Source organism: uncultured Roseobacter sp. (genome assembly GCF_947499265.1).
GTDB lineage: Bacteria > Pseudomonadota > Alphaproteobacteria > Rhodobacterales > Rhodobacteraceae > Roseobacter.
The window spans coordinates 168,404-224,143 of sequence record NZ_CANMNK010000003.1; the positions used below are offsets into that span (position 1 = coordinate 168,404).

The 55,740-nt window shown below is 57.4% G+C and carries 58 protein-coding genes and 2 pseudogenes (2 of these 60 only partly in view); 22 read left to right on the top strand and 38 right to left on the bottom strand.

What is annotated here, in order from left to right; all coding sequences use genetic code 11:
* From Q1A63_RS08955 to dusA, 3 genes are all read right to left on the bottom strand, one after another.
* A protein-coding gene (locus Q1A63_RS08955; RefSeq protein WP_366524306.1) for a hypothetical protein crosses the window boundary here: on the bottom strand, positions 1-89 show its beginning. The gene continues 496 nt to the left of window position 1, outside the view; the window shows 89 of its 585 coding nt (coding positions 1-89); its start codon is at positions 87-89; the stop codon falls past the left edge of the window.
* Positions 90-292: 203 nt separating this feature from the next.
* Positions 293-415 (bottom strand): hypothetical protein, encoded by a 123-nt coding sequence (locus Q1A63_RS08960; RefSeq protein ID WP_299631277.1) that lies wholly within the window; start codon positions 413-415, stop codon positions 293-295.
* Complete coding sequence (gene dusA / locus Q1A63_RS08965) at positions 412-1,422, bottom strand: tRNA dihydrouridine(20/20a) synthase DusA (RefSeq protein WP_298971205.1); 1,011 nt, start codon at positions 1,420-1,422, stop codon at positions 412-414. The genes Q1A63_RS08960 and dusA overlap by 4 nt, the downstream gene beginning before the upstream one ends.
* Positions 1,423-1,629: 207 nt before the next feature.
* On the opposite strand from dusA, the gene Q1A63_RS08970 reads away from it, so the two are divergent.
* Positions 1,630-1,938, top strand: a complete 309-nt coding sequence (locus Q1A63_RS08970; RefSeq protein ID WP_298971203.1) for a hypothetical protein — start codon at positions 1,630-1,632, stop codon at positions 1,936-1,938.
* A gap of 40 nt (positions 1,939-1,978) precedes the next feature.
* Here Q1A63_RS08970 and Q1A63_RS08975 read toward each other — a convergent pair whose 3' ends face one another.
* From Q1A63_RS08975 to Q1A63_RS09025, 11 genes and pseudogenes are all read right to left on the bottom strand, one after another.
* Positions 1,979-5,356, bottom strand: a complete 3,378-nt coding sequence (locus Q1A63_RS08975; protein ID WP_299631280.1) for a non-ribosomal peptide synthetase — start codon at positions 5,354-5,356, stop codon at positions 1,979-1,981.
* The gene (locus tag Q1A63_RS08980) at positions 5,353-5,976 is read right to left on the bottom strand and encodes a GNAT family N-acetyltransferase (protein ID WP_298971200.1); all 624 of its coding nucleotides are present in this window, start codon (positions 5,974-5,976) and stop codon (positions 5,353-5,355) included. Before Q1A63_RS08980 ends, Q1A63_RS08975 begins: the two co-directional genes overlap by 4 nt.
* Positions 5,973-7,532, bottom strand: coding sequence for an FAD-dependent oxidoreductase (locus tag Q1A63_RS08985; RefSeq protein WP_298971199.1), 1,560 nt, complete (start codon positions 7,530-7,532; stop codon positions 5,973-5,975). Before Q1A63_RS08985 ends, Q1A63_RS08980 begins: the two co-directional genes overlap by 4 nt.
* 162 nt (positions 7,533-7,694) lie before the next feature.
* Positions 7,695-8,069, bottom strand: a complete 375-nt coding sequence (locus Q1A63_RS08990; RefSeq protein ID WP_298971196.1) for a hypothetical protein — start codon at positions 8,067-8,069, stop codon at positions 7,695-7,697.
* 24 nt (positions 8,070-8,093) lie between these two features.
* A pseudogene (locus tag Q1A63_RS08995) lies at positions 8,094-8,243 on the bottom strand (IS6 family transposase); the annotation flags it as partial.
* Positions 8,244-8,270: 27 nt separating this feature from the next.
* On the bottom strand, positions 8,271-9,524 hold the full coding sequence (locus Q1A63_RS09000) for an MFS transporter (protein ID WP_366524309.1): 1,254 nt from the start codon (positions 9,522-9,524) through the stop codon (positions 8,271-8,273).
* On the bottom strand, positions 9,518-11,605 hold the full coding sequence (locus Q1A63_RS09005) for a TonB-dependent receptor (protein WP_298971188.1): 2,088 nt from the start codon (positions 11,603-11,605) through the stop codon (positions 9,518-9,520). The genes Q1A63_RS09000 and Q1A63_RS09005 overlap by 7 nt, the downstream gene beginning before the upstream one ends.
* A gap of 85 nt (positions 11,606-11,690) precedes the next feature.
* Complete coding sequence (locus Q1A63_RS09010) at positions 11,691-12,608, bottom strand: AraC family transcriptional regulator (RefSeq protein ID WP_298971187.1); 918 nt, start codon at positions 12,606-12,608, stop codon at positions 11,691-11,693.
* 3 nt (positions 12,609-12,611) lie between these two features.
* Complete coding sequence (locus Q1A63_RS09015) at positions 12,612-13,679, bottom strand: siderophore-interacting protein (RefSeq protein WP_298971185.1); 1,068 nt, start codon at positions 13,677-13,679, stop codon at positions 12,612-12,614.
* Between the two features lie 157 nt (positions 13,680-13,836).
* A complete protein-coding gene (locus Q1A63_RS09020; RefSeq protein WP_298971183.1) occupies positions 13,837-16,092 on the bottom strand; it encodes an MFS transporter in 2,256 nt (751 codons plus the stop codon).
* A 70-nt stretch (positions 16,093-16,162) separates the two neighbouring features.
* A complete protein-coding gene (locus Q1A63_RS09025) occupies positions 16,163-18,262 on the bottom strand; it encodes a TonB-dependent receptor (RefSeq protein ID WP_298971181.1) in 2,100 nt (699 codons plus the stop codon).
* An 88-nt stretch (positions 18,263-18,350) separates the two neighbouring features.
* On the opposite strand from Q1A63_RS09025, the gene Q1A63_RS09030 reads away from it, so the two are divergent.
* Positions 18,351-19,265 carry an AraC family transcriptional regulator gene (locus tag Q1A63_RS09030; protein ID WP_298971179.1) on the top strand — a complete coding sequence of 305 codons (915 nt, stop codon included), beginning with the start codon at positions 18,351-18,353 and terminating at the stop codon, positions 19,263-19,265.
* A 35-nt stretch (positions 19,266-19,300) separates the two neighbouring features.
* On the opposite strand, the gene Q1A63_RS25615 is transcribed toward Q1A63_RS09030, so the two are convergent.
* Positions 19,301-19,606: a DUF2218 domain-containing protein gene (locus Q1A63_RS25615; RefSeq protein WP_366524311.1), complete on the bottom strand. Its 306-nt coding sequence runs from the start codon at positions 19,604-19,606 to the stop codon at positions 19,301-19,303.
* 133 nt (positions 19,607-19,739) lie between these two features.
* On the opposite strand from Q1A63_RS25615, the gene Q1A63_RS09035 reads away from it, so the two are divergent.
* Positions 19,740-20,219: a MarR family winged helix-turn-helix transcriptional regulator gene (locus Q1A63_RS09035; RefSeq protein ID WP_298971177.1), complete on the top strand. Its 480-nt coding sequence runs from the start codon at positions 19,740-19,742 to the stop codon at positions 20,217-20,219.
* Here Q1A63_RS09035 and Q1A63_RS09040 read toward each other — a convergent pair.
* From Q1A63_RS09040 to Q1A63_RS09070, 7 genes are all read right to left on the bottom strand, one after another.
* Positions 20,216-22,075, bottom strand: a complete 1,860-nt coding sequence (locus tag Q1A63_RS09040) for a TonB-dependent receptor (protein ID WP_298971174.1) — start codon at positions 22,073-22,075, stop codon at positions 20,216-20,218. The genes Q1A63_RS09035 and Q1A63_RS09040 overlap by 4 nt on opposite strands.
* A gap of 401 nt (positions 22,076-22,476) precedes the next feature.
* Positions 22,477-23,229, bottom strand: coding sequence for an ATP-binding cassette domain-containing protein (locus Q1A63_RS09045; RefSeq protein WP_298971171.1), 753 nt, complete (start codon positions 23,227-23,229; stop codon positions 22,477-22,479).
* On the bottom strand, positions 23,226-24,164 hold the full coding sequence (locus Q1A63_RS09050; protein ID WP_298971169.1) for an iron chelate uptake ABC transporter family permease subunit: 939 nt from the start codon (positions 24,162-24,164) through the stop codon (positions 23,226-23,228). The genes Q1A63_RS09045 and Q1A63_RS09050 overlap by 4 nt, the downstream gene beginning before the upstream one ends.
* Positions 24,154-25,095, bottom strand: a complete 942-nt coding sequence (locus Q1A63_RS09055; RefSeq protein WP_298971167.1) for an iron chelate uptake ABC transporter family permease subunit — start codon at positions 25,093-25,095, stop codon at positions 24,154-24,156. The genes Q1A63_RS09050 and Q1A63_RS09055 overlap by 11 nt, the downstream gene beginning before the upstream one ends.
* A 6-nt stretch (positions 25,096-25,101) precedes the next feature.
* Positions 25,102-25,998, bottom strand: a complete 897-nt coding sequence (locus Q1A63_RS09060) for a siderophore ABC transporter substrate-binding protein (RefSeq protein WP_298971165.1) — start codon at positions 25,996-25,998, stop codon at positions 25,102-25,104.
* Positions 25,999-26,104: 106 nt separating this feature from the next.
* On the bottom strand, positions 26,105-26,389 hold the full coding sequence (locus tag Q1A63_RS09065) for a DUF2218 domain-containing protein (RefSeq protein WP_298971163.1): 285 nt from the start codon (positions 26,387-26,389) through the stop codon (positions 26,105-26,107).
* A 52-nt stretch (positions 26,390-26,441) separates the two neighbouring features.
* The gene (locus tag Q1A63_RS09070) at positions 26,442-28,529 is read right to left on the bottom strand and encodes a TonB-dependent siderophore receptor (protein ID WP_299631289.1); all 2,088 of its coding nucleotides are present in this window, start codon (positions 28,527-28,529) and stop codon (positions 26,442-26,444) included.
* A gap of 77 nt (positions 28,530-28,606) precedes the next feature.
* Between Q1A63_RS09070 and Q1A63_RS09075 the strand changes: the two genes are divergently transcribed.
* From Q1A63_RS09075 to Q1A63_RS09110, 9 genes are all read left to right on the top strand, one after another.
* Positions 28,607-29,575: an AraC family transcriptional regulator gene (locus Q1A63_RS09075; RefSeq protein WP_298971157.1), complete on the top strand. Its 969-nt coding sequence runs from the start codon at positions 28,607-28,609 to the stop codon at positions 29,573-29,575.
* A gap of 33 nt (positions 29,576-29,608) precedes the next feature.
* Entirely contained in the window at positions 29,609-30,442 is an 834-nt protein-coding gene (locus Q1A63_RS09080) for a GNAT family N-acetyltransferase (protein WP_298971154.1), read from the top strand.
* A 206-nt stretch (positions 30,443-30,648) separates the two neighbouring features.
* A complete protein-coding gene (locus Q1A63_RS09085) occupies positions 30,649-31,581 on the top strand; it encodes a MotA/TolQ/ExbB proton channel family protein (protein ID WP_298971151.1) in 933 nt (310 codons plus the stop codon).
* 2 nt (positions 31,582-31,583) lie between these two features.
* The gene (locus Q1A63_RS09090) at positions 31,584-31,955 is read left to right on the top strand and encodes a biopolymer transporter ExbD (protein ID WP_298971149.1); all 372 of its coding nucleotides are present in this window, start codon (positions 31,584-31,586) and stop codon (positions 31,953-31,955) included.
* 3 nt (positions 31,956-31,958) lie between these two features.
* Positions 31,959-32,339 (top strand): biopolymer transporter ExbD, encoded by a 381-nt coding sequence (locus tag Q1A63_RS09095; RefSeq protein ID WP_298971147.1) that lies wholly within the window; start codon positions 31,959-31,961, stop codon positions 32,337-32,339.
* Positions 32,336-33,220 carry a TonB family protein gene (locus tag Q1A63_RS09100; protein WP_298971145.1) on the top strand — a complete coding sequence of 295 codons (885 nt, stop codon included), beginning with the start codon at positions 32,336-32,338 and terminating at the stop codon, positions 33,218-33,220. The genes Q1A63_RS09095 and Q1A63_RS09100 overlap by 4 nt, the downstream gene beginning before the upstream one ends.
* A gap of 616 nt (positions 33,221-33,836) precedes the next feature.
* The gene (locus Q1A63_RS09105) at positions 33,837-34,037 is read left to right on the top strand and encodes a hypothetical protein (RefSeq protein ID WP_298971141.1); all 201 of its coding nucleotides are present in this window, start codon (positions 33,837-33,839) and stop codon (positions 34,035-34,037) included.
* A 26-nt stretch (positions 34,038-34,063) separates the two neighbouring features.
* Positions 34,064-34,306 carry a TonB-dependent receptor plug domain-containing protein gene (locus Q1A63_RS25620; protein WP_366524328.1) on the top strand — a complete coding sequence of 81 codons (243 nt, stop codon included), beginning with the start codon at positions 34,064-34,066 and terminating at the stop codon, positions 34,304-34,306.
* A 13-nt stretch (positions 34,307-34,319) separates the two neighbouring features.
* Positions 34,320-34,715 (top strand): hypothetical protein, encoded by a 396-nt coding sequence (locus Q1A63_RS09110; RefSeq protein WP_298971139.1) that lies wholly within the window; start codon positions 34,320-34,322, stop codon positions 34,713-34,715.
* Here the strand turns inward: Q1A63_RS09110 and Q1A63_RS09115 are convergent.
* The 5 genes and pseudogenes from Q1A63_RS09115 to Q1A63_RS09130 form a co-directional block, all read right to left on the bottom strand.
* A pseudogene (locus Q1A63_RS09115) lies at positions 34,649-34,876 on the bottom strand (acyl-CoA dehydrogenase family protein); the annotation flags it as partial. The gene Q1A63_RS09110 and the pseudogene Q1A63_RS09115 sit on opposite strands and share 67 nt — an antisense overlap.
* Positions 34,877-35,049: 173 nt before the next feature.
* Entirely contained in the window at positions 35,050-35,286 is a 237-nt protein-coding gene (locus Q1A63_RS25625; protein ID WP_366524313.1) for a helix-turn-helix domain-containing protein, read from the bottom strand.
* Between the two features lie 2 nt (positions 35,287-35,288).
* Positions 35,289-35,879, bottom strand: a complete 591-nt coding sequence (locus Q1A63_RS25630; protein ID WP_366524314.1) for an AraC family transcriptional regulator ligand-binding domain-containing protein — start codon at positions 35,877-35,879, stop codon at positions 35,289-35,291.
* Positions 35,880-36,202: 323 nt separating this feature from the next.
* Positions 36,203-36,838 carry a DUF1826 domain-containing protein gene (locus tag Q1A63_RS09125; protein ID WP_298971136.1) on the bottom strand — a complete coding sequence of 212 codons (636 nt, stop codon included), beginning with the start codon at positions 36,836-36,838 and terminating at the stop codon, positions 36,203-36,205.
* Positions 36,835-38,046, bottom strand: a complete 1,212-nt coding sequence (locus tag Q1A63_RS09130; protein ID WP_298971133.1) for a GTP-binding protein — start codon at positions 38,044-38,046, stop codon at positions 36,835-36,837. The genes Q1A63_RS09125 and Q1A63_RS09130 overlap by 4 nt, the downstream gene beginning before the upstream one ends.
* Before the next feature lie 153 nt (positions 38,047-38,199).
* On the opposite strand from Q1A63_RS09130, the gene Q1A63_RS09135 reads away from it, so the two are divergent.
* Entirely contained in the window at positions 38,200-38,589 is a 390-nt protein-coding gene (locus Q1A63_RS09135; protein ID WP_298971130.1) for an Rrf2 family transcriptional regulator, read from the top strand.
* 141 nt (positions 38,590-38,730) lie between these two features.
* On the opposite strand, the gene Q1A63_RS09140 is transcribed toward Q1A63_RS09135, so the two are convergent.
* Both Q1A63_RS09140 and Q1A63_RS25635 read right to left on the bottom strand, forming a co-directional pair.
* Positions 38,731-39,252 (bottom strand): GNAT family N-acetyltransferase, encoded by a 522-nt coding sequence (locus Q1A63_RS09140; RefSeq protein WP_298971127.1) that lies wholly within the window; start codon positions 39,250-39,252, stop codon positions 38,731-38,733.
* Positions 39,253-39,513: 261 nt separating this feature from the next.
* Positions 39,514-39,789: an AraC family transcriptional regulator gene (locus Q1A63_RS25635; RefSeq protein WP_366524315.1), complete on the bottom strand. Its 276-nt coding sequence runs from the start codon at positions 39,787-39,789 to the stop codon at positions 39,514-39,516.
* Between the two features lie 444 nt (positions 39,790-40,233).
* Between Q1A63_RS25635 and Q1A63_RS09145 the strand changes: the two genes are divergently transcribed.
* Entirely contained in the window at positions 40,234-41,652 is a 1,419-nt protein-coding gene (locus Q1A63_RS09145; protein WP_298971124.1) for a hypothetical protein, read from the top strand.
* Between the two features lie 22 nt (positions 41,653-41,674).
* The gene (locus Q1A63_RS09150; protein ID WP_299631296.1) at positions 41,675-43,417 is read left to right on the top strand and encodes a hypothetical protein; all 1,743 of its coding nucleotides are present in this window, start codon (positions 41,675-41,677) and stop codon (positions 43,415-43,417) included.
* Between the two features lie 495 nt (positions 43,418-43,912).
* Here Q1A63_RS09150 and Q1A63_RS09155 read toward each other — a convergent pair whose 3' ends face one another.
* Positions 43,913-44,377 (bottom strand): hypothetical protein, encoded by a 465-nt coding sequence (locus Q1A63_RS09155; RefSeq protein WP_298971120.1) that lies wholly within the window; start codon positions 44,375-44,377, stop codon positions 43,913-43,915.
* 161 nt (positions 44,378-44,538) lie between these two features.
* Here Q1A63_RS09155 and Q1A63_RS09160 point away from each other — a divergent pair, with 161 nt between their 5' ends.
* Positions 44,539-44,988, top strand: a complete 450-nt coding sequence (locus Q1A63_RS09160; RefSeq protein WP_299631298.1) for a hypothetical protein — start codon at positions 44,539-44,541, stop codon at positions 44,986-44,988.
* A gap of 19 nt (positions 44,989-45,007) precedes the next feature.
* A complete protein-coding gene (locus Q1A63_RS09165) occupies positions 45,008-45,211 on the top strand; it encodes a hypothetical protein (RefSeq protein ID WP_298971115.1) in 204 nt (67 codons plus the stop codon).
* A 439-nt stretch (positions 45,212-45,650) separates the two neighbouring features.
* Here the strand turns inward: Q1A63_RS09165 and Q1A63_RS09170 are convergent, their stop codons facing one another.
* From Q1A63_RS09170 to Q1A63_RS09185, 4 genes are all read right to left on the bottom strand, one after another.
* On the bottom strand, positions 45,651-46,031 hold the full coding sequence (locus tag Q1A63_RS09170; RefSeq protein ID WP_298971113.1) for a GFA family protein: 381 nt from the start codon (positions 46,029-46,031) through the stop codon (positions 45,651-45,653).
* On the bottom strand, positions 46,024-46,593 hold the full coding sequence (locus tag Q1A63_RS09175; RefSeq protein WP_298971110.1) for a DUF2087 domain-containing protein: 570 nt from the start codon (positions 46,591-46,593) through the stop codon (positions 46,024-46,026). The genes Q1A63_RS09170 and Q1A63_RS09175 overlap by 8 nt, the downstream gene beginning before the upstream one ends.
* 456 nt (positions 46,594-47,049) lie before the next feature.
* Entirely contained in the window at positions 47,050-47,178 is a 129-nt protein-coding gene (locus Q1A63_RS09180) for a hypothetical protein (RefSeq protein WP_299631301.1), read from the bottom strand.
* 47 nt (positions 47,179-47,225) lie between these two features.
* Positions 47,226-47,462: a hypothetical protein gene (locus Q1A63_RS09185; protein ID WP_299631303.1), complete on the bottom strand. Its 237-nt coding sequence runs from the start codon at positions 47,460-47,462 to the stop codon at positions 47,226-47,228.
* Between the two features lie 92 nt (positions 47,463-47,554).
* On the opposite strand from Q1A63_RS09185, the gene Q1A63_RS09190 reads away from it, so the two are divergent.
* The 5 genes from Q1A63_RS09190 (at position 47,555) to Q1A63_RS09210 (ending at position 51,204) form a co-directional block, all read left to right on the top strand.
* Positions 47,555-47,887: a metalloregulator ArsR/SmtB family transcription factor gene (locus Q1A63_RS09190; protein WP_298971107.1), complete on the top strand. Its 333-nt coding sequence runs from the start codon at positions 47,555-47,557 to the stop codon at positions 47,885-47,887.
* Entirely contained in the window at positions 47,884-48,354 is a 471-nt protein-coding gene (locus tag Q1A63_RS09195; RefSeq protein ID WP_298971104.1) for an SRPBCC family protein, read from the top strand. The genes Q1A63_RS09190 and Q1A63_RS09195 overlap by 4 nt, the downstream gene beginning before the upstream one ends.
* A gap of 205 nt (positions 48,355-48,559) precedes the next feature.
* The gene (locus Q1A63_RS09200; protein ID WP_298971101.1) at positions 48,560-49,117 is read left to right on the top strand and encodes a TetR/AcrR family transcriptional regulator; all 558 of its coding nucleotides are present in this window, start codon (positions 48,560-48,562) and stop codon (positions 49,115-49,117) included.
* The gene (locus Q1A63_RS09205; protein ID WP_299631306.1) at positions 49,114-49,950 is read left to right on the top strand and encodes a sterol desaturase family protein; all 837 of its coding nucleotides are present in this window, start codon (positions 49,114-49,116) and stop codon (positions 49,948-49,950) included. Before Q1A63_RS09200 ends, Q1A63_RS09205 begins: the two co-directional genes overlap by 4 nt.
* 27 nt (positions 49,951-49,977) lie before the next feature.
* The gene (locus Q1A63_RS09210; protein WP_299631308.1) at positions 49,978-51,204 is read left to right on the top strand and encodes an FAD-dependent oxidoreductase; all 1,227 of its coding nucleotides are present in this window, start codon (positions 49,978-49,980) and stop codon (positions 51,202-51,204) included.
* A gap of 673 nt (positions 51,205-51,877) precedes the next feature.
* Here the strand turns inward: Q1A63_RS09210 and Q1A63_RS09215 are convergent.
* The 4 genes in view from Q1A63_RS09215 to Q1A63_RS09230 are tightly spaced (at most 33 nt apart) and all read right to left on the bottom strand, a layout consistent with a single transcriptional unit that may run on beyond the window.
* On the bottom strand, positions 51,878-53,158 hold the full coding sequence (locus tag Q1A63_RS09215; RefSeq protein WP_298971093.1) for a hypothetical protein: 1,281 nt from the start codon (positions 53,156-53,158) through the stop codon (positions 51,878-51,880).
* 33 nt (positions 53,159-53,191) lie between these two features.
* Positions 53,192-53,995 (bottom strand): hypothetical protein, encoded by an 804-nt coding sequence (locus tag Q1A63_RS09220; RefSeq protein WP_298971091.1) that lies wholly within the window; start codon positions 53,993-53,995, stop codon positions 53,192-53,194.
* A gap of 10 nt (positions 53,996-54,005) precedes the next feature.
* The gene (locus tag Q1A63_RS09225; RefSeq protein WP_298971088.1) at positions 54,006-55,391 is read right to left on the bottom strand and encodes a caspase family protein; all 1,386 of its coding nucleotides are present in this window, start codon (positions 55,389-55,391) and stop codon (positions 54,006-54,008) included.
* 5 nt (positions 55,392-55,396) lie between these two features.
* Positions 55,397-55,740, bottom strand: partial view of a TAXI family TRAP transporter solute-binding subunit gene (locus Q1A63_RS09230; protein ID WP_298971085.1) — the final stretch only. The gene runs 637 nt beyond the window's last position; only the last 344 of its 981 coding nucleotides appear in the window; its start codon lies off the right edge, out of view; it ends in the stop codon at positions 55,397-55,399.

Below are 55,740 nucleotides of genomic sequence, written 5' to 3' on the forward strand. Positions count from 1 at the left end.
GGATAGATGACCGACAATTGTGCCGGGTGCAGGTCGGGCCATCCACCGCAGTGCCGCGTTGCGAAGGCAACCGCCGCGCCGGAAAGCACGGGACCTCCCTCAAGCTGCCCTCTGGCATCATTTGGCAGCGCATCCAGCCCAACGAACCATGTCCCCTCACATTGATGTAAGTGTGCGTTTTCAGGTGCTTGAACGGCGCGTTTCGCGTGATCAAGGGCGTGCGCGGCCCATGCCTCAACGGCGGTTTCAGGGGAAAAAGATGCCCACCCCCTGTCAAAGAAGTCACCCGTCATCACGCTTCTCTCAGGCTCAAATCAGGCAGGTTCATCAATGAATGCTCAAAGCTGTGCCGATCACCCGTCACCACCCCAAGCTCGCAGCCAAGCTCTGCCCTCAGGTCCCAGCGTCTTTTCACCCCGCGTTCCGCAATCCGGAAGACGGTTGGATTTGCGCCAACGCCTGCAGTACAAGATCTGACCCTGCACCCGGCTGATGCGCCCCTTCGGACAAGATACGGCGCCACGCCCGCGCGCCGGGGCGCCCCGTAAAAAGACCCAGCATATGCCGCGTGATCTGCCCCAGCTTCCCGCCCTCCGTCAGATGTGCATCGATATAGGGCAACATCTCGTGCACGGCTTCCTCCGGCTCGACCCGCGTGCCGGTGCCAAAGATCACCGGATCGGCGTCACAGAGAATCGCGGCCGGATCATGGTAGGCCGCGCGACCGATCATCACCCCATCGAGACCCGCATCGAGAAACTCTTGCGCCTGTGCCAGCGAGGTAATGCCGCCATTGATGGAAATCTCAAGGTTGGGAAAGAGCCCCTTCATCCGCATCACCAGATCGTAGTCCAGCGGCGGTATGTCCCGATTTTCCTTCGGGCTCAGACCTTGCAACCAGGCTTTGCGTGCATGGATTGCGACGCGCTCGCACCCTGCCCCGATGATACGTGCAAGAAATTCGGGCAGCACCTCCTCCGGGTCTTGATCATCCACGCCAATACGGCATTTTACGGTCACAGGGACCGATACGGCGGCCTGCATTGCAGAAACACACTCTGCCAAAAGCGCGGGTTGTTCCATCAGCACCGCCCCAAAGCACCCCGACTGAACCCGGTCCGACGGACACCCCACATTGAGATTGATCTCGCAGTATCCCGCGTCTTCCCCAAGCTTTGCCGCCTGCGCCAGTTCGGCGACATCAGAGCCGCCAAGCTGCAATGCCACGGGGTGCTCCTCAGGCGAATACGCGAGCAGATGCAGCGCCTTACCACGCACAAGCGCCGCGGACGTCACCATTTCGGTGTAAAGCAACGTATGCTTACTCAGGCGCCGATGCAGAAATCGGCAGTGCCTGTCGGTCCAATCCATCATCGGCGCAATAGAAAGGCGCGGGGTCTTGGCAGCGGCGGTCAAGAGCATTTTCGATCTCCATAAACTCGTCTGTATTTTGAACGAGCGCGAGTAAACGCTATATGCACATAACATTCTATCCGCCACCCCACGCCGCGCAAAGGCTGTCATATGGTAGCGTTTGAGGCGACTGCAATCATGCCCGTGCCATTTCACCCACCACGTCCCTCGAGCGCCAAATTTGCAACGATAGTCGCTTGTACCAACAGCGGCGTCATGGAACGCGCGCTCGGCTGGAGCCAGTTCATACCTATACGGGTACTAGAGCTCGCCGGCGGTTCAATACCGAGCAACTGGTACGACAAGCTGAAACAGCGCAGGAAGGGCGGGCGGACCTTCTCCAGGTTCTGGCCTGATAGTCAAAAAGAACATCAAAGCTTGGAGACTTGGTGTTTCTTCCGAACCGGCTTTTCGCAATCCGAATACGTCGAGGACTTGCGGACCTTTGCGCGCTTCACCAAAGAGCATCATCTCGTTGATGCATCATCGTGCGAAGATAAGCCACCAGTCCGTCTCTTTAATTAGAGCAACCGCGCCTATCTGCGACTTGAAGGAAACTTGGGGCTTAGGTCGCCGGGCGGCTCACCTCAGCGGTCGACCGGGGTTCTGGCTGCATCTTGCAACGGATCAGCTTCGAACGGTCGAAGCGCAGATTTAGAAACGTCCGATGCACGGGCGCCTCGGGCTCATAGTTCGCGATCAAATCGCATGGTTCGGCGCCGAGGGAGAGATAAGCTTGGAGCAGCGGCGCCTTCACCATGCCATGTTGCAGTCCCTTCAAATAGCGATGCAAAGATCTAGGTGAAATATCGCCCCGATACCCTTCCAGCATCACGGCCGCTCGGATTTCGGATATCTCTGGATGCCTGACGAGATAGTCAACAAACCCGTCCCACAAAAGCGGCAATAAAGGCGCGCCAAGCCAATCCGGATCGGTCTTGAGGTCAGCGACGTAGTAGCATTCGCCATTCGGTTCGTGCGAGGCGAATGTGCCGTTCAGCGTAAGGGCCGCCCAACTGGCTTGGCCTGGCTTCCCTTTCTCCCGTCGAAAACCACTCAGGGAAGCTAGTATTTTCGCTTCCCTGCTGACGATCCACTGACCTTCGGGAAAGATTTCCCACTGTTTTCGTATCTGGGCGGCAGTCAGGTGGAGTTCGTTGGGGGCCAGTCTTTCGAGTCTCAGGAAGGCCGAGACATCCCGTTGGGTCGGATTTCTGACGGTCAGTGCGGCGGAACAGAACTCGCCCAGTTTGCCATCCTTTATCTTCAGTTGATCCATGAAATCGCCGAACACAGGAAACTCATATATCAGGCTGGGGAGAAGTTCGGTCTGCAGGATCTCTTCCACTTCGAGCATCACTTCGAGGGCTGCAAAAGACGCCCCTCCCGAGTGAAAGAAATGCGTGTCGCTTTCTATGCTGTCCAACTCAAGCATTCTCTTCCATACATTGACAATGCGTTGCTCGAGATCAGTTGTCGCGTCGTCCACTGGTACGGACGCGGCAGAGGCTGGAGTCCATGCGGCAAGCTTGGCCCGATCGACTTTCTGCTGCCCACTTCTCGGAAGTGCGGGCAGCCTATTGATGTGACGCGGGATCGCGCTCGCGGGCAGGATCTCTTCGAGATGGGTTCGAACATCGGCCTCCGCGAGGGTCGTGACCACCCAAGCGACAATGATGGGCCCGTAAGGTCGGCCACGGCAGACGACAACCGCCGCCTCCTCTACTGCATCGAGTTGTGAGATCTTGCTTTCAATTTCGCTAAGGTCGACGCGAAATCCAGAAACTTTGACTTGCTGGTCTTTGCGACCGAGGAAAACGATCCGCCCATCACCTCCCAGGCGCCCCAGATCGCCTGTTCTATAAACTCGCCCTAGTTCCGCGTGGTGCACAAACGATTGCGCGGTCAGATCCGGGGCATTCCAATAGCATCGGGCCAAACCCCTCCCGGCGATGACCAGTTCTCCCACCTCCCCCGGCGCGCAGAGCGAGAGGTCCGGTTGAACAATAGACAGCCACTGGCCCCTCATCGATTCTGGCTTGCCATAGGGGATGCTCGATTTCTCGCAATCCTCCGGGCGTATCGGGTGCATGATCGACCAGATCGAAGCCTCGGTCGCCCCGCCCAGCGAGAGGATGTCGAGTTTGGGGCGCAGCCTCCAAGCGGCCAAGGGCAGGTCTACGGGGATCCAATCCCCGCTGAGCAACACCGATCTCAGCGTATCCGGAAGTGGCCTCGATTTCAGCCCCGCCAAAAGCAGTCGGAAAAGGGAGGGAACGGAATTCCAGACAGTAACGCGATGGTCCCGACACTGACGCCACAAGGCATCGGCATAGGGAATTCCGTCCGCTGTGTGCGCAGAATCCAGGAGCACCACGCTCGCACCAGCGGACCAGGCACCAAAAAGGTCATAGACTGAAAGATCGAAGGTCAGGGACGAAACGGCCAGCAGCCGGTCATCCGGTGTCAACGCGATCTTTTCATTGACGTCCCTGATGGTATTGAGGGCCGCATGATGGTCGATGGCGACGCCCTTGGGGCGCCCGCTGGAACCGGATGTGTAGATGACGTAGGCGAGGTGATTTCCCGAGACCTTCGGATCGTGCGCGCGCTCCGCGTTGGGTAAACTATCGAAATCGATAAGCAGGCTTCTCGCCGATGTGTCCAGTTCACGATCCGTGATGACGAGGGAACACCCGGCTTCTCGACAGATTTCATCGAGACGCGCCTTGGGCCAGGCCGGATCAAGCGGCAGGTAAGCGGCACGGGCGAGCAGGATGCCGACCACAGCAACGGCTTGACGCCAGCCGCGCGGCAGGCACACCCCCACAAGCGCCCCGTCGCGAACGTTTTCCGCCGTCAATATCTGCGCCAGGCTGGTGCCGAGTTGCAGAAGATCCCCGTAGCTCAGAACCCGGGAATCGCTGATCACGACCTGCCGGTCCGGCGTGGTTGCCGCATGGCGCAGAAAATCCTCCAGCAGCCAACCCTCATTCTCCGACGGGGCTGGAGCCTCGACCGCCATAGCATTCGGATGCCATCCGCTCTGTCGGGCGCGAGGTCTCAAGCGGGGCAGACGATCTTGCAGATGGTCCCCGCGCGACAATGGAAAGCATCCAAGATACGCCTTGATGGAAGGCTTCGCGCCATACTGGAATTTCAGATGAGTGACGCGAAAGAGCAGGATTTTATCCTCGGCCAGTCTCTGATGTCCATTCCAGGCAAGAAGAGCCTCTCGTTCATCTGCAGAGCAAAGGCCGCGCGCATGAAGCCAGTGCAGGAAGCTTTCCAACCGACCTTGGCCGATGTCGAAATGGCACTCGGCCCCAAGCCGGGGCATCAGTACACTTTGGGCGATGTCGAGATTGAGAAACCGGAGCTGACCCCAACGCGACAGTTGATGCACCTGCGGGTAGGGCGTATCCCGCTCCCAGGGGCAATCTTCATGGCCTAATGCGGTAAACGCCCGCTTCATGTGGGGCAACGCATCGCCGTGGACGCAGATCCGCATGCCGCGCTCGGGACAGGCGATATCGTAGCCGAAATGCTCGATGCTGAGCTCCGCGGGCAGTACGCCCGGGCGCAGCGGCCAGGTCGGCAGTTCGAGCTCCGGCAACGTGCTCTTCAGGAACTGGCGCGCGGAGACGGGCGTCACGCCGTCACTCAGGGCGATGAAATGCCGTGACCGGACCCGTCCGTCTCCGGCTTGGTCGTATTCGTAAGCCTCCGTCTGCACCGAAGCCCTGCGGCTTTCGGGCACCGGCACGGAGAGAGCCAGATCAGCCGCCCCACCGCCCCGGCCAAGGGTGACCTCAAGCCCGAGAACCTCGGCTTTGCTCCAGGCATCGGCCATGACGAGAACTTCGTTGGGGATCTTCCACAAACGCAGAAAATCCTTGGCCTTGTCGGCCAGAAATCTCCCTGAACTACAGTCGCCCGTCACAGGCCGGTTCCCGATCTCTGGATCGGACGCGACAGAACCCAGTGCCGAACGGACGATCCGGGCAGGGTCTCATCGACACTTATCTCGAAGCCGTTGCGCCTTAGCAGCGGCAGAACTCGTTGGGTCTGGGTTTCGACGTAAACGGGCATCGACTGTCTATCAGCTTGCTCCAAGAGCAGTTCCATCATTTTCTGTCCCAAGCCCTGCCCCTGCAACTCGGGCTTCACGCCGATCACGAGCAGATAGAAATGCGCCTCCGGCATCAGGCGGCCATGCAGGTCTGCCAGCCTCCCGTTAAAACGCATGAGCCTGGCGATTTCGTCAGGCCGGAGTTTGAAGGGCGCCTTCCACCAACCGCTTTTGACATACTCCCAATCGGACGGCTCTGCCTGACTGGGAGTCAGATAGACAAAACAGGCTTCACAATCCGGTGTCGTCATCACTTCCGCACGGTGCAAGACGCAACGCAAAAGCCCCCTAGACAAGAACAGGAGCTTCTTGTGCCGGTTTGCCTCCGACCGAAACATCCACTTCGATAATGGATGATCCTGAAAAGTCTCGGCAAGAACTTTGCTGCAAGCCTCGGAGGTTCCTTCTGTAACCCGGACAATTTCCTTCATGGGAAGCTCTCTAAAATCTTGCTGGCGGCGATGATCCCGGAGTTGAACGCGCTGTGTGTTGAGGACGGCGCGAGAAACCCGGGATGGACTTCGAGCAATTGCTCCAAGGGAACCTTCGGAAAGCTGCGCGAAGAATCCTCCGCTGCCAACCTCATCAAGGTGTCCGGTTCAGCGAATGGCACGCAGTGCTCGCCCGCGCAAAGCACCCGCCGATCCTCGTCCCGAGGATAGAGGGCCCGCTCCTCCGCACCGACTTTCGGGAAGGAGTAGGAGCCTCCTCGCAATGAATGAGATGTCATATCCACGGCAAGGATTTCTGGATATCTCAGCACCTCGAAAACACTTCGAAGTTTCGCGCGGATCCGATCTGGATCGTCGCGCCACACCCGCTCCAGGTCCTGTGCGGCCGCGCCATAGGCGACACCCACCATCAAATCGGGGGCCTGCCGATACCACTGGATCGGGCTACCCTCGACCCCAACGATATTCGTATAGGTCACCGGGAAGGGGCAATCGCCACGGAACTTGACATGACACCGGGCCAAATGGGCAACGCCGATACCTGCCTGGCTCCGACGGAACGCCTCGTCGGCGAGATGCTCTTTGCCGGCCCAGACCCAACCGGGCCAAGTGACGACAAGCCTTGAAAGGCTCAGTCTCTCGCCCCGCATCGGCACCTCGATCCTCTCTCCGAGGTGCCATTCATCGACGGCCGCCCCAAGATGGAGTGAGACGGTGACATTGGGCCTCTGTCGCGTGCGCGTCTTTATCCAATGCAGCAATCCGGACGGTAGGGCGTCGTACCCGCCGGGAAGAACCGCGTCTCCCCGCCGGAGGTGCATAACGATCGGGGCGGTCCAGAAAACCCTCTTGGCCGAGTAGAGCTTTGGGCTGACGCCCATATCAACGCCGAGGTTTTCTTCGAACATCCAATCGGAGAGCCGACCATGGCAGCCGCGAAACGATGGCAGAGATCGCAGCCCCCGCGCGGCGAGACCCGCTAGGCTGCGCCTGAGAGGCAGCCAGGTGGGGATGCCCTCCCGAACCGAATCCTTAAGGAAACGGGCCTCGAAGGCCTGCCCCTCCGACCCCGCCCTAAGGTCCCGCAGGACGGCCGCCGCATTCGTATCCATCGCGCGTTCCGTCACCATCCGACCGTAAAGCGCGCCGATGTCGGTCAGGAAATCGATTTCCAATTGGCTGACATGGCCGTCAAAGCGCCGACCGGACTGCCAATCCACAGTACTCACGGTTTCGGGCTCCAGCCGCTCCACCTCCAGACCGAGGCTGTCCGCCAGGCGGGCGATTGGGTTGCCATGCCACCCATGGATCCATTGCGGGCCGATCTCGATCTTATGTCCCTGCCATACACTCGTTTCGATCCGTCCGCCGATCCTGCTTTCCTTTTCGATGATATGAACGTGCCAAGCACCTGTTTCGGGTAAATCCCTGACCAGCCGCGCGGCACAAGACAGCCCGGAAATCCCTGCCCCAATGATGCCGATCCTGGTGGCGGTGTCCTCTGAGTTCTGCTTCTGCTGCATCTCAGCGTTCACAATAGAACACCCTCCCGGATGCATGTCCGACCCGCCTGCCGGTCGAGGGATGATCGAGATTCACCGGGAGAGCCGGGTCTAAAAAAGAAGTGCTTTCGCTTGTCCGATCCGTTTGCAGCGTGCGCGGGATTGAGCGTCGTCGGCAGTATGCCGCCTATTTGATCAGAATGGAACTCTCCTTGTGGACCGCTCCATGAGGTGCCCACAATTTCCTAACTGCTCTGCCTCATTTATTTTCTTCCATTCTTTCATTGCCCGTATCCGTTTTCGTGTCATGGCCGCTCCTCTCAGCAGATTTGACTTGGCCAAATCGCCAATCGGCAACAATTCACGGTGCGCCGACACACACAGGGCCTCAGAATTTTTTCCCAGCAGTTTCTTGAGCTTGGCGTCGTCGATCTCAAGTACATTCAGATGCTTTTCAGCAGACGCTTCAATACCGTCAATTTTGGACCGCCATTCGATGGGATAGACGCCCCCCACCCCGAGAAGGGGATTGGGTTTCGCAAGGTGTTTCGCAAGCGAGCTGGCAGCCATGGGTCGCCGTCGCACTGTCATGCGAAAATCGATAAGCTGGGCGTGGTGATCAACAGCATGAGATAGACAACACCAACGGCCATTTGCGCGTACATACGCATCGTCGGCGTACCATTGCAAAACGGCGCAACTTCGGTGGATGCCATAAGCCCGCTTTCGGATCTTGGGTCCCAAATTTCGATGGCCACAGTCTGATTCACTTCACTGACAAGGCTCATTGGATATGCAGGTCCCAGCTTTGGAAGCGTCGCGACGCATTATGTCGCGAAATGCAAGCGCTGCGCCAAAGCAGGAAATCACGGCACCACACAGCAGCAGAGGCACCAGCCCGATCTTATCCAAGCCAGAGATAGCCAGCCCAGCAATCACCAAAAAGCACATTGCCTCAATACCTACGAAACTGGCTAGGTGCGTTGCCTGATGCCCTGCCCCACACAATGGCATCAGGATAGAGCGACTGGCGGTGTAAGCGCCAAACACACTGAAATTTGCAAAAAGAATGAGCGCAACAATAGGAAGCGGACCAACATTGAACGCCAGAATATAGATCATCACCAAAACAACGACGGCGTTGAGAGCAGCCAAGGCTGCCAACACGCGCATGCCACCCCAGCGTTCCACAAGTGGGCGTGACGCCAATGCCCCGATAAAGCCAGTGGCATTTCCGGCAACGATTCCGATTAAGCCACTTTGAGACACTGAAAAACCCGCATCAATGAGCAGCACGGATTTGGTCGCATATGGGAGAACTGACGCGGCGCTGACACAAAGCGACACCAGCAACAGGTGGCGAGCACGCGCTATTTTAAAAATCGAAAACTGGTCCCAGAGTTTGGGAGGTGTGGCAGGTGTTTGTTTGGCGCTATTACCGAGGTTGAGGACAAGCACCGCAAGTCCTGCGATTGCCGCGCAGACCACGAGAAGCGCCAGCACAACGGGGGCCCATCCCAATGGGCCCAGCAAAAAAAGCACCGCACCGCCCAAGACCATACCGGCCAGAGCGGATACGGCCGCCTGAAGCGATGCGCCTTTGGGATAGGATGGCTCCGCAAGCCCTTCCACTAGCACCCCTCCGAGCGCTGTTTGAAGGGTTCCAAGCACGAACATTCCCAGCCCGACGCAGATGATAATCTGTGCCGCGTGGCGCGCTGGTTCGAAAAACCACAGCACGCTCAGGACAAAACACAACGCAAAACAACATAGATATATCCATCTTTCGAAACGGCCCCCGCCGCCGAGGTCGTTGCGATCAATGATCGGCGCCCAGACAAAGCGCAGTGTGTAGGGTATGGCTGCAATGTAAAGCAGGCCGATCACCGCAGAGGATACGCCCGCCTCACGCAGAAAAAGGACCACGCCCTGCGCAAAAAACTGTGCGACAAACCCGGCGGCGAAGGTCAGAAGGGCGACGCTCCAGAGAACGTCGCGTTCGGTTTTTGTCGCCCTACCTACCATCGGCTTGTCAGCGTAATACCGACGGTGCGCGGATCCGTTACATCGGCAAACTGTGCACCGCCGATAAATCGGGTTACGCCGGTCTCATCGAACAGGTTTTTGATGTAGCCGCGCAGTTCCATATTCCCCATCCGGGCGGTCAGGCCAACATCCGTGATCCAGTAGTCGCCGACCTTTTCCGCCGTGATATTATTGAAATCATTGAAACTCTCACCACGATAGGTCGCGCGGGCGTCAACGCTCCAGACATCGCTTATCCGGTAGTCAGCGCCAATGGAGAGCGTAAGGTTTGGATCCTGGCCAAATGAATTCCCTTTTAGGTCCGGGCGTCCGTCCTGGGCTTCTGTAATCTCCGTGTCGAGAAGGCCCAGAGCCCCGCTCAGCAGCAGCCGTTCTGTGGCTTGCAATTTGCCGTCAAATTCCAGCCCGAAGCTCCGCCCCGCCTTTTGATTGACGACCTGAAGCGTCGCGCGTTGTCCAGGTATCTGCTCCGCAAAGAGTTGCGGGTCGTCAAAGTCATTATAGAACGCCGTGATGCCAAAATTGTAACGCCCGTCTGGGGCCCCTTGCCGGTATGTCAGCTCTGCGGTGACAACACTTTCGCTTTCATAGGTATAAGGTGTCCCGTTAAAGATATTAACCGAAGACCCGGCGGGATTGAAGCCGGTGCGCACCGATCCGCTGAGCACCTGGGTTTCATCAAAATGGTAGGCCAGACCGATAGCAGGCAGATAGACCGTCTCCGCCTCGTCATAAATCTGCGTGCCCGTGGTTGCTCCAAACGTCGATACCTGAAAACGCTCGTCTTCGTAGCGCTGCAATCGCATACCCCCAAAGATCGTCAATTGGTCGCTGATCCCATAGCGGAGATCTGCAAAGACAGCACTCGACGTGGTCTCTACATCACTGGAAAATGTAAATAATCCTCCGATCTGGGTATCCTGTTTCCGGTCTTCATAGGCCAGCCCGACAAGTCCGGAAAACTCTCCGGCGCGCACACGGTCGGTTGGTCCGAATTCATAGAGCAGCTCCTGCGTGATGCTTTGCTCGTCCACATCGAACGGGAACGGATAGACCTGCTCTGGGATCGAGACGTAGCTGTCATCCACATAGGATGTAATCCAGCGGAGTGTGCCGCGACCGGTCTCCAGTGCTGCATCAAAGGATAGCACATTGGTTTCCGTATCGAAGGTCCGCGCCGGGATACCCTGGGGTCCGGCAGCGGCATTTACCAGCACCCGATCCTCGAGCGGACGCCCGGTCAGCAGCGGCGTCATCACGTTGTTTCGGGTCTGTGGTGTTTGCCCCGACTGATGCTCGGCAAGCAGGTTCAGCGTCAATCCACCTGCATCAGTCTCGAACTCGCCCAGAAGCTTGCCGCGCAGGCGGATATTGTCATATTCCACAATCCAGTCGTCATCGACATCGGTGGCCCGGCGAGGATCAGCGCCATCCGCAAATTCGAACGTCAATCGCCCCGCAACAGTGTCCGACAGCGGCCCTGAAAACATTCCATTCGTTACATAGTTGAGCCCATGAAAATCGTCGTGCTCGACGCCAAACTGGAAAGCGGCCTCAGGGTCAAATGTCGGCGCGGCGGTGCTGACAATGATGGCGCCGGCATAGGCGGACCGTCCTCTTAAAAGCGACTGCGGACCCCGCAACACCTCTACCTGCTCGACATCCCATAAAGATGACCCGCTGGAGTTCGGCAGAACCGCGGGGCGTGTCACCCCGTCAATTACAAACGAAAGACGTGGGACCGCGCCTGTCAGGCTGGCCGAAACAGTGCCACCCGGCCCACCGCCCTGAACACCCCGTAGCGATGGCACCTCGCTCTTTCCTTCGACAAAAAGGTTGGGCGTCGCCGTCAGTGTTTCGTTGATATGTTCCCCGGCTGACGCTTCGCCGAGCGCCTCCCCGTCCAAGACAGAGGCCCCGACATAAGTCTCCGAAAGCGGCCTGTCCTTGCGTTCGCCGACAACAATCGTTCCCAGATCGAATGACCCGCTTTCTTGCGCAACGGTTTGATCCGAAAACCCGATCAAAAAAACGGCACCGATCTGAAGTATAAATTTCATTGTATTCCCCACCAACAATTCCCGATTGTTTTAGTAGGGTTAATTGCTTTGAGTGAATACAATCATCGGCCAACAAAAGAGACATTTAATCCGACAATTCGGACTCACTCGCCTGACGCAATGCGCGCGTGAGAGAATCCGAACTGCTATATTGCAGCCTGTGCGCCACGTCTTTCACACCACAGCCGTTTTCCAGCATCTCCTGTGCCAGCCGCAGTCGGCGCTCCTTCATGACTGCACCAATTGAGCGGCCATGAGCGCTGCGAAACCGGGCCTTGAGCGTGGTGGGTGACATACGTGCTGCGCGCGCGACATCCGCGATCTTGACATCGGCACCGGGGTTTTGGGCGATATAATCCCGCACAAAACTCATTCGGTCATCTTGCAGCGCCGGGCATTTCAATTCATCGAACGCCGATGCGAGCAGATCCATGGCCCCTGCTGCCAACTGCAACTTTGCCGAACCATGATGGATGTCCGTATCCAGCAAGCGTTGCGCGATGCATAAACTGTGCTGAGACGCTTGTGTATTTATCAAACCTTCACGTTCCATAAGCGCTGTACAGCGGGCTGCTAACTCTGGCGCCGCGTCGCCTAGCCCTTCAACGAAGGGTCCATCGTAAGCAACCGCAACAGTGGCAAAGACTTCTTGCGCGGGGGCCTGTACGTGCCATTGCGCTGGTACCGGGCACCCGGCGATCTCAAGACTGCCACTTTGCAGGCGCGCACGGCGCGGTCCCCCGATTTCGCGCGAACGGCTTTCGCCATGCAGTCGCACTTCGACCACGAGCCCGGCGATTCCGCGGATCATGGCGTCATACGCCGCCTGTCCGCGCATGTTCGCGCGCATCAATTGCATGCCGGGCCATAACCGAATGCTTTCCATACGTCCCACGCCGAGCACCGGCCCGCGCGTCTTTAGGGACTTTATCTCGACCGCCTCATCCAGGCTTGCCACGCGAGATGGCGTAAGATCATGCGGGAATCCTGACACCTTGGACATCGGTCAGCTTCCAAAACCAGGTTTGCCACGCCGCCAGTAGGCCGCGCTGATCTGCGTGGTCTTGTCAAATCCGAGGCCATGCCGGAAATGCTTGCGTAGCGCCTGAGCATTTTCGAATTCTCCAGCGAAATACGCATATTCGGTTTCTCCCCGCGCTGTCAGCTGCATGGCTTTTTGCACCACGTCTGCTTCGAAAGCCGATGGCGGGACCCGATGTATGCGCAGAGAGGTCGGTGGCAGATAGTCAATGTCATCCGGCAAGGGTACGATCACATCTCCTTGCGCCGTGGGGGCCAGCGTCTCCAGCAGCCGCGCCACACCTGGCAGGCCAGTGCCGTCAGCAGCAATAAAGTACCTATCATGATCCGGGAGGGCGCGCATTCCCGCAGGCCCCATCGCGCCGATCTCTTGTCCGGCTTCAGCCACTTGTGCGAACTGCGAAATCAAACCGTCACCATGGCGCACAATATCAAGATCGACCTCATTGCTCTCTGCCCGAACCTGTCTGATCGTGACAAACCGTGCGTGCAGCTTGTCCGCACCTTGCGGCCAAACAGGTGTCCCGTTTGCCCCCATCCTCGGCCAGACCGGGGGTCGGCTCGGGTACAATGGCAGGATCAACCGCAGATGCAGCCCGTCTTCGTACCCTGCAACCACCTCGGGGCTGTGAACAATCACACGCTGCATGCCTTCAAAGAGTTCGAAGCTATCTTGCACGGTCAGCACATGGAAATTCGGCAGCAGATCACCTTCGCGGGCGCGCATGCCCTGTTCATCCCAGCGGATCCGCGCGGCGGCGTCTGAATCGATATCCGCAATGTGATGCACAATCTCTTCTTTGAAAAAGATCAGCGCATTTTCATTTGGCCCGGCAAGACGGACATGTAACCCGTCGTCGCGCACGCCAAACTCAATCCTGAACAGCTCTTGTTCGATAAAATGGGTGCCATCGGGCGCGATGGAGAATTCCATGTCGTGATCGTCGCGCGCGTGTGACATGAACATGTCCAGCATGTTCTGAGGTTTTGCCGTTGGCACAAGTGTTTCGGAGGTGGACGCATGCGTTTTCATCGGAATGATCCTGTAGTTTCCGGAAAGCATGCTGGCACTTTGCAACGCTTAAGCGGCAAAGTTTGCTGGCGATCTTAGCCTACCGTTTTTGCTTCGCCGTCACAATGCTTGCCGGGGGTCCTGAGATCAGGTGAGCCTGATCCTTCACCGGCAATGATCACAAAGCACGGGATTGATGACCCGGAGCCCCTGCCCTCCAATAAGCGACGCTCAACTGAGTGCGTTTATCCAGGCCGAAGGTCTGCTTGAAAACCTTCCGAACGGATTGGGCGGCCTCAAACTCCCCAGCGAACCAACCGTAACTGACCGGCTCAGCGGTGCAATTTTCCAAACGTTCCGCCACCTCCTCCGAAAACCCATCCGGGTCCAGCGCGCACACCTTCATTTTCGACTTTGGCAAATAGGCCTCCAACGCGGCCTGGCTGGGTGCCGCCGCAAAGACATGGCCGGTGATCTCTCCACCCACACTCTCAATCAGCCGCGCAATTGCGGGCAGCCCGGTTGCATCACCCGCAAGGATGACATTTTGGGTATGGGTCAGCCCGGGGTCCCCGGCGGGGCCCATCACACCAATCTCTTGTTCGTCACCCTGCAATGTGGCCCAATCCGAGATCAGACCGCCCATGTGTTGCGCAACATCGACACCGATCTCTCTTTCGTCTGGTCGGATGTCCCGAACCGTCACATACCGGGTGTGCAGTTTATCCTTGCCCTGTGGCCAGGACGTGCTGCCGTTTTCGTTGATGACCGGCCAAACGGGTGAACGGTTGCGATCTTCGGGCATCATGAGCCGGATGTGGATGCCATCTTTTGTCATGGCTTCGACGCCAATGCCTTCCAGCGTCACACGTATCAGACCAGGGTGAATCTCGCGGCGCCTGCGAGCGCGCAAGATGCGGAAGTTTGACGGCATGTCACCCACCGTCAGGCCACCCGCCCACTTCAGGCTCGGCAAGGCGTCGGGATCAAACTTCTCCAACTGCTCAATGATCTCTTCCCGGATGAAGACCAGAAAGTTGTCGGTGGGGGTATCGATCAAAATGTTAACGGCACCGTCTAGGGCCTTTATCTCTACAAGACACCCCATTTCCTCCATCCGTAGCAGATTGGGTTGAGGGTAGCTGCAGCTGATCCCATGATCGGTGAACTCATCGGCGCAAAACGCCAGCAAGGCCTTTGGCTGATCCAGCGCCATCGTTCCGGTGGACACTGCACGCGCGCCATCCAGGCCCTGGTCTGAATGGCGCAGCCGTGCAAAGGCAAAGTAAAGGATCACGAGGGGTACCAGCGCCAAGGGGATCGCAACAAGGAACGCTGGCAGGTACCCTTGTGTGTCGATGACGTAGCCGACCAAAGGATCCATCAACCCCGGGATCAGCATATAGATGGCCACCTGAACGGAAAAATCAAAGCCCGGTATCTCGGGTCGAATTTTGTCCATCGCGCCGCGGAACATCACAATGTCGGTCATGGCAATGGCCACCCAGGCGAGGATAATAGCGTAGCGAATATTCTCGGGCATTGAGCCCGCGATGAAGGCCACGCCCAAAAGTACCGGAATATTGATCAGGCCAACCAGATAGATCGCTTTGATCCGGGGCAGATTGCGCAGCAGCGGCCCGAAAATGGCCGACGCACCACCCCCTGCGCACATGGCAAAAAGGCCAAACCAAACGGCGATTTCTTCGGTGCTCATTCCCTGATCCACCATCATCAATCGCATCGGCAACATGGTCAGAAGAAGCGGCACGCGGATCGTGCCGAGGATCGCCAGCCAGCGGAGCATCTTTTCTTGTTTGAAGAACTTCAGCGCATTGCGAAAAGTCGCAGGCGGCGCGCCGCGCAGGCGTGCAGGCTCCCTGACAAAGACCAAGGCAAATAGCGGTAGCGCGAAGAGGACGGCCTGGATCAGCAGTGCGATGGTCCAGCCGATCTGATCGTAGATGTACAAGAACCCAAACCCACCCACAACCGCGCCCATATAAGCACCGGCGTTTTGAAACGTGCTGCCCATGGTGCGTTCCGAGGGCCGCATGAGCGAAATCGCGAGGGCATCGACCGCGACGTCCTGGGTGCTGACCGCAAGGGCCGCGATCAGCAGCGCGATAAATAGCGGAACGAGGCTGCCCCCCGGATCCGTGAAGGCCAAAGCGACAATGCCAAGGACATGGATAACCGACAGAAGCACAATCCAGGACTTGTAGCGGTCACGTCCGAGCTTGTAGCGATCAATGAGGGGTGCCCATAAGAACTTAAAGACGTAAGGGATTGCCGCCAGTTGAATCAGGCCAATGGTGGTCGCGGAATGGCCTTCCTGACGCAAGACGATTGGCAATGCCATGACCGCAAAGAAAAAGGGAATGAACTGGGCGGAATACAGAAGCCCGATCACAGAGAGGACGCGCCAACGCACTATAACGTCCCTTTGGTCATTTGCGGTTTCATATGTTCAGCCGCGCCGCTCGATTGAGAGGATGAGATTTTCAGAAACGCCACGTCGCCGACACTCCTACGGTCCGTGGCTTTCCAACGATATTCAGCCCGCCAAAACTCGTCGCTTCTGTGAATGTCTGATAACGCTCGTCAAAGAGGTTATCGACGAAGACGTCGACCCTGAAGATCTGGTTGTGGGCCAGCTCGGTCTCATAGCCCGCTGACACATCGACCACTGTGAATGAATCAAGTTTTGATTGGTTCAATGCGGATGTGCGGCTGCCCACAAACCTCAGCTGTGCGGAGGCGTCGAAGCCGGTTCGACCCTGATACGCGACGCCAAGAGACGCAGTCGCTTCTGGTGACAGGGGTAATTTCTGACCCAGAAACGCCGTTTGTGTTGCCGAAACTTGGGTGATCTCTGCGTCGAGCAGACCAAGCCCGCCGGACACGCTAAACTCATCCGTCATCCGGTACACAGCCGACAGCTCAAGCCCCATGCCTTCCGCTTCCGGGATGTTCCCGATCGCACTGTCGCCGCTGATCGGATAGGCTGCCGCGCCAGACACCTGCGCATCCTGCCATTGATAGAAGAAGGCTGTTGCCGACAGATCCAGGGCCCCGTCAAGCGCCGTCGTTTGCGCATAAACCTCGTGCTGTTTCAAGTATTCCGGCGCGAAGGCAACCGATGAAAAGGCAGCCGGGCTCAGTGCCGCACCCAGATCAACGTCAAGACCACCGCCGCGGAACCCTTCGGAGTAGGTATATCCAAGGGTCGTGCGCTCGTTGACCTCGTAGCGCAAGCCAAGCTTTGGCAGAAATACGTTTTCTGAAAAAGTGGCCGTTCCCACCAAAGCGCCGCTGCCATCCAAGCTGGTGCGCGTTCTTTTATCCTTTTCGTAGCGTCCACCCAGAATGACGGAAAGACCTTGCGCAACTGCGCTGGCATCCAATTCCACTTCGCCGAAAAGACCGGTGTTTTCGATACGACCATCCACAGAGAACGCGAGTAATCCGTCATTGAAGCCTTTTTCGTCTTCCACGGATCGGATGATGCCCAGTACACCACTCGTTACAATCCCAACATCGCTAAACTGCAGATAAGCCTCGGCTTCTGCGAGTTCTTTGTCGAACCCGGTTTCTCCGAAAGAAAAGCCAAAAGGCGTTTCGCCGGTGTTCAAAAATCGCAGTTCATTGTCAGAACTTGATATACGGGCCACAAATGTTGCCCTATCGCTCAGATCATATGTCAGGCGGGACGAATAGACGGTCTGGTCAACCTCTTCATAAGACGAGGCAAGCGCGAACACCCCGCTGACGCTCAGGTCCTCTATGTCGCCATTGAAGAACCCTTCTGTAGGTCCTTCCGCCTTGCTGCGCTCCGCCGAAAACAGCAGCTTCAAACGCGGCGCAGCAGCGGGTTCGAAGAGCAGCTTGGCCCGCAACCGTTCGCTACTTTCATCGTTGGGATCAAATCCGGCAGGCAGCGGGTTCGGCCCGTTTTGAATATAGCTGTCGCCTGATCCGAATTCGCCGACCAACCGAAACGCGAGTTGATCTTCCACCAGCGGCGTATTGAGCATGAATGCCGTTTCAGCCTCCTGCTGATCGGTATAGAGAAAGCGCAAGGCGCCCTCGCGTTCAAAGACCGGGTCTTTGGTGTAGACCCGTATTGCGCCGCCAAGCGTGTTCCGACCTGTGCTTGCCGCCTGCGGCCCGCGTGCCACTTCGACGGAATCGATATCCCAACCGCTTGTCTGCGTTATGTTTGACGCTTCGCCTGACGGAAGGGGTACATCGTCGACCAAAACCGGTACACGGGGCCGGGCACCTGCGGTGATTGCAGGGCGGTCGCCGCCCAAACCACCCACACCTCGAATGGCGGGTGGGATGAATCCTTCCGAGGCAAGCACATTCGCCTCATCCCCGATGACATCATCAATGTCGCGATTTGATGGTTTTGCGGCAACATCGCCAAGTATGACCGTCGTACTGGGCGGCGCATCTTCAACGTCTCTCTCAACCTTGTCACCTCTGAGAACAACGACGCCCAGATCAAAAGGTATGTCTTGCCCGAAGGCGCTGCCAGCCACCAAGCTTAGCGAACTGGCAATGACAGCAACATACGCGCCGTCGCGTCGGATTTTCATAGCTGGGCTCCCACAAAGCGATTTTGTCTTACCTCTCATTGTGCGGCACGCCGGGTCTAACCCGTTTGTGCTTTGAAATGATGGATTTGTGCTTTTTTTGATAGTTTTAGTCAGGTATATACCAAATATGGGTTTGCTGACGATTGATATCGCACGCGCACGTCTTGAGGCGACGCAGGCTGAGGTTCACAACCTCTACGTGACCGAAGATCAAAGCGTTCTATTGTACCGGGCAAGCTATCCCGCACACGTCGGACACATCAGAAGTCTTCCGGCACTTTTCGTGACAATGTGTGTCTCGGGGGGCGGCCCAATGCGTCAGAGCACGTCGCTTCAGTTGATCGAGGCGGAGATCGCACCCGGAGATATTGGTCTTGTGCCGCCGAATTCGAAAGGCGCTGGCGAATGGCCGGAAATCTCCGTGATCACACTGGGGATCGCGATTGAAAGTGTGTCAGAGAGTTTTGGCGATGACTGGCCCCAAAAACTGAAGAGAGAGACCTTTTCAAAGGTCTTTCGTGATCCGCTTGTTGAAAGCACCTTGATGAGCGTCGGCCATACCCAAGCGGGAGACATCTCTGATGCGACGCTTTTTCATGCCGCCCACATGGTGACCCATCAATTGCTGGATCAACCGTTCGAACCTGTTGCGAAATCAGGTGAGGCGTTTCCGCTCAGCGGGGCCAGTTTGAACAGGGTGAAACAATTGCTCGCCAAGAATTTGGATCGTCATGTAACAGTTGAAGAGATGGCAGCCACTGCCGGAATAAGCCGTCACCATTTTTCCCGCCGGTTCAAGGCTGCGACGGGTCAGTCGCCACATCAGTTTGCAATCCATGGAAAGCTGGAGCATGCAGCCCACCTGCTGGCGGAGGAAGAAAACGCGAGCGTCTTATCGATCGCGCAAAAGGTCGGTTACTGTAACCCTGCGCAATTCGCCAAATTGTTCCGACGTCAGTTTGGTCTCTCACCAAGAAGTTGGCGAAGCCGAATGCCCAAGTAGGCATGAGCCCTCACTAGATTAGAGGTTTAAAACGTTCACCCAGCGATCCCATCGAGATCTGTCCACACCAAATCGGATTTGTCCTCGCGCCACGCAAAACGCCGCATGTGATCACTGAGAACGGCACAAGTCTCTTTTCGATCAGAGGCACTTTCTGAACGAACCAGAAACAATAAACTGCTGCCATCGACATGTATCTCTGCCAACCCGCAAGAAAAACGCAACTCTGCCCGGTCGCCATCAACTGCAACGGGGATCTTATGCGAAAAGTGCCGGGTCAGACGGTCAAAATACGCCCGGGAATGTGACGAACGAAACTCAGCTTCGGAGCGCATGGGCATCACTTGAAAGCACTCCTGAATGGGCGGGGTATGAAGTAACAGTTTGCGCGCAAGAGACTTTTCGGACCACTGGTTTTGAGATAGTCACCTGTGAAGACACCCTGATGTGTCGTCGCGCGAGGCAGAGCCCATAGTGAACCCCAGCAAGCATCTTTCCGAGGCCGCGCGCTATTTTGGCGATGACAACGAAAACATCTCGTTCAACCGGGTCTGGTTCAACCTGATGCGCGCCCACCGCAAGTTTCATCCGCGCATTGCAAAGGCTTTGAAAGCCAGCGGCATCAACGATCCGATCTGGTACGAGATCCTGCTGGAGGTGGAGCGGGCCGGAACGGATGGTCAACCGATGGCTGCGCTGGAGGACAAACTCTTTGTACCGCAATATGCGCTGTCGCGCCACGTGGCGCGGCTGGAAAAGGACGGGCTGCTGCGCCGGACCTATATCGCCGATGGCAGGCGCAAACAGCTGTTGTTTCTGACCGAACGGGGCTTGGGGCTGCATGAGCGGATCTGGCCTATCTATTGGGACGCGATGCAGGCTGAGATCGGGCCGCACCTGACGGCGGATGAAGCCTATACCCTCTCGCGGCTGTTGATTAAACTGTTGCCTTAAAACCGTGCCACAGCCTCGATCACGAATGTGCGCCCTGGCTCGTTAAGCGCGGCAAATCCTGCGTAATCGCCACCATAGGTCGCGCGATCTGCATAGGTTTCGTCGAACACGTTTTGCACTTCGCCACGGAGCGTGACACCGCGAAACCTTGGGGGCGTGTATTCTGCAAATAGATTGAGGACCGTATAGCCCTCAAGCGTGCGCAAAGGATCCACCTCCAACGCACTGCTCGGATTTGGATCGTAGTCGAGCGCCATATCAATGCTGCCGCCCACCAGCATATTCCACCTTGGCAACTGCTGTTGCACTTCAAGCGCCAGAACCTGCCCCAGCGGTGCGCCGAAATCGAGCTGATAGAAGCTCGACACCTCATCCCCATCGCGGGAGGTTTCGCTATCAGAAAATGTCAGCCGGGCAAATCCGTCAGCCCAGCCATAGGTCGCATAGAGATTGAAACCTTCGGATTTGAAGTCAAAGGTATCTCCGCCGTTCCGAACGTCTTCGATCTCTGTCAGGAAGGCTTCGCCTCCCACCTTCAGACCGCCGTTCGTCCAATCAAAACCGAGATTCCAATTCTGTGATCGTGAGGGCTCAAGCCCCGCATAGTCCCATTCCCGACCCGGGATCAGGTTGATGTCGTAGATATAATTATCTTCGATCTGAAGCCCGCCGAAGACATTTGAATATCCTGCCCGCAGGCTGAGGCTCTCGGTCAGCGCATAGGTCGCGGAGAAATTCCCGCTGGCCCCGGAGTACGAGTCGCTGAAGCCGTTGACCCCTTCGAAATCCTGATGATCGAAACGCAGACCGGTCGAAATCTTCCACCGGTCTGTTGGCTCAAATCGCGCCTGGGCAAACAGGCCGATGTTTTGCGTCGTTTCATCAATCTGGGACGTCACATCACTTTGGTAACTGCCCTGACGGTCGTAATAGTCGATGCCGGCGACAATTGTATCTGTCTCTGACAAGCGGAAGGTGTTCTGGATCTTGGCCGACAGCGTGTTGGTCGTCCCTTCGCTCTCTTCGAACAGGGGAGCATTGATCAGGCTTTCCGAAAAGCCGACCACCACCTCCGGATTCCAGATCGCACCCCCCTGCAAGAACGCATAGTTGAAAGCATAGGTGGATCGTTCGGTATCATAGCGCACCAGGGGGCGGGTTCCGGGGCCAAAGTTGGCGCGAAAATTCCTCAGGGACGAATCCTGCAACTGCTGGCCGGACAGTTCAAACCGGTGCCCGGTATCCGTTTCATAGGCCAGTTTGAGCAAACCCGACTGCAGATCGGCGCCCGTACCGGTCATGACATTGCCATCGCCATCGGAGTAGTCGTTCCCGGTTACGGAACGCCCGTATAGCAGCACCTCGAAACCCTGCGCGCGTGTCGACAGGGTGACCGAGCGGCCCCAGGTATCGCCGTTGTCGCCATAGGACAGCCGCACGTTGCCCCCAAAGGTCTCACCATCGCGGATGATATCCGCTGCATCAACCGTCTCCATCACGACAGCACCTGCAACCGCATTGGGACCAGTATCCGCCGCAGCAATGCCCGGGTCGACCCGAACGAATTTCAGCAGCCCGGGGTCGAAGACGTTGGCACTGACATGGTGAAACGCGCGATTGTTCTGCAACACCCCGTCCAGCGAAATCGTCAGGTTCAGCATGTCGATCCCATTGACGAAAATCTTCTGCGCAAGCGGGATCGCACCACCGACCGATACACTCGCGATACCGGCGAAAACGTCTTTCAGATCGCCGCTACGTGCCCGTTCCAGCTCCGCGTCAGCGACATAAACGGATGACGCGCGGTCCGCCGCATCACCCTTTGGATCTGCCTTTCGGACAACGATCGGATCCAATGAGATTGTGCCATCGTCGGATGTCTCATTTGAGGCTTGTCCAAAAGCCTGCGTTGCATAGAGCAGAACGCATGCAGAGCCGCACAAAAGGCATGCACGCACAGAATGAATTGCGACAGTCATAAGTGTCCCCAGATCTTGATTTAGAAAGGCCGGGCTGGCCCGATCCGGGACGTGGCGAGGCGAGATTGGCTGGGTTTCTAAGGGTTAATATCTTGACATGCAAGTGCATGTTAAGGATTATGCAATTTCAACCATCGTTGGCGCTGTGAAAGCCATAATGGGTCGAATTCCTTCTGAGACGGCCCAAAGGGGACAGTGAAGCGGCCCGATGAGCCCAAAAGCCAGATCGCGGCTTGCCGGAACTGGCTCGCCCGGTCACGACAATACACATCGCAGTTTCAGACCAGAACGACCGACCGATCATCTACCCGAAAGACCTTTGCGTCCGTCTCAAAGACGTCCCGCAGCAGTCCTTCGGTCACGATCTGCTTTGGTGCGCCGTCCGCAATCACCATGCCCCCTTTCAATGCGATGATCCGATCCGCGTAGGCTGCGGCGTAATTGATGTCGTGCAAAACAATCACCACCGTGCGCCCCTTCTCAATCGCAAGCGCCCGCAGCCGTGCCATCAAGGCGCGTGAGGCTGCGATGTCGAGATTGTTAAGCGGCTCATCCAGCAGCAGGTATGCGGTGTCCTGCGCATAGGCCATGGCGACAAAGGCGCGTTGGCGTTGCCCGCCCGAAAGGGTTTCCAGCACCCGGTCCGCCAGATCTTGCAGATCAAAATTCCCGAGTGCCTGTGTGACGAGGGCATCGTCGGCCTCACTTGGTCTGCCCTTGTGATAAGGGTAGCGCCCAAAACCGACCAGATCACGCACGGTCAGGCGAATAGTTACCGTCAGATCCTGCGGCAATATGGCCAATTCCCGCGCCAGCCTGTCATCGGCAACCTGCCCGACCGGCAAGCCGTTCACCGTAATGCGCCCGGATTGCAACGCATTCAACCGTGCGATCAGCGACAGGAGGGTCGATTTGCCGGCGCCGTTCGGCCCTACCAGAGCGATGACACCGCCCGGCCCCATCTGCAGAGACACGTCGCGCAGGATGTCTTGCCCCCCGATCCGATAAGAAACCCCTTCGATATCGATCATCTCTGTCTCCTCAAGAGCAGCGCCAGAAACACAAGCCCGCCCAGAAACTCCACCACGACGCTCAAGGGTGTCGCCAGGCCGAGAAGGCGCTCCATCACGGTCTGACCACCCACCAGTATGATCCCCCCGATGAGTGCCGCCGTGGGCAAGAGCAGGGCATGGCGCGGCGCGTTCATCACCTGATAGGTCAGGCTGGTCACCAACAGACCAAAGAAGGTCACCGGCCCGACCAGCGCCGTGGATACTGAAACAAGCACAGAGACAAGGATCAGAACATGCCATTGGCCGCGCGCCGGTGCCTCTCCCAGCGATGTGGAAAGAAGCGGCCCCAGAGCCAGCACATCCAGACGGTGCCGTATGTGCCAGAGCGCGCCGCAGGCGAGTAGCGTGAGCACGACAGAAAGCCCCAGCACATCCACTTCAATTGCAGAGAACCTTGCAAATGACGCGGCCTGGATCACCGCGTATTCGTTGGGATCGATCACCCGTTGCAGATAAGCCGTCACTGACCGGAAGAGCACCGACAGCACGACACCGGTCAGGATCAACCGCATCAGATCGTCCCGGCCTGACCGCAGCAAAGCCCCAAAAAGCGCCAGTGCAGCCCCGCACAGCAGGAATACATTGGCGGCCATGAGCCCCTGTGCGGGCATGGCGCGATAGGTCTGTGCGCCCAACCCCCAGACCAGCGCGCTGAGCAACAACAGGTAGAGCGCATCGAACCCCATGATCGACGGGGTCAGGATGCGATTGGCGGTAATGGTCTGGAAGACTAGCGTGGCCCAGGACATCGCCAGCGCCACCAGCAAAAGCCCCGCAAGTTTCTGGCCCCGAAAGGCGAGCACGAACCCCCAGTCGCCCCGCGCACCGATGCTGAGATAGGCCGCACAGGCGGCGAGCAGAACCAGCCCCAGGATCGCGATTCTATCCCGCAAGACGTCTGCTCCCGTAAAGCAGCCACAGGAACATCGCAGCCCCCACGATACCGATCACCGTGCCGGCGGGCATCTCGAAGGGATGGATTACCAGACGGCCCAGCAAATCCGCCGCCAACACCAATCCCGCCCCGGCGATGGCTGTCAGCGGCAGGGCGCGGCGCAGATTGTCGCCCGCGACACGGCTGATCAGGTTCGGCACCACCAGACCCACAAAGGGGATCATGCCAACGGTGACGACGGTCAGTCCACTCACGACGGAGATCATGATCAGGCCCAGCAGAACGATCTGTCGGTAGTTAAGGCCAAGGTTCAGGCTGACCTGCTCGCCCAACCCCAGGATGGAAAACTGATCGGCGACGAGATAGCTCAGCAAAGCCGCCAGCCCGGCGAGCCACAGCAGCTCATAACGGCCACGCAGCGTTCCCGAAAACTCACCATTCATCCAGATTTCAATGACTTGCAGCATATCGACCTGATAGGCCAGATAGGTCACCGCGGCGCCGATAACGCCGCCATAGATCAGCCCCACCAGCGGCACCAGCAGCGGCTGGGTTGGCGGGAGCCGTCGGGTAAGCGCGAAAAAGCCCAGAGAGCTGCAAAGTGCCGTCCCGGACGCCAGCAGCATCTGCAAACTCAACGGCGCCCCGGGCACCAGAACAACCGCCAGCAGGATACCCAGAGCCGCCCCCTGCCCGGTCCCCGCGGTCATGGGTTCGACAAAGCGGTTGCGAGCGATGGTCTGCATGATCTGCCCGGCAATCGCCAGCGACGCGCCCGTCAGCAGCGTGGCAACCGTGCGCGGGAAACGGCTGTCGCGGATCAAGGGCCAGATCTCGGCATCCTCTGCCTGGGTCAGGTCAATGACGCCGACAAACAGCGACGCCAGCGCCATTATTGTCAGAGTTAGCAGGCTCACGCCGATCCGCATCTCCGGTCAGCGGCCCTGAAATCCGGCAATCAGATCGTCCAGCGTCCGCATCATCGACTGTATCCCCCCGCCCGCGATGTAGATATCGGCGGCATTGAGATAGATCACCTGACCGGAGGACCAGGCCCTGGTCTGATGCATGATCGCATTGTCGAGGGTCGCCGCGGCACTTTCACCCGGCTGGCCAATGGCCGCGAGGCGGTCCACGACGATCAGCCAGTCGGGGTCGACCGCCTTTATGAACTCAAAAGAGATCGCTTCGCCATGTGTGGATGCGCCGGTCTCGGGTGCAGCCTCCGAGAGGCCCACATCCTTGTGCAGCCAGCCAAAACGTCCCCCGGCGCCATAGGCGCTGATCTTCGGACCATTGGTCATGATCACCAGAGCGTCACCACGCCCCTGGACCACTTCACGCGCCTGCGCCAGCCGCTTGTTCAAAGCCTGCTCAAGCGCTGCTGCCTTCTCTGCCACGTTGAACAGCTGTCCATAGCTGCGCAGCCGGGTGATGGCGTCAGACCACAGGTCATCCCCAACGGTCATGTCGATGCTGGGCGCGATGCGGGCCATCGCATTAAGCTGATCGGAACTGCGGCTGCCCACAATGATCAGATCAGGAGCCAGGGCGTGCACGGCTTCGAAATCCGGCTCGAAAAACGATCCGAGATTTTCGGCCTGCGCGGTCATATCCTGCAGATAGTCGACGTAAAGCGATCCCATCGTACCGGCAACGGACACGCCAAGCGCATCGAGGGTGTCCGCCACGGCGACGTCAAAAACGGCCACCCTATCCGGTGCAGCAGGGACGGAAACGACACCCTGCGCCGTCTCTAGCTCAAGAGTATCAGCGGCGCTTGTCCCGGTGCTCAGGATCAACAGAATAAGGGCAGTCAGTCGGGCAAGCATCAGGCATCCTCGTTGCGGGCTGGGGAGGTAACTATTGGAAGAGGCGCTGGCGAGATGCAATTGCATGTAACTGGCGGGCGCACCGTGACACAGGCTTCCGGGAAACTCAATCCGACCATTCCAGCGTTTTCGGGTTTTCGCGAAATGCAAAGCGGGTAATGTGGTCTTCCAGAATCCGCTTGGTTCGCTCCAATCCGTCGCGGCTCTCGGCGCGCACCTCGAATTCCAGGCGATCCGAATGCGCCGTCAGATCCGCCTGCGCCAGCGGGAAATCCACTTGCCCGGTGTCGGACCCGTAACGAACGTCCACCTTATGCGCAAAGTGCTTGCAAAGCTGCTGAAGATAACGGGGCGCTTTTTTGGTTTCGAAGGTACTCCGGGCAGTCGGCATTTGGATGCTCCTCTGGCGATAGGCTGGATGATGTAAAGAGGGTCACGTCGCCTCAAAATCGCATCGTTATACCAAGCGTGAGGCGACGCGGCGTGCCGTAGAAGTTGCCCCGCGTCGTCTGGTTGACCCGAGTGTAATACGTCCCATCGAGCAGGTTTTCGACAGAGAGCTGCGCTGAGAGGGTCTCGGTAATCGGGTAGCGGGCCATAGCATCGATAACCACGTAGCTGGGTGCTTTGATCGTGCCCAGAGAGAAACTGCTGGCATAGCGCAGACCTATGCCAAGATCTGCTCCCTGAAGCCGCCCCTCGGGCACCGTGTAGCGCCCCCAAAGAGACAGGGTGTGCGGAGAGGTCGGATCGTCGTCACGATCTGTATCCACGTAGGTATAGCCGCCCGAAACCATCCAGTTTTGCCCAACGAAGCCCTGCAAAAGCGCTTCGAAGCCCTTGGTTGTCGCATCACCGCTGTCCAGAAATGCGCCGGGGTTGGCCGGATCCTCAACAGCGCGATTTCTGTCCTCAATGTAGAAAACCGCTGTCTGTGTGGTCAGGCTCCCGCCATTGAAGCTGCCTTTCAGGCCAACCTCAAATTGCCGGCCTTCAACCGGATCAAGCTGCGATCCATCGGCCCGCTGCTCGATCTGCGGCTGAAAAATGTCCGAGTACCCACCATAGGCCGTCAACCGGTCATTCAGGGCATAGGCGAGGCCAATGTTGGATACGAACCGCTGTTCTTCGATGTCTGAGCGTATCAGATCCCTGCCGGTATCCCGCACGCTGCTGTCATAAAGCACATAGCGCGTGCCAACGGAGAGTTTTGTGCGCGCCCCAAGGTCAATGCGCCCCTGCGCGTAGATCCCGTATTCTTGAGTTTCCGTGAGGGTGTTCAGGCGAAAGCCCGGCCCGATGCCAGGAAACGTGATGACCGGTTCGGCAATGGCGGTTGGATCGAAGGTGTTGATGTTCTGCGTCCCGGCAGAGAAGTCAAAATTCTGTCGCATCGCCTGATCGGTACTGCGGTAGTCTGCGCCAAGGGTGACCTCGCCCGTGGTGCCGAAGGCGGAGATCGGCGACGACCAGTTCACATCGACAAAATCCGTGTCCTCCTCGAAATCCCGCGCAAAGGTCAGCAGATCGAAATCCCCGCTGAGCGGATCGACGGCGCTGTTTGGCAGGACGCTACGGATCACCACGTCCCGGCTGTAGCGCCGCGCGCTGGCTTTCAGAACGCTGCCATTGTCGAAGCGATGTTCCAGCTCTGTGAAGCCTTCGATGCTGTCACTTTCGAACCGGTTCCAATCCGCACCGATAAAGGTCTCACGCGGCACGTCCAGCAAAGTGCCATCTGTGAATGTGGGAAGACCGGAAAACCGCAATGCGTCCTGAGTTTCTGCGATAAAACCGAAGGACAAGAGGGTTTGATCCGTCAAATCGACATCCAGCGCGCCGGACAACCCCTCGCGGTCGCTTTCGACAAAATCGACATAGGAATTCTTGGTGTCCGCATATCCAATGATGCGCCCGCGCACAGTGGCCTCCGCGTTGAGCGGGGCTGAATAGTCGAACTCGCCCCGGAGAGCATCAAAGGAGCCGATAGCGACCGATGCGCGGCCCTGCGGCGTCGATGTCGGGCGCTTGCGCACCAGGTTGAGCGTTCCGACCGGCTCGCCCGTCCCCTGATAGACCCCCGAGGGGCCAGACAGCAGCTCAACCCTGTCAAAGAACACCAGATCCGGTGCCGTGCCATAAATGCTTAGAAACGGTCGCGGGGCGCCGTCGATGTTATATGTGAAAACCTCATGCCCACGCGAGTAAAGCGACCCGGTGTAGACATCCCCCAGTGCTGTGGTGAGGTTCGGCAACACGAAGGCCGCTTCTTCGAGGCTATTTGCATTCGCGTCTTCCAGTCGTTCGTCGGTCACAACCGTGATCGACTGAGGGATATCCCTGATGTCCACGGGCTGCCGCCCCCCAACGGTCGCCCGTTCCGTAGAATAGGACCCGGTGCCCTCGGTCGCGACGCCGTCAGAGGCTTCGACGAGGATCGGTGCAAGCTCCGTGATATCCTCTTCCGCGACGAGCGGACTAACAAGAACCACGCTGGCCAGCAGCGAAACACGAAGCGAAACCTGGGGCATCTGAAGCGCCTTTTCAAATTCTTGACTATTTTTGTCAAATTACTAATCTGCCAAGCGTTCTGGAAAGGCGCGGATCTATGCGAAATCACCAAAAACCGATGCAAAATGCGCAAGTGCCGGTTTTGAGTGGTGATCTTGGGTTTGAAGCTCTGCGCAAAAGTGCCGCGCCCTATGTCAAACGGCACCGCATGACAGTTGGGCGCCCCGCCCCCTTGCCGTGCTTCGCTGGGCAGTTCGGCATTCGGGACATCGGCGACGGGCAGACCGTACACCAGAGCCGCATTGCGCCCGAAACCGAATTTGAAACCAGCTTCATCGCCGAGACTGGCCTGCTTGTCTCAATTGTGCTTGACGGACGGCTAACGTTTTCATTGGACGGTCACGCCTATGATTTTCGCACATCCGCGCAACCTCTTGCAGTGGCCTGGACGAACCTCAAGCCGGTCGAGGTGACCCGCAGAACGGCACAACCCGACCATCTTGTCAAAGTGCAGGTGCATACACCGCTCAGCTTTTTCGACGTGACCTGGAAGGCTGGCATCGGGCAGATTCTGGGCACGCATGGCAAGGTTATCTCCTGGTCCCCTGGCCTGGCCGCCTCTGAGGCCGCAGGCGGTCTGATCAAGGGCAAGGCAGTGTCCGAACCGCGCTCCCGCATGGCGGCGTCGCGCTTCGCGGTTGAAGCACTGGATTCACTGCTCGAGCATCTGGAGGCGCAAGGTGATGCCGCCTCATCCCGTATCGCAGCCGCCCGCGTCTATGTAGAACAGACCGCCTCAGAACATCCGAGATTGAGCGACATTGCAGTGGCAACAGGCTTCTCTGTCAGTTCCCTGCAACGCATCTACCGCGACACATACGGTATGACCGTCATTGAACATCAGCGACGGCTGGTGCTTGAGCAGGCTCTGCGCGCTCTGAGATCCGGGCGCGTCTCGGTGGCGCAGGCCGCTCGTATCGCCGGTTACAGAAGCCCTTCCAATTTCAGTTCCGCCTTTGCAAAAGAATTCGGGAAACCGCCATCCCGGATTAAATCGGATGCCTGAAACGCGCCTCATCAGATCTGCACAGGGATCATCATGCCTGAGCTAACCGCCCTTTCAGAGCGCCTGCAGGGTCAGGCCCATGCCCTGTCGCAGGCCGAGGGATGGCCACACCTGCCCAACGATTGGGGCAATATGATTGCCAATGGCAGGGGTCTGGGGCTTATGTCCGAGGGCACGTTGATCGGGACGGTCTTGTGGTGGCAGCAGACCACCCATGCAACGCTCGGCATGGTTATCGTCGCCGCCGCACATCGTCAGAGGGGTCATGGTGCACGCCTTGTAACCGAAGCGCTGAAGCAGATCGGTGAACGCAATATCCTGTTGCATGCAACCGGCGCTGGCCTGCCAGGGTATGCCAGACTGGGATTCGTTCCCGTCGGCATCATACATCAGCATCAGGGCCATGCTGCCAGACCGCCCTTGCCTGACACAGACCTTGATATCTCTCGTCTGTCCGCTCGCGATGTCACAAGAATTGCAGATTTGGACAAAGCAGCGCGCGGGTGGGATAGAACGGATCTGCTTCAGGCTCTGATGCAGAAAGGGACCTGCTGGACAGCCGCCCGCGACGATCAGATCGTCGGCTACGCGTTGGAAAGACACGCTGGCAAAGGTAGTATCATCGGCCCGATCGTGGCCGACGCGCCCGAAACGGCGCAGGCACTTGTCACCCGGGCCATGCACACCGCGAAAAATGCGTTTTTCAGGATTGATAGTGACCCCGGGCTTGGACTTTGCGACTGGTTGGAGGCCATCGGGCTGTCCAAGGTTGACATGGGGACGACCATGTTAAAGGGGGAGCGACCGCTCATCGAGCCTTCTGTTCCGGTAAAGTTGTACGGGTTGGCCAGTCAGGCATATGGATAGAAAACCGGCGATACCTTGCCGCGTTTCTTGACAAACCCCTGCCAAAAATCTACCCGAACCAAAGGTGATCCTTTCATCTGATCGAGCAAAACCGAGAGGCCCTGCCATGCGCAGCGCCCGGTCCAGCCAGACAAATCCAAATGAATTTCGACAATCCGGCGCAGGGATTTCCTGCACGGTTTCGACCAAATCCATGGGAGGCTGACATGATCAAGCCGTTTCTGCTGGCCATTTTGCTGATGGGCTTTTCGGCTGCTTTCGCGCAGGACGCGGCAGGGCCTGACGCATCAACCGACACACCCGTCCTGCCAGCACCGAAAGTGGGATCGGAAACGGTCGACGTTGTACCTCCCGGCACCGGTGAGGCTGAAGCGCCTCCCCGCCCTGCGTCGGAAGCTACACCGGAGAATACGCCGGTCGCGACAGGGCGTGTGCCGCCTTCCCCGAGCGTCGCTTCGGAACCTGGTGTGGCGCATGCTGAGCCAACCGCAAAAAGCGCCCTGATACGCGCCCAGGCGTTTCTTCAGGATGGCGGGCCTGTGGTCTGGGCGATTGCCGCCCTCTCCGTCATCACACTGGCGTTGATCCTGTGGAAAATCTGGCGTCTCGCACGTGTTGGTGCGTGGTCTCGTGGCAAGGCCAGCCAATCCGTTGAGCTTTTCGAAGGTGGCAATCCGGAACGGGCACTGGTGTTGGTCAGAGGCCGCCGCGGCATCCGATCAAAAGTCATGGCAACAGCGCTTGGCGCAATGGAACAGCTCCCCGAGGATCGCGCTCGTGAGGAAACAGCCCGCGTGGCGAAACGCGAGCTTGCCTCTGCCAGGGTGGGTTTGGGCGCTTTGGAGTTGATTGCCACTATCGCCCCCCTTCTAGGGCTGCTGGGAACCGTGCTGGGGATGATCGCGGCGTTCCAGGCTCTGCAGGCCGCCGGATCCAAAGCGGATCCCGCCCTGCTTGCCGGGGGCATTTGGGAGGCGCTTTTGACCACAGCGGCGGGCATGACGGTCGCCATTCCCGCATCCGTGGCGCTGACGTGGTTCGAATCTGTCATCGACAGGATCAGAGGTGACATCGAGGATAATGCCACCCGCCTCTTTGTTGCCAAGCAGCCGGGGCACCTGAAGATGGCGGCCCAGTAATCATGGAATTCGCTCCTCCTGACCGGCCGCGTCGAAAGCCCAGCCTGACACCGATGATCGATGTGGTGTTCCTGCTGCTGGTGTTTTTCATGCTGGCCTCACGGTTCGGATTGGATGCGGTTTTGCCACTGCCTCTGGCTGCGGGTGGCGGCGCGTATAATGGTCCTCCGCGACTTGTGGACATCGCCCCGGATGCCATCACCCTGAACGGGGCGCCAACAGGCGATCTGGTCGCTGCACTCAGCCCACTGATGACCGCTCCGACCGACATGATCGTGTTGCGCGGCAGGGACGGCACCGATCTGCAACGTGTCGTTACGGTCACGGAAGAGCTGCGCGCCGCCGGGTTCACCGCCATCGTCCTGATGGAGTAACGCATGGATCTGAGCGACCCTCCCAAGCGCCGCCGCGTTGAATCCATCGTCCCGATGATCAACGTGGTGTTTCTGCTGCTGATCTTCTTTCTCATGACGTCTCAGCTTGCAACACAGCCCTTTGACGTCACCCCTCCGGAAGCATCGATTGAAACCGACGGCGAGGCCGAACCGGTGCTGTTTTTGGATGAAAGCGGTCGGATGTCCTTTGATGGCGTGGAAGGTGAGGCGGCGCTTTTGTCCCTTGCGGCGCGCTCGAGCGAAATGACGATTATCCAGTTGCGCGCCGACGCGCGTCTGGAGGCGACGCGTCTTGCCCGCATTTTGAGCGATCTCGGCGCAGCTGGCCTGTCGCGGGTCGAACTCGTGTTGACACCCAAATGATGCGGTGGCTGGAATTTGCTCTCTTTACGGCCATCGCGGTCGCTCTGCATGTTGCTTTCTTCGTTGTGAAACCGAACGAGGGCGCGGAAGCGGGAGGCGTTGGCGGGGAGGAGATAATCTCGCTGCAGGCTGCCGCACCGACCGTGATCGAAATGGTCGAAGCATGGGAGCGCCCGACGCAAGTGGAGACAGAACAAGACGCCGTGCTGCCCCCCCCAACCGATCCCGTAACCACCCGCCCGACCCTGCCCTCGTTGCAAGTGCAGCAGGCGCCGCGGGCAGAAATGCGCATGGCCATCATGGATCCCGCGCCGACCCGCGACAGCCTTGACATCGATACCGCGCCAGCTGACCCACCACCCGCACCAGAGCCTGATCCCGAAACGGTTGAAACTCCAGCACCGGATGCCGTTCCCGATGCCCCCCCGACGACCCGGCCGAAACTGAGGCCTGAGCGACAACCAGATCCGCAAACGGCCAAAACCTCCGATGCTCAATCTGCCGGGCGCGCCGAGCGGCGGGCGGCGGGCAGCGGCGGCACCGCGCAGGCTGGCAATACCGGCGCAGCCGAGGTCGCGACCGCATCGCCGGGGCAACAGCAGCAGCTGCAGGCGGTCTGGGGTGCAAAGATCCGGGCCAAGCTTGCGCGCCAACAGCGCTACCCCCGGGGGACGCGACAAAACGGGCGCACCCAGATCATTCTAAACGTCGCACGGTCCGGACAAATCCTCGGTGTGAGCGTTGGCCGGTCTTCGGGGGTGTCCGCGTTGGATCAAGCCGCTCTAGACGCGGTAAAGCGCGCGAGACGCTTTGCGAAGGCACCCGACGATCTACCCGGTAGCAGCTTTAAATTCAGCCTTGTGCTGGATTGGCGGCGCTAGTCTGCCACGGCACCAATCGCCACAGCATTTGCCGCATCGCGGACATACCATCTCAGTTGCAAACACCTGATCAGCCGCGCCGCATTTCCAGTCTCGAACGCGCTGGCAAAAACTTATGTCCCGTTTGCCCGAAGCGCGTCAGCGCGGATAGTCCCAGGCAGTCGAGCACGCGCCACTTTGGTCAAACCGATCCCCCCAGCGGCTCGGACGTAAGACGCACAGGAGGCAAAAGGACATGTTGGCTGGCGCCATCGCCCCAACCAGGCTTTCCCTTCACGGAGACGGTGCGCAACATCATTCTGCGGGCTGATTTAAGTAACAGATCAGCTCATTGATCTTGCGGCTCACCTTTGGTGACTGGGTGCACGCACAGCAGAGCAATGCGTCGGTAGGCAACTGAAGACCGATTTAGACTTCTGGGAAATCCGTCCCTCCGCTGGCGGACATCGGCGGTTGGGGTCGGCAGGTTCGTGCCTGTTTCTCGCGCCACGACAGGCAAACCCGAACGCAGAAGTTCCTGAAATCTCTTTAATTCAGGACTAAATCCTGTAAATACCGATTAAAATAGTCAGGTAAGTTTGTACCCAGCCGAGATACGACAAAATGGGACAAACATATGACGACCAGACCGCTTTCCACGCTCATCATGATCGCATACGGCCTCGGAGCCCCGGCGCTTGCTCAAGATGTACCGTTTGATCTGGGTGCCATCGTGTCCGAAGCAGAGAGCGACACAACCCTTGTACAGGATGGCCATGTTGTTGAGAGCGGTCGACAGGCCACCAAGGTCGACACCCCACTCCTGCAAATCCCGTAGACTGTGACCGCAATCACGATAGACAAATCGAGGATCAGGCCCCCCGGACACTGAATGAAACACTCACCTATACCGCGAGCGCTGACCCTTATTCCTTCGGCTATGACAGCCGGTTCGATGCGTTCAACCTGCGCGGCTTTCCCGCCTTCTACGATGGAGTTTTCCGCGATGGATTGCGACAGTACAACTCGCCCACAGCGCTGTTTAAAAACGAACCCTACGGGCTGGAGGCGCTGACTGTCCTGAAGGGGCCGGCGTCATCGCTTTAACCAAGCGCTTCTGATGGCAGCGCATCTCTCCCACGCCCGCATCATCGCAGCCATCGGCGCCGCCTATGTCGCGCAAAGCATCATCGCTGGTCTGAGATGGAGCAGCCTTCCAGCGGTCCTGCGCAGCGAAGGGCTGCCACTTGACCAGATCGGCCTCTTGTCCCTTTTGATCCTGCCCTGGGCCCTCAAAGTGTTCTGGTCGCCCTGGCTCGAACGCTGGCGGCTTCCCCGGTCAGGGCAGGACCGCTCCGGCGTGATCATGCTCTTTGGCGGACTCATTGCCGTTTCGTCCCTCATCACAGCGGGCAGCATCAGACCGAAGCTGATCCCCGGCGCATCAGACGGGATGGCGATCATGGCCATATCCTTGTGGCCGGGGGCGTCGCTGGTCTTAACGACGGTGAAATAGATGTCGGCCTCCCCCGCAAGGCTGACCCAGGCTTTCGCGCCTCTGATGGTCCATGTGCCATCGCCGTCGTTCGTGGCGCGGGTGTACATCTTCATTGGGGGTGAGACCTGAGTCGCGTGGTCGCGGGCCGTAGCCAGGATTCCATCCAGTTTCTCAGACATTGCAGCATCCTTTCGATGGCGCGCACTGTCCTATGTCGCCAGCTACGTGGTGCCGCAACAGCGAGGCACTAAAAGCACGTGCGTTGGTAAATAGTGTTTTCAGATCTATATAGGCAAATCTTACCCGCGCGCCATCTCACGCAGTGACAGTCGATTGTCCAAAAGTGACAGAATTAGCGGTCAGCCCTTTGTCTGCGCCGGTATACGCTTGAGGTCGCGCCTTTCCATCTCTGAACGACTTTGTGAAAACGCGCGACGGATGCAAACCCTACGTCCTGTGCGATGGCCTCGATACTGACCTCGATGACCTGCAGGCGGCGGATCGCAATATCGCGGCGCAGACCATCCTTGATGGCCTGAAAAGATGTTCCATCCGCGTTGAGCTTTCGGATCGGGGTGCGCGGCGTCACGCTCAGGACCTGTGCCGCCCCGCCGAGGTGAGCATCCCCCAGTCGACCTGACGGAGATGGGCGCGCACGCGAAGCGATTGGGTGCGCTGCTGAGACCGGGTAAAAGTCCAGTCGCGAGGGGCGTTCTCAAGAAACCGGTCCATATCGCCGGAACCGCGTATTTGCACAGGCCCCAACACCGCCGCGTCAAAATGGATCGCCGTGGCGGGGGCGCCAAACCGGATTGGGGTGTGGAATATCGGCGCGTAATCTTCTTCGAACGTGGGGCGGTCAAAAGCGCACTCCACGCCTTTCACCTGCACCTCATGGCGCGCCAACCACGACAGCAGCCCGTGGGCCAGTTTCAGGATCAGCATATGGCCAAACCGCTGTGGCGTGGCACCCCCCTGCGGCACGGGCCTCAGCGCTGATCCACCTGCTATCTCGGCCCGTTCGAGCTGGTAGTCATCCAGCAGCAAGTTCCAGAACGTCGACAACCGGCAGAGCGCCGACGTCAGCAACGTCGACACCCGCACCGAGGTCAAAAGCTGTTGCAACGCGCGCGGCCGGATCGGGCGCGACCACAGGCCCACCATCTCACCCCCGGTTTCCATTGCGGCCAGCTAGTAGACGCACACAATCTAGTCGAGCATGACACAACCTTACGAGGTATTCTGGCCGGTCAGCAGACCGGCGCGATCAAGCCGTGAAAGGTAATGATCCTGCGCGCACAGGGAACGCAACGCCAACAGCCAATCCGCAATGAATTGACTAGAAACAGTCGGAAAATAGGTCGGCGGGACAGAGCAAACGTGCCTTTCACGGAAGAGCGAAATCGGAATCTGCTCGCATTCTTCGATGCCGGACTCTGCCAGGGTTGGCGGCAACTCTCGCAAGGACCGCTTCGGCTCCCATGCACATCTTCCAAGATTGCCGTTCAAGCTTCTTCTTCCAGGTCTGAAAGCGCATCGAGGACAAGGACAAGCCGTGTCTCGCCCATTCCTTCGATTGGCGGTGAACGATGCAGTAGTCCAGAGGCAGGTTTCTCAGGCCACAGGGTCCCTCGCAATAAAATAGGCGAGCCTGTCGGAACGGTGAAAACGCGCGACGGATCCTGTCCATTTCTGGAGATGCCATATTGCGTGCCGATCCCTCGATAGGTGCAGACCAAACGCCCCGTGATTGCGTCGATGTGGAATTTGCGGCACGCGTTTGTCCTGACAGCCGCAAGTCTCAAACGCAGGTAAGGCGTCTGCATCAGGTCCGCGAAAATATCGGCAAGGCTGGCGACGTCATTGATGAGTTGCGCCCTCTGGGGGCAGGAGGGCGTCTTGGACATCTCACAGAGTTCGGCCATGTTGGATCGAACTGTGTCTGGTACCAGAACCACGCGCCCTTGTGGTAGGTTGGAGGGATCAAGAGCATTCACCCAGCCTTGAAAATCTGCCGAATGCCGCCTGCGCCAGATGGCCGCTGCACATCCGGGTTTTAGGAAGGCCTTTAGGTCTTCTGGCGCATCAGCGACAGCGACCCCGATGGCAGCGTCTTGTACAGTTGCGCGAACAAAGCTCATGCAGCAGCCTCCGCCCGCCGCCAGAGCGGGAACGGGTCGGGGTAATCCGGCAAATTGTCTGGCCCTGTCGCGGCCACTGCTGGCACCAGGCAATGGTCCAGTCGCGCCTTCAGGTTTGACCAATCAATACCTGCCCCGATGAACACGAGTTCCTGACGACGGTCGCCCCAGGGCTCTTGCCAGTGGGCCTGCATATAGGCCTGCGCGCTCTCATGTTTCGGTTGCTGCTCTTTCGGTACCGAAGCCCACCACGTCCCCAGCGGTTTCACACTCGACAATGACCCTGCCAAGGAAAACTCGGCGACCCAATCCGGCCGTGTTGAGATCCAGAAATGGCCTTTGGCGCGGATGACACCAGGCAGGTCGCCATTGAGCACCGCCAGAATGCGCTCTGGAATGAAGGGGAGCCTTGCGCGATAGACAAAGGAGGCGACACCGTATTCTTCGGTTTCCGGCACGTGATCAGCAAAACCATAGAGTTCTTTCGCCCACATTGGGTGTTCATGAGCCTGCTCGAAGTTGAATAGTCCCGTGTCGAGGATTTTCTCGGCGGCGACGGCGGAACGATTGGTTTCTATGATCTCGGTGTCTGCGTTCAGACTGCGAATGATCTTGCGAGCCGCATCGACCTTCTCTGCCCCGGCATCGTCCACCTTGTTCAGCACAACGACATCGGCGAATTCGATCTGATCCGTCAGCAGGTCCACTAATGTGCGGTCATCCTCCTCCCCCATCGTCTCTCCGCGATCACGCAGGAAATCATGAGAAGAGAAGTCGTTTAGCAGATTGGCAGCATCCACAACGGTCACCATTGTATCTAACCGCGCCACATCGGACAGGCTGTTTCCGAACTCATCACGGAAGTCGAAAGTGGCCGCGACCGGCAGTGGCTCGGAGATGCCTGTGGATTCAATCAGGAGATAGTCGAAGCGTCCTTCGGCAGCCAACCTGCGTACTTCGTCCAGTAGGTCATCCCGCAGGGTGCAGCAAATGCAGCCGTTCGACATCTCAACGAGAGTTTCATCTGTCCGGCTGAGTTCTGTGTCTGCACGCACGAGGTCCGCATCGATGTTCACTTCGGACATGTCATTGACGATGACAGCGACCCGACGGCCCTCGCGATTGTTAAGAACACGATTGAGCAGGGTCGTTTTCCCGGCCCCCAGAAAACCGGAAAGCACGGTGACGGGAAGGCGGATATCTGACATGTTCGGCTCCTAGTGTTGCTGCTCAAGTCACGCAACCTACGCTGTTACTAGATAAATGCAACACCGAAAGTTACATTTAATCTTCATACGGGAAAGGGGCCGCCTCTTAAACGTAGTTCCCATCTCTCTATTGCTCTCCATACCATTGGTCATATGGCCGGAAATCCCGATAAGGTTCAAACCTCGGCAGATGTCGCGGGGCATGCCAGGAAGACCCCGGTCGTCGTGCGGCGTGTTCTTGGTAAACTCAGAAATGCAGGCCTCCTCAGTATGGAAAAGGACATGCGGGCGGAGCGCGCCTTGCGCGGCGGCGAGATCAGCTTGTCAGATGTGTATCTTGCGCTCGATCGGAGCTTGGACGTGACACGTGGTGACAAAGAAGCATCGAGCTGCTGGGTGGAGCATGTCTTGCACCGTGAGATGCCTTCAGTTTTGGAGGAGGTCGAGCGTAGTCTCATAGCGCGGCTAGCCGCAGGCCGTGCCAATGTCGGCCGCGCGGACAAACCGGCCTTTCGCCGGATGCGTGCGAAAGACCGGAATTGAAAGCAGCATCAGCCATTGCGCCGCTTGGGCGGTTGTTCCGCCATGCTTTTGGAAGAAGCTATCCAGGGCGGCGACAACGTGGTCGACCTTATCATCGAAGAAGACCCGGAAGGCGGCTGTGAAAGGTCGCAGCAGCTTGTCTCAATGGCTTTCCACTGAGTGAACCCATATCTCCGCCTCTGGTTCGTGCGAGGCCCGCGTTCCGTCCGTGACGGCACCGAGCCTCTTTGCCACAGCCTGTGAGCGTATATTCTGCGCATCTATGTAGCTGTATAGCCTGTCGAACCCCAGATCCTCACAGGCCCATTTCTTGACGGCCATCGCCGCTTCCGTTGCAAAGCCTTTTCCCTCCGCGCCTTCGAATAGATGCCATGCCAGCTCTACGTCCGGCCAGCCCGAATGCTTGATCAAGCCCACTCGACCGACGGGATGCCCCGTCTGCTTTTCAACGACCGTAAAGAAGCCGAAGTCGTGCCAATGCCAGTGGCCAATGCCAGTCAGAAACCCGAACCAAGCCTGTTCTGCTGTGACCGTCTCGCCCTGCGCCGCCATCGACGGGGCACTGGTCATGAAGCGGGTGAACTCAGGTAGATCACTGCGTTCGGGTCCACGCAAAACCAAACGTTGCGTCGTCAGCATGGGTGCGGTCGAGAGATTTTTCATCTGACGCCTTTCCGGTCGCAGACCTGGGTTACAGGCAAGTTCAGTGTAGTGGACGGTCGCGCATAATTGAAAGTAGCCGTTCAAACTTACAGCGGCATTCGGAACTTTGGGCTTGGGGAGGACCTTGGATCTCTCGCAAACAAACCGCAAATCTGTGTAGCCTAACAGGTGTTCTGGAATACGAGTGCAACGTCCGCAACTCAAGTGCCGCCGCATCCAAGCACTTCAACTTCAATCTAGGGGTGCCCGCAGACATTATTTTTATCGATCATCTCGCCGTTCTTTCGACATTTTTCTTTCTTTTACCCGTAACCTCCATCGACTCGGCGGCACTCCGACATCTTTCATGAAGGCGACACGGAACGAGTTGACCGGCCCATATCCGACACGTTCCGCAATTTCGGCCAAGGGCGTATTGAGGGTTCGCAGCATCTGAAGTGCGAAGATCACGCGCCATTTGCGGATGCACCCAAATGGAGCGAGTCCGAGCAACGCCTGGACGCGCTGCGAAAGAGAACCGGGACACCCCGGCCTCAAAGGCTAACCTATCCCGGGTTATGGGCCTCATTTTGTGATTGCTACCTCCGCAGCCCCCAAGGCGAAAAGATAGTATTGTTTTCAGCGATCCACCGAACCCGAACGAAAATGATTGCGCGGGTTTCAGGGGTGGCAAAAAGCCATTTGCCACGTCGCAAAAGATCAGAATAGTTGACTTGGAGCCAACCTCTGACGAATTGCAGAACGGCGCATCCAGCGGGACAGAAGGGCGCCTCTCTACCCGCAATGCCATCTTTGACGGCAGAGTGTGACGCTGCCGTGCGGCAAGATCCTTTGCGCCGGGGTCATCCGCGTGAGCCGACAAGCCGCCCGTTTTCGGCTTGGCTGTGTTATACTGCGGTGGCGGGGCGCATTCTCCAGTCGCACCCACAATTCTGACTTCCGACCTGCTTACCTATTTTATGCCTGCTATAGGAGTGCAAAATGACAGATGAAGGTATTCCAACAAATGACCTAGTGCTTGAGGGGGATCTGGTCATCATCGACGCCGCCGGTATCGTCCGGCTGCGCTTGGATCGGGAAACCGGTTCGATTTTTGGCCACAACAGCGATGGCGAGGTGGTGCTCCGCTGGCAGGTGCCTGGCAACAACCTCAGTTTCGGAGGGCACGGACAAGACGGCGACCTGACAATTTTCGATGCGGATGCCAATACGGTTGCGGGCACCGCGCAGGCGGTCCTGCATATCAACAGCCAAACCGGCACGCTACGGATCGGCGGTAGCGGTGTGGATGGCAGAATCCTCGGTCAGGACGGTGAAAACACTCAGACATTTCTTATAGATGCCGGAGCCGGGAGTATTACGGTTGGGAACGATGGCCAGGAGGGCACGATCCAGGCAAGAAATTCTTCGGGCCAGACCACCATCCGCATGGACGCGGAAAACGGTAATATCCGCGCCGGCGGCGGCGGCGTGGATGGAGATCTGCTCCTGCGAGGTCCGGATGGCGCGCTAAGGGTGCATCTCAGCGCGGACGGTCAGCGCATGGAGATCCGCGACCCCGACGGAGAGATTACCGCCATGATGGGTGGCGATGCCAATATCCGCGCTGGCAGCAATGGGCGCACAGGCAACTTGTTTCTGTTTCCGTCGGACGCTGGCAACATATTCAGCGATGGCCAAGCCTCGATTGCCCTGAACGGTGAAACCGGCAATGCGAGTCTCGGCGGCAGTGCTGGAGACGGCGACTTGCTGTTGCGGGACACCGGCGGTGCGACGCGTGTGCACCTGAGCGCCAGCGACCAACGCCTTGAAATCCGCGATGCGGACGGGGCGATCACTTCGATGATGGGTGGCGATGCAAACATCCGTGTCGGGACCAATGGCAGATCCGGAAACATGTATCTGTATCCAAGAGGTGCCGACGACATTTTCGACAACACCCAGGCAACCATCGAACTGAACGCCGATGCCGGAGATATCGTTCTGAGCAACGGGGATTGTGCGGAAGAATTCCGGCTCGCGACCGATGCCGCCGTCGAGGCAGGTCAGGTTGTCCGCCTGACCAAGGATGGTGGTGTCCGTGCCACGACCAGAGCCTATGACAGCCGTGTCGCCGGTGTTGTTGCGGGCGCTGGCGGACTGCGCCCAGGGATTGTGCTGGGTCGTGCCCAGGCTGGCGAAACCAGCGCGCGAATTGCGCTGATGGGTCAGGTTTATTGCTGGGCGGATGCGGAACCCGGCGAAATACAGATTGGCGATATCCTGGTGAGCGGTTCGCGCTTTGGCCATGCGATGCGGGCGTCCGATCCGGCAAAGGCCTTTGGCGCGATGATCGGCAAAGCCATGGAGCCGCTGGCGTGCGGGACTGGCCTGATCCGAGTTCTGGTCAACATCTCGTAAGCAAAGCGAAGGATTATGAAAGATGGATTTTGACAGAGTTTCGGCCGCAAAACGCAATGCGGAATCTGAATTTCTTAAGCGGCCCGGGGTCGTCGGCGTTGGCGTTGGCTGGAAGTATGTCGGCGGAAGGCGCACAAACGAATTGGCCATAAGGGTTTATGTGACGGACAAGCGTGATGTTCCGCCGCCCGAACGCATCCCGCCGCAGTTCGCAGGCGTGCTGACCGATGTTATCCAGCGGCGGATCAAGCCGATGGTTCTTGCCGCGCCTGTTCCACAGGTGGTGGCTTCGGTGGATGCCAGTTCCTACGATCCATTGGTCGGCGGCATTAGCATTGGAAGCTGCCGCGAGATCGGCGGCAATGCATTTTCCGGAACGCTCGGATGTCCGGTTGTGGACCGGCAGACCGATGACCCGATGGTTTTGAGCAACTACCATGTACTTGCGCTGGACCAGATGTTCGCGGTTGGCGATCAGATCGTGCAACCATCGGTTCCCGATGCGGGGGCCTGCCCCGACGATGTCATCGGCACGTTGCAGCGCGCAGTGCTCGGCGGCCAGATCGACGCCGCTGTTGCCTCAGCTACAAACCGCGAAACACGATGCGAGATCGTCGAGATCGGCGCCCTTGGCGGGACCGGTGTGGCCGACCTTGGCATGGAGGTGCGCAAACGCGGGCGCACATCGCGCGTGACTTCCGGTACGATCGATGCGCTTGACGTAGCGATCTCCGTCGATTTCGAGGGTATCGGACCGGTCATGTTCAGCAACCAGATCGAAATCACCTCGGGGGCGCGGTCGATCGCCGTCGAAGAAGGGCTGTTCATTGCGGGCGAATGGACGAATGCCCCCTCCAGCAGCAGTGGCGACGTCACGGTTGAGATGAACGCGCAAGGCATCACGGTCACCGGCCCGAACGGTTCGCTTACTCATCTGGGCGCCGCCAATACAACGTTGCGATACATGATCTACGGAAACGATCATGTCCTCATCCTCGATACGCTGGGATCGATTGGTCCGATCACGCGCCGCGTGACGTCGGTTGATTTCACCACGGTTCCTCCGTCAGAACGTATGATCCTGACCGGCGGTTCAAGCGGACCAAACATACCCGCCCCCGTGGTTCAGTTCAGTCAGGGCGATGGATCGGTATTTTTGATCTATAGTTCGTCCGGCACACAGCTTCAGAACCTCGCCATGTACGAAAGCCGCACCGGCGAAGCTATATTCGCCGGTCCGCCGTCGTTCATGGCAACCGGCGAAACGCGGGGCGAGGCCACCCAGGACTCCCTGATCATTCACTATTCGATCAATGGCGTGAGCAACGAGGCGATCTTTCAGTTCGCCAATCTGGCGGAGGGCGACCCCTTCTTGCTGCCAGGAGATTCAGGATCGGTCGCGGTGGACAACTCGCGGCGTGTCATCGGGTTGTTGTTTGCCGGAAACGAGGAAGAGCGCGACGAAAACGGCACCATAGTCTTAGCCGAGGGGGTGTTTGCCTACGCAAATCACATCGAACCGGTGCTTGAGACACTGGAGGTCGACCTGTGCAGGTCCGCGCCGGGTGGCGGTGCAACTATTCCGGGCGGGGGTGGTGGCCTCCCACCGCCCCCGCCGCACGACTGGAAACTCAGTTTGCGAAACATAGCCGCGGACAAGCTCGGGATCGTGCCCGAATTTTCGGTTCGGCTCGATGTTCTGGCGGACAGTTCGGCGCAGAATGCATCGCTGCGATCCAGATTGGTGGATCTATTAGTCGCCTGAAGACCAGCGGCTTGCCGATGCCATCCCCCGAGGAGAATCGAGACCCCGAACGAGCGTTTTCCATCCAGCACGATCTGGATCTGCTCTTCGGATGAATACTGCTGGCGCGTGGCGCGCTTGAAATCTTTGACGACCGTCTCTCCGAGGCTCTTCGTTGTCTATCGCATCGTCTAGAGCCACCATTCGTCAGAGTCATTGACGGTGATACCATCGTTGCAGATATGAAATTGGGTTTCCGCACCTGGCTGCACGGGGAACATCTTCGCCTTTTTTGGGATCAACACCCCTGAGAACAATACAGACGAGAGCAAAGCCGCCACAGAGGCCGTCAGGGCGTGCATTGAGTGCAGTGTTTTTTGACCGTTAACCAAACGCTCGAAGGTGGAGTCTAGGGGCAGTTTTGGACGGTATCTGGTCACAATCCTTGAAGGCGGCGACGATGTGAATGAATGGCTCCTGTCGACAGGCCAAGAAGTGGCCTTCATGGATTGAGATTCACGTAAGCAGTGTGACTGCATAAGCCAGTGCAAAAAGCCACAGAAGCCCCAACAAAGCAGGATATGCCCTGTAAGCCAAAATGCCGCTCATATGTTGACTAGATCCCACGTCAGCGCCAATGAGTGAGGTATTCATAGCGTCTTGAAGGCGTGGATAGAGCTGCGCTCGCCCCCTCTTCAAAATCTCAATCTGTTTGATGCCGGCGCGTAAAGACACCCATGAAATCACGCTGCTGATCAAGCCAAGCGCTGTGCACAAGACCAGAGCCTTCGAAACTGACCCGACAATGATTTCTGACTGAGTGGATACCAAGACGCCCACGACCGCGAGCAAAATACCGTTGAAAATCAGGAACGTGTTCAAACGTCCATCGTTTAGGCTGTACTCCCCGTTAATGGATGCCTGAAGCATCTCCAACTCCCACAGGAGCGTCTCGTCAATTCCATTTTTGGCGTCTTTCATATGCCAACGATAGAAACCAACATGCGTAGAGGCAATACATCCTGTTATCTCAAATGCGAGCCTAAAATTGACCATATTCCGGATGTAGCCAACAGAGATGCCACACGGTTCGTCAAATAGGGATGCGGAATAGCTTGAGAGTCTTTTTCCCAATAAGGAAAGTGCTTACACGAACCTTAGAAGTGATCTACTTTGTCGGCGGTGAAGGGAATCGGAAACTATTTCCCCACGAAGAAGCCATTCTGATGTCGGCATTCAAGGTATTGCCCTCAGAAGCACGTGAATTGCTACACCAGCAGATCAGCCGGGATTTCTTTGTTGAGAGAACCAACAAGAGAATAAACGTCTTGAGGTTCTATGATGCGCATAGTGACCTGAGGATAAACGACCCTGACTTCGAGGATAAATGGTTACGCGTCCACATGCGCGTCAATGGCAAAAAAGAGATTTCTAACGTAAACATCTATCACGGGTTTATCTTCAGCGTTGAGACCCGCTCGCCCAAAAAGATGTACACCGGCGCCCAGATAAGAATTGAAAAAGTGGATCAGGAAGAAGCCGATAAATCGTATACGAAATCCATTGATCGATTGGAGCACGGTCGGGATTGAAGATTCAGGTCTCCCGACAATGGCCATCAACACCCGCCATATCTCAGTCCTACAGGCATTGAGTGCCTTCACATGGAAATCGATCAGCCAAAAGGCTTGCGGTCCATTGGACGACAAGGTGCAACATCCATACTCGGTCCTGCTGTCCGCCCTCTTCTACGAGGTTATCGTCATCGTCGAGCGCCAGGTGCTCAGACGTCTCGGCATGGCAACGGCGGAGTAGTTCAATTGGACTACTAGTCGCTTTAAGCACTTGAGGTTTGGAACCTCACGGCCCGTACAGGCCGTACAACCACACCCGACCGCATCACGCGCGCCCACCAGTGCCCGAAACTCTAATCCGAAATGGCCCAAAACATCAGGGCTAAACACACGTACCCCATGCAAAGGTATCCAGCGAAGGACCATGTGGAGGGCGCGCCCAGTATCAAGGCAACTTCCACAGGTTCCAGAATGGAGATCAGGTGTTTGCAGCGTTCTTCTACGTCGCAGCGCGGCTTCCACAAAGCGGAGGTAGATCATTCTTGCAGAATTAAGGCCCTGCGGATGACAGCACCGAAGAATTTTGCTGCCATTCGCAAATGTCGGCTTGTAGAGGCGTTGAAAAAAGGTGCATCTTTGCCCGCCCAAAACGCGTTGGTTTTGGTCAACTCTAGCCCGTACTATCGAATGTTCTGCGGCAGCCCATCACCGATCTCGTAGTAGTCGCCCTTTTCTGAAACGAAGATGTGCATCGACAACGAGGTGTTTGTCGGTCCGTCGAAGGCGCCCATGGCCACGGCAGTCCAGTCACGGTGGATCGGGTCCCAGAACAGCGTCGATCCGCAGGTGCCACAGAAGCCGCGCCGCACCTTCTCAGAGGAATGATACCATCGGACCGCATCCTCCCCCTCGATCCGAAGCGCCGTTCGGGGAATATCCACGGACGCCTCGTAGTGACCGGTATGCTTGCGACATGCGGTGCAATGGCACGCGGAGGGACGCGGCAGGTCACCTTCGACCGCGATCCGCACGGCGCCGCAAAGGCAGGAGCCTTTATACATGGCTCACCTCCACCGCTTCCTGCGGTCGTGCCCGGCGCCGCGCGGCAAGTGCGCTGATCAGAGCCTTCGCCTCGGCGGAGGGTTCCTGTTCGATGCGTCGGTAGTCTGTTCCATCTCTACGGCGCGAAAGAAGCGCGCAAGAAACCATAGTCCGTCGCAGTGTTGCGGGATCGTTAAACAGGTGCTCAGGTGCGAGGCGTTCGTTGACCTCCCGCTCTGGCATGGACCGGTCCGCCGGCAACGTCGCCCAGAGTGCCCAAAGCGCAAGTGTCTGAACGCTGCGCTTTGAAGGCCATCGGTTGAGACGGCCCGTGGCATCAAACTGATGCAGAGCGCGCTCTACTGCCCGCGCATCATGAGGCGGATCATCGGCAGCACGGCTCAGCCGCTGTGCCGCTGCAGGCGCGGAGCGCATGTGTTGGACGTTCTGATAGCCCGCCGCCCGCGCGGCCATGTTCATAAGGGTGAGGTGCGACGGACTTGCATCGCCGAGTTGTTTGGAGAGTGCGCGCACAAAGGTGGTCAGGTCTCCCGCGCGCAGCGGTAAAGGGGTCTTCGGCATGTTTCTTCCACATCGAGCACCGGTATAACATCATTGGTCGCTGGCTTAACGATGCGGCGCTCTCATCAGTTTGAGAAAATGGAATGCCGTTCGATCTATTGGCAGGTTTAGCTCTCCCAAAGGAGCAGCGACGCCTCGGTATCTGCCGACCGTGGCAGCGTTATAGCGGAAAGTGTGAAAGCAGCCAAGATGGTCCTTGAACCAGTTAAAAACCCTTCTCGACACTCAGCTCGGCTTCACTCGCATTTTTGGCCGGCATCACCGAAACGAACGTTCGCCATTCCACAACAACTCGTTAGGTTTGGCTCATACCAGAGCTCGAAGCCGGTGCAGCATTTCATGATACAGTGACCTGTCAACATCGGGGGCACCCCAAAGGTGGATGCGATTTCGCGCCCTGCGTGCCTGAGACCAAGGATGGAATGAAAGAGAACCACATGGGTCATGCTCGCATTCCTAGGTTTTCACACCGGGGAAGGTCAGCGCCTGCCGGATCCAGTCTGCAAGCTGCTCTTTATCCAACTCGTCATTTTCACGGATATCCAGATACCGAGTGCCCTCCAGCTTAGAGGCTTTTGACGGCATGGAATTTGAGGATGAACCAGTCAGAAAGCCGATCTGGACATACTTTTTTAGCAATACATCGCGAGGAACCAACAATCCTGCTTTCCGAAGAAGGGCGTGTTCCAACGAACATTTTTCCTGACTTCCGGAAAGACTGTTTCAACGGTCTCATTGATCTGCATACCAATCGCGTTTTTCCATTCTGAGATGGCGGAGATGTATGCTTTTACGGGAGCATCGCCGTCGTCCTTTGGGACGTATGGATTCCCGGTCGGTGAGTGAGTCGGTTTGTCGGTATTTGTCATCGCGTCACTCTCATGGTCGCCCATTTCAGATTGCAGATGATTTAAAAAATAGCACTCTTACTATATAGTGATTCAGTTATATTATGGATGCCATGGCAAAGCTAGATACCGTTTTCAAAGCCCTGGCCGACCCAACGCGAAGAGCAATCCTCGCGCGCCTTGTCGAGGGCGAAGCCACGGTCGACCAGCTCAGTGAGCCATTCGAGATGTCGCAACCGTCGATCTCCCGGCACCTCAAGGTGCTGGAGAATGCTGGGCTCATCTCGACCCGTATCAACGGCACCTCGCGACCAAGACAGATCGAAGTTCAGCCGTTCAACGCTGTTCGCGATTGGCTGGAGCAATATCGCGTAATTTGGGATGCCAATTATGCGCGGCTTGATGATGTACTGGCCGATCTCATGGATCAGGAGGAAAAGGAATGAAGCCTCTGAAGTTGAGTAGCCCCACGGACACGACAATCGAGATTATCCGCAGCTTCGACGCCCCAAGACACCTCGTCTGGCGCGCACATACCGAACCCGACCTTGTGAAGCGCTGGCTGACGGGCCCGCCAGGCCACACTATGCCGGAATGTGACATTGATCTGCGGGTGGGCGGTGCATATCGCTACGTCTGGGAATGGTCCGAGGGTCGAATGAGCGCCAGCGGCGTTTACCGAGACATCGAGGACAATCGACGTCTCGTCTGCACCGAGGCATTCGACTTCGCTCCTGACAGTAAGACACTGGTTGAACAGACCTTTACCGAACATGAAGGCCGAACGACCGTCGCCGTGCGTCTCACCTATGACAGCAAGGCCACACGTGATGCGGCGTTGCAGACACCGATGGATGAGGGGCTTGAGGCCAGTTACACAAGTCTTGATGCGTTACTTACTGAGATGGCTTGACGCGGTTTCCTACCCTTGCGCAAGGTGTTCCGATGCTGCGTTTGCAATCCGTATTGAGGACATTCACTGCAAGCTCAAAATCTGTGTCTTTGGCGGCTCACCGATCGCTGTTCAAGACGCTCATTCACTGCGGCTTTACAGGCTTCCAGCAAACGAATTGGTATGAAGGGTTGAAATCACGTCCCATATGAGACATATCTGTCTCATGAGCAAAATTCGACCAACGACACAAGACGCCATCGTAGAAGCCGCATTCGAGGTTTTCTCGGAGAACCAAGGCGCTTCGCTGGGCGATGTGGCACTGCGCGCCGGTGTTGGCCGCGCCACGCTGCATCGCCACTTTCCGGGACGACCCGAGTTAATGCGCGCCTTAGCAAAGATTGCCTTGGCCGAACTTGAAGAAGCTGTCGAACAGGCGACGGCCAGCGCGACCAGCTATGAAGAGGGATTTAGACTTTCACTGTTTGCAATCGTGCCTTTGGCGAACCGCCAATGGTTCCTTGCCAACGAGGGCTTGGAGGCCGACCCCGAGATTGCCGCCGCTTACGATGCGAGCCTGGACGAGCTTCGACGCGATGTGACCGAAGCGAAGAAAGAAGGCGCCTTCGACCCAAACGTACCAACCGAATGGGTCGTCGAGGCCTATGAAAACCTCATCTACGCAGCCTGGTCCCTTGTCCGGTCCGGCGAGGCGACACCGAAACAAGCCGCAGAGCTGGCCTGGCGAACACTCTCACAAGGATTGAAAGGACGCGCGGAATGAACGTGGAAAGTTTGACCACTCAGATTGATGATGCATTCTTCCTCATCGGCGGCGCAATCTTGTTGATCGAAATCGCGGAGTTGCTCTTCAAGCGCGAGTTCAAAGCAAAGACGTTCGGTGAAATGCTGGCGAGTGCGTCGACCCAAATCCCGTATTTGCTGGTCGAAACCTTTATTCTCACAGGGGCCTATGGGATCTACTGGATCATTGCCCAGGGTTTGCCTTGGGCGATCCCGATGACCTGGTGGAGCCTGGTATTGGTCGTCCTGCTCGCGGACGTCACATACTATTGGGAGCACCGGATAGCTCATGAAGTACGGCTGCTTTGGACCCAGCACGCAGTGCACCATTCTTCACGCGATATGAACATCATAACGGGTATCCGATTTGGTCCGTTCGAAGGTGTGTGGTCGCTGATCGCCCATATTCCGCTAGCCCTCATGGGCTTTGCTCCAGAAACCATCATCTTAGGGGTGATCGCTGTGCTGGCGTATCAAACATGGTTGCATACGGAATTGATCGGCAAGCTGGGACCGCTCGAGCGCGTGCTAAACACGCCCTCCCACCACCGGGTCCACCATCGTTGTGACGACAAGTATCTGGACAAGAACTATGGGGGAATCTTCATCATCTGGGATCGGATTTGGGGAACCTTTCAGGTTGAGGAAGAAACCCCGCACTACGGCTTAAAGCGAGACTTCAATAGCCAAAACCCGATCAAGGTCTGGTTTTCGGAATGGCCGGGCCTCGTCATAGACCTTAGTCACTCGAAGAGCATTCGCGAGGCCCTTGCTATTTTGTCTCGCCCGCCTGGATGGGACCCCAAGAAGTAACCATGGACTGACAATGAAGGCCCCGAAATGCTCCGACGACTTTTCTTGAATAGCGCCTTGGGCACTCTTGCGGCGGGTTTTGTTCCCCTGCCCGGAGCAGCACAGAGCGTAAGCACCGCAAATGGCTTTATCCGTACAAATTGGAGCCGCGATCCCTATAGCTTCGGATCTTATTCATATTTGGCGAAGGGATCTTGGAGAAGAGATCATGTGGCCCTGGGCCGCTCGGTCGGGAACCGACTATTCTTTGCTGGCGAAGCCACGCATCCTTCATACAACAGCACGGTTCATGCTGCCTATGAATCTGGGATCATCGCGGCTGATGCAATCTTCGAGACAAGCGCAAAGACGGTCGGAATCGTAGGGGCGGGCATAAGCGGCCTTGCCGCTGCGAATGCGCTGGCGAAGCGGGGACACGCCGTTACGGTCTTGGAGGCGCGCGAACGTATTGGCGGGCGGATATGGACGGATAGCCGTCTTGGTACAGCTCTCGATTTGGGAGCCAGTTGGATACACGGCACGAACAGCAATCCACTGGTCCAGCTTGCTGATGAGCATGCCATCGCAACGCAAGCGACGACTGATAGCTACATCATCCGTGGCGGAGATGGTCGCAGAATTCGGGATAGCGATGCACCCGACTGGCTCGAAAACGTCCTGTCAGTTCAACACAGCGCCGGAGCCGGTAGCGAAGAAATCAATATTCTGGCCTATTGGCAAGACACTGATTACGGCGGCGAAGACGTCATCTTCCCGGGAGGGTATGCGCAACTACTCGATACGTTCTCAGCCGACTTTGACACTCAGCTTGGTCGTACTGTGACCAAAGTCGAAGTCGGCGAGGACGGTGTCCACCTGCAAGACTTGAACGGGCAAAGTACCACATTCGACGCGGTCATGATCACCGTTCCTTTGGGCGTTTTGAAACAAGGTATGATATCCTTCACCCCGTCATTGCCCGAAGAAAAACAAGACGCAATCGCGAGCTTGGGCATGGGCGTTCTGGATAAGCTCTACTTGCGCTATGATGATGTCTTTTGGGACGCGGACGCCACTTGGATCGCGACACCCGAGAACGGTTTGCCACAGGGCCAGTTCAACCAATGGCTTAACCTCTATCCTTACACGGGGCAGCCGGTGATCATGGCCTTCAATGGTGCCCAACCTGCCCGAGATTTGGCTAGGTTAACTGATGCCGAAGTTGTCGACAGAGCGCTGCGAACCCTCGACGCTGCGTATCATATTGTTCGGTAGCGATAACTTGCAAAACACGCGGCTTGCTTGGACAAAACTCGGCTGCGGCACCATTTGTCTATGCTGCGCCCCCGGTCGTTGCGAACGCGGGCTGCTGGCGATCAATTCCTTGCGGTGCAGTGGAGCAAGCGGATCGCGACTGGCCTTGATGGCGGGACGCTGCAGTCTTTTGCCAGCCAGCCACGTCGGCCTCCAAGTTCGCGCAGGTGAACTCCGCGCATCCGGCTCTCCAGTGACGCCCAATCAAGCGCAAGACGAGTTCCGATGGTCGGACCCCCGACACGCAGCTGGAGAACCGAATTTTGCGGCGCCTGGAATGCGTACCGATCACCCCCATGGTTCGCCGACGTCAACACGATAGAACGCAACGCCGCGCGGTCGAAGAAAGAATATGAGCCACGCACGACGGGAGCTAACCGCATCAAAACAAAAGATAAGCGGTCCACTATCGGGGCACCAAGAGTTTGGCGTGTCGGCTTACGGTCATTTCTCTTCTGCTCAAACTACAAGGGACCATCAATTCGAGCCGCGGCTTCCCGTGAGATACATGGGCCGTTTCGACCATGGCTATCAGAACAGTGCATCTTTCATAGCCAAACCAGCCAGCAGGTCCTCAACGGCGAATATCTCAGAAATTCAGATCAGAAGACGCAAGATGCCACACGCGTTGTGATCAGGATGATCCTTTACTGTCTGGTTTGTCGTTCTCAATTTGCAGGATGCCTACGAGGATGCCCAGCAGGGTAAAAAAGGCCGTCGTGAGGATAATCAGTAAGGGCTCCAAGGCAACGCGCTCCAACAAGGAAACCGATAAAACGTTGCTGCTCTCCCTTGTCGCGCCGCTGCCGGGGCGGAGCATTTCAAGGCCCTCCGCTTCAGTCGATCCACTGACCTGGTACACCGCCCCATCAAAATACACCTGCCCATAGAGCACAGATGTCTCATCTTGTCGGTCGGCGCGGACAATCCCCCTGATGGCGGACCCAGAAGGAATTTTGAGCGGCTCACTGTCCAGCCGGTAGATATCCTTGCATCCGGTTCTTTTTTCCTTTGGGCCGAAAAATTGAACGATCTTTTCAATGCAAAAAAACGGCCGAACAAAGACCTCTACCTCACCCGATACATAGTCAAGATCGCCCGCGACGGTCGTGACAGGACTGGTACGCAATATCCCAAGCCAATCGACCGTTTTTTCCACTCTTTTTGTAGCGATAGAGCGCCGACCCAGCTCGCCTGGCCCATCAATGTAGGCAGGTTCGGCAAGGGTGGCAAAACCACGGGTCGGAAAACCGAAGACGCGGGCTGTCAAGCCGTTCATGTTGCATTCAGGAGCAGGCGTGATCTGAATCTCACCTGCCAGAACGATGTCTTCGAGCAAGGGTTGATCGTCCAGAACCAAGCTGTCGTCCCTGCTCCCCTCCTCTTCCTGACCTTCAATCTTGAAATCGATGCCAGGCAGGGTAAGCGTTGCCAAGTGACCTTGACTCTCTGGTGGCGACATCGGGTCCGCGAACAACCGCAGCTGTTGAACACCCTTTTCAACACTCAACTCGATGAACGTTTTATTCAACGGGGACAACTCTCCCCAAAAGCAGTGTTCTGGCGGGTTTGGGACTGCGATCTCGGTAGGACCCATATCGTCCAGTTTCGGAAAATCGCCAGTTCTGACGACGAAAGAATTCCCGATCTTGACGTTTACGCCATAAAGCATCATGCGCGCGCGCTCGGGGGAATTAACCTGATACTGTACCCGGCTGGTTTCGGCGCCAATAACGTAAAGCCCACCCTTGGTTGGTGCAACAGCGAATAAAACAATTGCGATCAAGAGAGGCACAGTCACCAACGAAACGAGGATGGTGAGGATCGGTGTGATACGACAAAAGAAGAATTTTACCTTTCGTTGCCCCAAGCACTGTTTCGCCCAGGCGACACGATTTTTTAGCCCGTTTCGCATACTCGTCTCCGGGTGGAATAACTGTGACGCTATCTAGCTTCTTGGCCCCTGATACTCTGGTGGCAGCGCAAATCGGGCGCGAAACGTCTTCGGCTCTTTGCTTGTTGGTCTGGTCACGATCAATCTGACTTCATACATCTTGAATGGCCGCATGTTCTTATGCCCCAAAGGAAAAGTGCAATCGTACCCAGACTTTACCCGCTTTGTGGTGGTGCACTCAAAATTCAGCAAGTGATCTGACGGTGCAACAGGACCTTGACCGGAAACGCCGAACAATTTGGCCTCCACCGAGGCATTGCCGATTTCGAAAACCGCCAGAAATGTATCCGGGTCTTCGCTGACCTTCATCGGAACAAAGTACGAGCTGCGACGCTTCAGGCAGTCATATGCCACATAGCTGCGCAGCAGCAGCATGTCTTCACTATAGTCACCGTCAATACGGTCGCTGTGCTCTGCTGTAATTTTAACATCTTTGGTTTTGTCGGACCCATTATCAATCAATTCGTCGCCAAAGCCGAAGGCCGAATAAAATCCGTTTATCGTCTTTATCTCGGTGCAAATTTTTGCGTCTTTGTCAGTGCTTTCTGGAACGGCAATCTGCACAACATCCAGATCCTTCATTTGAATGGTGTCTTGGTTTTTGCCATCAAACAATTGAAAAGCTGCAAACAGCGTCTTCATTGAAACGCGGTGCTCAAGTGACCCCGACATCGTTGGATCGCGTTCGTCTATGGTCGCTTTGAGCTCAATTTCGCCGACAACATCCAAGGTCTTGAATTGTGCAAGCACCGGTGTCGTTGCGAATGCTAAAAACAGTGTGGCAATCAGATATTTCATCGTGAGCCTTTCAAAAATTGCGAGATTCAAATCCGGATGCAGGCAAGCTGCCGTCGCTACGGCGCCAGGCAAACGTAATATTGCTACCTTCGACAAAATAATGTTGTGCAAGCATATCACCAAAAACATCCAGTGAGCGGAAATTAAAGCGTTCGCGGCGCTCACCGGCTGGCTTCACATTTGCCATCTGGATCAGATCGCCATTACGAAACGGGGAATCCGGCCCACTTAATGCAACCACAACACCGTTTCGGTCACTGTCAAACGCCAGTTTTTCAATACCAAGGTCCCCAAGCGCCGCCGCGAGCAAACAGGCTTGGATAGATCTCCCTTCGGCGCTGCTGCCAAGGCGCCCTTCTGACCGCAGCTGCAAAGCTTCCTGTCGATCTTCGACGTTAAATCGGCACGCGGGCGGGTAGATGCGCCAATCGGCAAATCTTGCACTGTCCACTGCCGTCTTTGAAACGTCAGCCAGGTTAAATTGGCCATTTATCGTGTCGAAAAGAACATGTGGGATTTGCAGCCCCTGCCGGTTGGGCAGATCGCGCGAAGATGCCGCCCTGGCACTCAACCGTTCAACATCAAGCCGCGCATCCGTAAAGATGTTCAGCAATGGCCTGTTTTCCTCCATTTGCGGAATAAACACCCGACCGAAAACAGACAGGAGAAGGTCGGATTCTTCGGCATCCAAACTCAGGTCTGTCCTATCGCTTTCCGTGTTCTGTACGATGTTTTGTGTTTCATCATTATCGATGTAGTCATAGGCGATCCCGCGGGGGGACGAACTGTACAACACAAGGATTTCCGAGACGGTATTGTCAAAATTTGGCTTTGCCGGCGCGATTGATGCATCGCTGACCAAAGGTTCGTCGCCGCAGGCGTTGATGAGCAGAATGATGCGTGAGGGCCCAGCAAGTGACAGCCGGTCAATCACCCCTTCCAAGTCTATCGACCCCGCGCGCATATCCGCAATCGTATTGTATCGCTCGCCGTCATCAGGGACACCAACGAGATAGTTCTTGCCGTTTTCCGAAAACCCATGGCCGTTGAAAATGAAAACAACTTCGGAACCCGCCGTTATCTGTTTTGCCGCGGCATCCAAATCATTTTGCAAGCTGGTGTTAGACCGGTCCGCTAGGGACTCGTTCAGCACTTCCCAACCCAAGCGTTCCATCACCTCAGCGTAGCGCACCGCATCATTGCGCGGGGTGAAGAGATTGAACCGGGAGTTTTCGATGATATCCCCATTTGCCCGCCGCTCGTAGGCGTTGTTTCCCACGATAAAGGCGAAACGATCGGGTGCGCTCTGTCCCGCAGCAGAAAGGGAGCTCAGCAACAAAGCAGCACAAGCCACCCAAAGCGTGCGCCTTACCCTATCGAACCACAGAACACCCATGCCAATCAGCGCCCGTTCAGCGCCCGCTGGGCGCATTTGTAGACATCCCTGCGATTGCCCGCATTCACCAGATCGACTTCCCGCCATTTCGGGTGGCTGTTGGTGGTGGGGTCCTGACGTGCAGCCAACCCATCGGCAATTGCGCGGGTCAGACGCTCGATGAGGTCGCAATAGGGATTGTTTTCGTCATAGTCGAAGGTCACCAACAGGGCGGAAACAGCCAGCGTTGGCACATCACGAGTGAGCCAAGGATATTGTTTAGGCGTCAGAACGGCGGTTCGATAAGGCGATTCCTGACTGTCCAGCAGCGTTCCATACTCTGTAATTGGGATCAGTTTGAGTTCCTGGC

Excerpts from the sequence above, each read along its gene's own strand:
- Q1A63_RS09100 (WP_298971145.1), top strand. The coding sequence starts at position 32,336 with ATGATGCGGTGGCTGGAATTTGCTCTCTTTACGGCCATCGCGGTCGCT.
- Q1A63_RS09110 (WP_298971139.1), top strand. The coding sequence starts at position 34,320 with ATGGCAGCGCATCTCTCCCACGCCCGCATCATCGCAGCCATCGGCGCC.
- Q1A63_RS09220 (WP_298971091.1), bottom strand. The coding sequence starts at position 53,995 with ATGAAATATCTGATTGCCACACTGTTTTTAGCATTCGCAACGACACCG.
- Q1A63_RS09170 (WP_298971113.1), bottom strand. The coding sequence starts at position 46,031 with ATGTATAAAGGCTCCTGCCTTTGCGGCGCCGTGCGGATCGCGGTCGAA.
- dusA (WP_298971205.1), bottom strand. The coding sequence starts at position 1,422 with ATGCTCTTGACCGCCGCTGCCAAGACCCCGCGCCTTTCTATTGCGCCG.
- Q1A63_RS09140 (WP_298971127.1), bottom strand. The coding sequence starts at position 39,252 with ATGAAAAATCTCTCGACCGCACCCATGCTGACGACGCAACGTTTGGTT.
- Q1A63_RS09165 (WP_298971115.1), top strand. The coding sequence starts at position 45,008 with ATGGCCATCAACACCCGCCATATCTCAGTCCTACAGGCATTGAGTGCC.
- Q1A63_RS09090 (WP_298971149.1), top strand. The coding sequence starts at position 31,584 with ATGGAATTCGCTCCTCCTGACCGGCCGCGTCGAAAGCCCAGCCTGACA.
- Q1A63_RS09010 (WP_298971187.1), bottom strand. The coding sequence starts at position 12,608 with ATGTCCAAGGTGTCAGGATTCCCGCATGATCTTACGCCATCTCGCGTG.
- Q1A63_RS09045 (WP_298971171.1), bottom strand. The coding sequence starts at position 23,229 with ATGATCGATATCGAAGGGGTTTCTTATCGGATCGGGGGGCAAGACATC.
- Q1A63_RS09060 (WP_298971165.1), bottom strand. The coding sequence starts at position 25,998 with ATGCTTGCCCGACTGACTGCCCTTATTCTGTTGATCCTGAGCACCGGG.
- Q1A63_RS08990 (WP_298971196.1), bottom strand. The coding sequence starts at position 8,069 with ATGGCTGCCAGCTCGCTTGCGAAACACCTTGCGAAACCCAATCCCCTT.
- Q1A63_RS09075 (WP_298971157.1), top strand. The coding sequence starts at position 28,607 with ATGCGAAATCACCAAAAACCGATGCAAAATGCGCAAGTGCCGGTTTTG.
- Q1A63_RS09055 (WP_298971167.1), bottom strand. The coding sequence starts at position 25,095 with ATGCGGATCGGCGTGAGCCTGCTAACTCTGACAATAATGGCGCTGGCG.
- Q1A63_RS09015 (WP_298971185.1), bottom strand. The coding sequence starts at position 13,679 with ATGAAAACGCATGCGTCCACCTCCGAAACACTTGTGCCAACGGCAAAA.
- Q1A63_RS09105 (WP_298971141.1), top strand. The coding sequence starts at position 33,837 with ATGACGACCAGACCGCTTTCCACGCTCATCATGATCGCATACGGCCTC.
- Q1A63_RS09025 (WP_298971181.1), bottom strand. The coding sequence starts at position 18,262 with ATGAAAATCCGACGCGACGGCGCGTATGTTGCTGTCATTGCCAGTTCG.
- Q1A63_RS09215 (WP_298971093.1), bottom strand. The coding sequence starts at position 53,158 with ATGCGAAACGGGCTAAAAAATCGTGTCGCCTGGGCGAAACAGTGCTTG.
- Q1A63_RS08980 (WP_298971200.1), bottom strand. The coding sequence starts at position 5,976 with ATGAAGGAAATTGTCCGGGTTACAGAAGGAACCTCCGAGGCTTGCAGC.
- Q1A63_RS25615 (WP_366524311.1), bottom strand. The coding sequence starts at position 19,606 with ATGCCCATGCGCTCCGAAGCTGAGTTTCGTTCGTCACATTCCCGGGCG.
- Q1A63_RS08970 (WP_298971203.1), top strand. The coding sequence starts at position 1,630 with ATGGAACGCGCGCTCGGCTGGAGCCAGTTCATACCTATACGGGTACTA.
- Q1A63_RS09175 (WP_298971110.1), bottom strand. The coding sequence starts at position 46,593 with ATGCCGAAGACCCCTTTACCGCTGCGCGCGGGAGACCTGACCACCTTT.
- Q1A63_RS09125 (WP_298971136.1), bottom strand. The coding sequence starts at position 36,838 with ATGAGCTTTGTTCGCGCAACTGTACAAGACGCTGCCATCGGGGTCGCT.
- Q1A63_RS09000 (WP_366524309.1), bottom strand. The coding sequence starts at position 9,524 with ATGGTAGGTAGGGCGACAAAAACCGAACGCGACGTTCTCTGGAGCGTC.
- Q1A63_RS09065 (WP_298971163.1), bottom strand. The coding sequence starts at position 26,389 with ATGCCGACTGCCCGGAGTACCTTCGAAACCAAAAAAGCGCCCCGTTAT.
- Q1A63_RS09085 (WP_298971151.1), top strand. The coding sequence starts at position 30,649 with ATGATCAAGCCGTTTCTGCTGGCCATTTTGCTGATGGGCTTTTCGGCT.
- Q1A63_RS09225 (WP_298971088.1), bottom strand. The coding sequence starts at position 55,391 with ATGGGTGTTCTGTGGTTCGATAGGGTAAGGCGCACGCTTTGGGTGGCT.
- Q1A63_RS09185 (WP_299631303.1), bottom strand. The coding sequence starts at position 47,462 with ATGACAAATACCGACAAACCGACTCACTCACCGACCGGGAATCCATAC.
- Q1A63_RS09155 (WP_298971120.1), bottom strand. The coding sequence starts at position 44,377 with ATGAAAGACGCCAAAAATGGAATTGACGAGACGCTCCTGTGGGAGTTG.
- Q1A63_RS09080 (WP_298971154.1), top strand. The coding sequence starts at position 29,609 with ATGCCTGAGCTAACCGCCCTTTCAGAGCGCCTGCAGGGTCAGGCCCAT.
- Q1A63_RS09095 (WP_298971147.1), top strand. The coding sequence starts at position 31,959 with ATGGATCTGAGCGACCCTCCCAAGCGCCGCCGCGTTGAATCCATCGTC.
- Q1A63_RS25630 (WP_366524314.1), bottom strand. The coding sequence starts at position 35,879 with ATGGAAACCGGGGGTGAGATGGTGGGCCTGTGGTCGCGCCCGATCCGG.
- Q1A63_RS09130 (WP_298971133.1), bottom strand. The coding sequence starts at position 38,046 with ATGTCAGATATCCGCCTTCCCGTCACCGTGCTTTCCGGTTTTCTGGGG.
- Q1A63_RS09200 (WP_298971101.1), top strand. The coding sequence starts at position 48,560 with ATGAGCAAAATTCGACCAACGACACAAGACGCCATCGTAGAAGCCGCA.
- Q1A63_RS09210 (WP_299631308.1), top strand. The coding sequence starts at position 49,978 with ATGCTCCGACGACTTTTCTTGAATAGCGCCTTGGGCACTCTTGCGGCG.
- Q1A63_RS09005 (WP_298971188.1), bottom strand. The coding sequence starts at position 11,605 with ATGAAATTTATACTTCAGATCGGTGCCGTTTTTTTGATCGGGTTTTCG.
- Q1A63_RS09195 (WP_298971104.1), top strand. The coding sequence starts at position 47,884 with ATGAAGCCTCTGAAGTTGAGTAGCCCCACGGACACGACAATCGAGATT.
- Q1A63_RS09150 (WP_299631296.1), top strand. The coding sequence starts at position 41,675 with ATGGATTTTGACAGAGTTTCGGCCGCAAAACGCAATGCGGAATCTGAA.
- Q1A63_RS09135 (WP_298971130.1), top strand. The coding sequence starts at position 38,200 with ATGGCCGGAAATCCCGATAAGGTTCAAACCTCGGCAGATGTCGCGGGG.
- Q1A63_RS09180 (WP_299631301.1), bottom strand. The coding sequence starts at position 47,178 with ATGCCGTCAAAAGCCTCTAAGCTGGAGGGCACTCGGTATCTGGATATC.
- Q1A63_RS09205 (WP_299631306.1), top strand. The coding sequence starts at position 49,114 with ATGAACGTGGAAAGTTTGACCACTCAGATTGATGATGCATTCTTCCTC.
- Q1A63_RS09190 (WP_298971107.1), top strand. The coding sequence starts at position 47,555 with ATGGCAAAGCTAGATACCGTTTTCAAAGCCCTGGCCGACCCAACGCGA.
- Q1A63_RS09070 (WP_299631289.1), bottom strand. The coding sequence starts at position 28,529 with ATGCCCCAGGTTTCGCTTCGTGTTTCGCTGCTGGCCAGCGTGGTTCTT.
- Q1A63_RS09145 (WP_298971124.1), top strand. The coding sequence starts at position 40,234 with ATGACAGATGAAGGTATTCCAACAAATGACCTAGTGCTTGAGGGGGAT.